The sequence below is a fragment of the Staphylococcus pseudoxylosus genome (genome assembly GCF_003697915.1).
Lineage (GTDB): Bacteria > Bacillota > Bacilli > Staphylococcales > Staphylococcaceae > Staphylococcus > Staphylococcus pseudoxylosus.
In genome coordinates, this window is record NZ_RCVN01000014.1 from 1 (window position 1) to 57671 (window position 57671).

At 32.4% G+C, this 57671-nt stretch carries 56 protein-coding genes (1 of these 56 running past the window's edge); 13 read left to right on the forward strand and 43 right to left on the reverse strand.

Features of this window, described 5'->3' with window-relative positions; genetic code table 11:
* Positions 1–796 precede the first annotated feature (796 nt).
* The 3 genes from perR to bcp form a co-directional block, all read right to left on the reverse strand.
* Positions 797–1249 carry a peroxide-responsive transcriptional repressor PerR gene (gene perR, locus D9V42_RS12005; RefSeq protein WP_017722825.1) on the reverse strand — a complete coding sequence of 151 codons (453 nt, stop codon included), beginning with the start codon at positions 1247–1249 and terminating at the stop codon, positions 797–799.
* Between the two features lie 94 nt (positions 1250–1343).
* Positions 1344–2294 carry a phosphoglycerate dehydrogenase gene (locus tag D9V42_RS12010; protein ID WP_122065130.1) on the reverse strand — a complete coding sequence of 317 codons (951 nt, stop codon included), beginning with the start codon at positions 2292–2294 and terminating at the stop codon, positions 1344–1346.
* Between the two features lie 6 nt (positions 2295–2300).
* On the reverse strand, positions 2301–2756 hold the full coding sequence (gene bcp / locus D9V42_RS12015; protein WP_122065132.1) for a thioredoxin-dependent thiol peroxidase: 456 nt from the start codon (positions 2754–2756) through the stop codon (positions 2301–2303).
* A gap of 82 nt (positions 2757–2838) precedes the next feature.
* Here bcp and D9V42_RS12020 point away from each other — a divergent pair, with 82 nt between their 5' ends.
* A complete protein-coding gene (locus tag D9V42_RS12020; RefSeq protein WP_122065134.1) occupies positions 2839–4128 on the forward strand; it encodes a glutamate-1-semialdehyde 2,1-aminomutase in 1290 nt (429 codons plus the stop codon).
* 64 nt (positions 4129–4192) lie between these two features.
* Positions 4193–5287, forward strand: a complete 1095-nt coding sequence (locus D9V42_RS12025) for an FUSC family protein (RefSeq protein WP_107530796.1) — start codon at positions 4193–4195, stop codon at positions 5285–5287.
* A 78-nt stretch (positions 5288–5365) separates the two neighbouring features.
* Here D9V42_RS12025 and D9V42_RS12030 read toward each other — a convergent pair whose 3' ends face one another.
* The 3 genes from D9V42_RS12030 to mutY form a co-directional block, all read right to left on the reverse strand.
* Entirely contained in the window at positions 5366–7102 is a 1737-nt protein-coding gene (locus D9V42_RS12030; RefSeq protein ID WP_122065136.1) for an ABC transporter ATP-binding protein, read from the reverse strand.
* A gap of 207 nt (positions 7103–7309) precedes the next feature.
* Complete coding sequence (gene ntdP, locus D9V42_RS12035; RefSeq protein WP_017722819.1) at positions 7310–7852, reverse strand: nucleoside tri-diphosphate phosphatase; 543 nt, start codon at positions 7850–7852, stop codon at positions 7310–7312.
* A 67-nt stretch (positions 7853–7919) separates the two neighbouring features.
* Positions 7920–8966 carry an A/G-specific adenine glycosylase gene (mutY, locus tag D9V42_RS12040; RefSeq protein ID WP_122065139.1) on the reverse strand — a complete coding sequence of 349 codons (1047 nt, stop codon included), beginning with the start codon at positions 8964–8966 and terminating at the stop codon, positions 7920–7922.
* A gap of 122 nt (positions 8967–9088) precedes the next feature.
* On the opposite strand from mutY, the gene D9V42_RS12045 reads away from it, so the two are divergent.
* On the forward strand, positions 9089–10066 hold the full coding sequence (locus D9V42_RS12045; RefSeq protein ID WP_107555519.1) for a metal-dependent hydrolase: 978 nt from the start codon (positions 9089–9091) through the stop codon (positions 10064–10066).
* Between the two features lie 164 nt (positions 10067–10230).
* Here the strand turns inward: D9V42_RS12045 and D9V42_RS12050 are convergent, their stop codons facing one another.
* From D9V42_RS12050 to D9V42_RS12080, 7 genes are all read right to left on the reverse strand, one after another.
* Positions 10231–11058, reverse strand: a complete 828-nt coding sequence (locus D9V42_RS12050) for a sugar ABC transporter permease (protein WP_244204785.1) — start codon at positions 11056–11058, stop codon at positions 10231–10233.
* A gap of 21 nt (positions 11059–11079) precedes the next feature.
* A complete protein-coding gene (locus D9V42_RS12055) occupies positions 11080–12612 on the reverse strand; it encodes an ATP-binding cassette domain-containing protein (RefSeq protein WP_122065143.1) in 1533 nt (510 codons plus the stop codon).
* 15 nt (positions 12613–12627) lie between these two features.
* Positions 12628–12942: a YfhH family protein gene (locus tag D9V42_RS12060; protein WP_107530790.1), complete on the reverse strand. Its 315-nt coding sequence runs from the start codon at positions 12940–12942 to the stop codon at positions 12628–12630.
* Positions 12920–13738, reverse strand: coding sequence for a recombination regulator RecX (gene recX / locus D9V42_RS12065; RefSeq protein WP_122065145.1), 819 nt, complete (start codon positions 13736–13738; stop codon positions 12920–12922). Before recX ends, D9V42_RS12060 begins: the two co-directional genes overlap by 23 nt.
* A gap of 246 nt (positions 13739–13984) precedes the next feature.
* Complete coding sequence (gene sgtB / locus D9V42_RS12070; protein ID WP_107555515.1) at positions 13985–14794, reverse strand: monofunctional peptidoglycan glycosyltransferase SgtB; 810 nt, start codon at positions 14792–14794, stop codon at positions 13985–13987.
* Positions 14795–15094: 300 nt separating this feature from the next.
* Positions 15095–15613 carry a type 1 glutamine amidotransferase domain-containing protein gene (locus D9V42_RS12075; RefSeq protein ID WP_122065147.1) on the reverse strand — a complete coding sequence of 173 codons (519 nt, stop codon included), beginning with the start codon at positions 15611–15613 and terminating at the stop codon, positions 15095–15097.
* A gap of 86 nt (positions 15614–15699) precedes the next feature.
* Positions 15700–15882: an SE1561 family protein gene (locus D9V42_RS12080; protein WP_107555513.1), complete on the reverse strand. Its 183-nt coding sequence runs from the start codon at positions 15880–15882 to the stop codon at positions 15700–15702.
* Between the two features lie 272 nt (positions 15883–16154).
* Between D9V42_RS12080 and yfkAB the strand changes: the two genes are divergently transcribed.
* Positions 16155–17294 carry a radical SAM/CxCxxxxC motif protein YfkAB gene (yfkAB, locus tag D9V42_RS12085; RefSeq protein WP_167456108.1) on the forward strand — a complete coding sequence of 380 codons (1140 nt, stop codon included), beginning with the start codon at positions 16155–16157 and terminating at the stop codon, positions 17292–17294.
* Between the two features lie 148 nt (positions 17295–17442).
* Here the strand turns inward: yfkAB and D9V42_RS12090 are convergent, their stop codons facing one another.
* The 3 genes from D9V42_RS12090 to D9V42_RS12100 form a co-directional block, all read right to left on the reverse strand.
* Complete coding sequence (locus tag D9V42_RS12090; protein WP_107557956.1) at positions 17443–17964, reverse strand: acyl-CoA thioesterase; 522 nt, start codon at positions 17962–17964, stop codon at positions 17443–17445.
* 88 nt (positions 17965–18052) lie between these two features.
* The gene (locus tag D9V42_RS12095; RefSeq protein ID WP_107555510.1) at positions 18053–19291 is read right to left on the reverse strand and encodes an aminopeptidase; all 1239 of its coding nucleotides are present in this window, start codon (positions 19289–19291) and stop codon (positions 18053–18055) included.
* Between the two features lie 17 nt (positions 19292–19308).
* A complete protein-coding gene (locus D9V42_RS12100; protein ID WP_017723498.1) occupies positions 19309–19512 on the reverse strand; it encodes a DUF1128 family protein in 204 nt (67 codons plus the stop codon).
* 134 nt (positions 19513–19646) lie between these two features.
* On the opposite strand from D9V42_RS12100, the gene D9V42_RS12105 reads away from it, so the two are divergent.
* The 3 genes from D9V42_RS12105 (at position 19647) to D9V42_RS12115 (ending at position 21904) form a co-directional block, all read left to right on the forward strand.
* Positions 19647–20111 (forward strand): low molecular weight protein-tyrosine-phosphatase, encoded by a 465-nt coding sequence (locus tag D9V42_RS12105; RefSeq protein WP_107555509.1) that lies wholly within the window; start codon positions 19647–19649, stop codon positions 20109–20111.
* Between the two features lie 6 nt (positions 20112–20117).
* Positions 20118–20402, forward strand: coding sequence for a hypothetical protein (locus D9V42_RS12110; RefSeq protein ID WP_107555508.1), 285 nt, complete (start codon positions 20118–20120; stop codon positions 20400–20402).
* 356 nt (positions 20403–20758) lie between these two features.
* Positions 20759–21904 (forward strand): YihY/virulence factor BrkB family protein, encoded by a 1146-nt coding sequence (locus D9V42_RS12115; protein ID WP_122065152.1) that lies wholly within the window; start codon positions 20759–20761, stop codon positions 21902–21904.
* Between the two features lie 179 nt (positions 21905–22083).
* Here the strand turns inward: D9V42_RS12115 and vraR are convergent, their stop codons facing one another.
* From vraR to map, 5 genes are all read right to left on the reverse strand, one after another.
* Complete coding sequence (gene vraR / locus D9V42_RS12120; RefSeq protein ID WP_017723494.1) at positions 22084–22713, reverse strand: response regulator transcription factor VraR; 630 nt, start codon at positions 22711–22713, stop codon at positions 22084–22086.
* Positions 22703–23746 carry a sensor histidine kinase VraS gene (gene vraS, locus D9V42_RS12125; RefSeq protein WP_107530778.1) on the reverse strand — a complete coding sequence of 348 codons (1044 nt, stop codon included), beginning with the start codon at positions 23744–23746 and terminating at the stop codon, positions 22703–22705. Before vraS ends, vraR begins: the two co-directional genes overlap by 11 nt.
* Positions 23743–24444: a cell wall-active antibiotics response protein VraT gene (vraT, locus tag D9V42_RS12130; protein WP_107555506.1), complete on the reverse strand. Its 702-nt coding sequence runs from the start codon at positions 24442–24444 to the stop codon at positions 23743–23745. Before vraT ends, vraS begins: the two co-directional genes overlap by 4 nt.
* Before the next feature lie 16 nt (positions 24445–24460).
* The gene (locus D9V42_RS12135; protein WP_107530776.1) at positions 24461–24847 is read right to left on the reverse strand and encodes a hypothetical protein; all 387 of its coding nucleotides are present in this window, start codon (positions 24845–24847) and stop codon (positions 24461–24463) included.
* A 104-nt stretch (positions 24848–24951) separates the two neighbouring features.
* Entirely contained in the window at positions 24952–25704 is a 753-nt protein-coding gene (gene map, locus D9V42_RS12140) for a type I methionyl aminopeptidase (protein ID WP_039069016.1), read from the reverse strand.
* A gap of 176 nt (positions 25705–25880) precedes the next feature.
* Here map and D9V42_RS12145 point away from each other — a divergent pair, with 176 nt between their 5' ends.
* On the forward strand, positions 25881–26867 hold the full coding sequence (locus tag D9V42_RS12145) for an FUSC family protein (RefSeq protein ID WP_107555505.1): 987 nt from the start codon (positions 25881–25883) through the stop codon (positions 26865–26867).
* A gap of 202 nt (positions 26868–27069) precedes the next feature.
* Here D9V42_RS12145 and gatD read toward each other — a convergent pair whose 3' ends face one another.
* Positions 27070–27792, reverse strand: coding sequence for a lipid II isoglutaminyl synthase subunit GatD (gene gatD, locus D9V42_RS12150; protein WP_122065154.1), 723 nt, complete (start codon positions 27790–27792; stop codon positions 27070–27072).
* Positions 27789–29108, reverse strand: a complete 1320-nt coding sequence (gene murT, locus D9V42_RS12155; protein WP_122065155.1) for a lipid II isoglutaminyl synthase subunit MurT — start codon at positions 29106–29108, stop codon at positions 27789–27791. Before murT ends, gatD begins: the two co-directional genes overlap by 4 nt.
* A 169-nt stretch (positions 29109–29277) precedes the next feature.
* On the opposite strand from murT, the gene ftnA reads away from it, so the two are divergent.
* Entirely contained in the window at positions 29278–29781 is a 504-nt protein-coding gene (ftnA, locus tag D9V42_RS12160) for an H-type ferritin FtnA (protein WP_107555502.1), read from the forward strand.
* A gap of 298 nt (positions 29782–30079) precedes the next feature.
* On the forward strand, positions 30080–30634 hold the full coding sequence (locus tag D9V42_RS12165; protein ID WP_107555501.1) for a 3'-5' exonuclease: 555 nt from the start codon (positions 30080–30082) through the stop codon (positions 30632–30634).
* Positions 30635–30682: 48 nt separating this feature from the next.
* Here D9V42_RS12165 and dinB read toward each other — a convergent pair whose 3' ends face one another.
* The 7 genes from dinB to gatC all read right to left on the reverse strand — a co-directional run bounded on the left by dinB (position 30683) and on the right by gatC (position 38718).
* On the reverse strand, positions 30683–31753 hold the full coding sequence (gene dinB / locus D9V42_RS12170; RefSeq protein ID WP_107555500.1) for a DNA polymerase IV: 1071 nt from the start codon (positions 31751–31753) through the stop codon (positions 30683–30685).
* A 202-nt stretch (positions 31754–31955) separates the two neighbouring features.
* A complete protein-coding gene (locus D9V42_RS12175; RefSeq protein WP_122065157.1) occupies positions 31956–32507 on the reverse strand; it encodes a DUF3267 domain-containing protein in 552 nt (183 codons plus the stop codon).
* 212 nt (positions 32508–32719) lie between these two features.
* The gene (gene rlmD, locus D9V42_RS12180) at positions 32720–34081 is read right to left on the reverse strand and encodes a 23S rRNA (uracil(1939)-C(5))-methyltransferase RlmD (RefSeq protein WP_122065159.1); all 1362 of its coding nucleotides are present in this window, start codon (positions 34079–34081) and stop codon (positions 32720–32722) included.
* Between the two features lie 72 nt (positions 34082–34153).
* A complete protein-coding gene (locus D9V42_RS12185) occupies positions 34154–35071 on the reverse strand; it encodes a diacylglycerol kinase (RefSeq protein WP_017723481.1) in 918 nt (305 codons plus the stop codon).
* Between the two features lie 445 nt (positions 35072–35516).
* The gene (gene gatB, locus D9V42_RS12190) at positions 35517–36944 is read right to left on the reverse strand and encodes an Asp-tRNA(Asn)/Glu-tRNA(Gln) amidotransferase subunit GatB (RefSeq protein ID WP_122065162.1); all 1428 of its coding nucleotides are present in this window, start codon (positions 36942–36944) and stop codon (positions 35517–35519) included.
* A gap of 12 nt (positions 36945–36956) precedes the next feature.
* The gene (gene gatA / locus D9V42_RS12195; protein WP_122065164.1) at positions 36957–38414 is read right to left on the reverse strand and encodes an Asp-tRNA(Asn)/Glu-tRNA(Gln) amidotransferase subunit GatA; all 1458 of its coding nucleotides are present in this window, start codon (positions 38412–38414) and stop codon (positions 36957–36959) included.
* Position 38415: 1 nt separating this feature from the next.
* Positions 38416–38718, reverse strand: coding sequence for an Asp-tRNA(Asn)/Glu-tRNA(Gln) amidotransferase subunit GatC (gatC, locus tag D9V42_RS12200; protein ID WP_029378965.1), 303 nt, complete (start codon positions 38716–38718; stop codon positions 38416–38418).
* A 370-nt stretch (positions 38719–39088) separates the two neighbouring features.
* Here gatC and putP point away from each other — a divergent pair, with 370 nt between their 5' ends.
* Positions 39089–40624, forward strand: a complete 1536-nt coding sequence (gene putP, locus D9V42_RS12205) for a sodium/proline symporter PutP (protein WP_122065166.1) — start codon at positions 39089–39091, stop codon at positions 40622–40624.
* 94 nt (positions 40625–40718) lie between these two features.
* On the opposite strand, the gene D9V42_RS12210 is transcribed toward putP, so the two are convergent.
* The 11 genes from D9V42_RS12210 to D9V42_RS12260 form a co-directional block, all read right to left on the reverse strand.
* Positions 40719–41927: a CamS family sex pheromone protein gene (locus tag D9V42_RS12210; RefSeq protein WP_122065168.1), complete on the reverse strand. Its 1209-nt coding sequence runs from the start codon at positions 41925–41927 to the stop codon at positions 40719–40721.
* Between the two features lie 12 nt (positions 41928–41939).
* Positions 41940–43943: an NAD-dependent DNA ligase LigA gene (gene ligA, locus D9V42_RS12215; protein ID WP_107555395.1), complete on the reverse strand. Its 2004-nt coding sequence runs from the start codon at positions 43941–43943 to the stop codon at positions 41940–41942.
* A gap of 3 nt (positions 43944–43946) precedes the next feature.
* Positions 43947–46157, reverse strand: a complete 2211-nt coding sequence (gene pcrA / locus D9V42_RS12220; protein WP_122065170.1) for a DNA helicase PcrA — start codon at positions 46155–46157, stop codon at positions 43947–43949.
* Positions 46154–46846: a heptaprenylglyceryl phosphate synthase gene (gene pcrB, locus D9V42_RS12225; protein ID WP_107555397.1), complete on the reverse strand. Its 693-nt coding sequence runs from the start codon at positions 46844–46846 to the stop codon at positions 46154–46156. Before pcrB ends, pcrA begins: the two co-directional genes overlap by 4 nt.
* A 115-nt stretch (positions 46847–46961) precedes the next feature.
* A complete protein-coding gene (locus tag D9V42_RS12230) occupies positions 46962–47639 on the reverse strand; it encodes a M15 family metallopeptidase (protein WP_122065172.1) in 678 nt (225 codons plus the stop codon).
* 260 nt (positions 47640–47899) lie between these two features.
* Positions 47900–48202: a YerC/YecD family TrpR-related protein gene (locus D9V42_RS12235; protein ID WP_017723471.1), complete on the reverse strand. Its 303-nt coding sequence runs from the start codon at positions 48200–48202 to the stop codon at positions 47900–47902.
* A gap of 86 nt (positions 48203–48288) precedes the next feature.
* Positions 48289–49584, reverse strand: coding sequence for an adenylosuccinate lyase (purB, locus tag D9V42_RS12240; RefSeq protein WP_107555399.1), 1296 nt, complete (start codon positions 49582–49584; stop codon positions 48289–48291).
* Between the two features lie 222 nt (positions 49585–49806).
* A complete protein-coding gene (locus D9V42_RS12245; protein ID WP_122065174.1) occupies positions 49807–49992 on the reverse strand; it encodes an NETI motif-containing protein in 186 nt (61 codons plus the stop codon).
* The gene (locus D9V42_RS12250) at positions 49989–50567 is read right to left on the reverse strand and encodes a DUF2179 domain-containing protein (RefSeq protein WP_017723468.1); all 579 of its coding nucleotides are present in this window, start codon (positions 50565–50567) and stop codon (positions 49989–49991) included. The genes D9V42_RS12245 and D9V42_RS12250 overlap by 4 nt, the downstream gene beginning before the upstream one ends.
* Before the next feature lie 82 nt (positions 50568–50649).
* The gene (gene nadE, locus D9V42_RS12255; protein WP_122065176.1) at positions 50650–51471 is read right to left on the reverse strand and encodes an ammonia-dependent NAD(+) synthetase; all 822 of its coding nucleotides are present in this window, start codon (positions 51469–51471) and stop codon (positions 50650–50652) included.
* Positions 51464–52933, reverse strand: coding sequence for a nicotinate phosphoribosyltransferase (locus D9V42_RS12260; protein WP_107555401.1), 1470 nt, complete (start codon positions 52931–52933; stop codon positions 51464–51466). The genes nadE and D9V42_RS12260 overlap by 8 nt, the downstream gene beginning before the upstream one ends.
* 241 nt (positions 52934–53174) lie before the next feature.
* On the opposite strand from D9V42_RS12260, the gene D9V42_RS12265 reads away from it, so the two are divergent.
* Positions 53175–54239, forward strand: coding sequence for a nitric oxide synthase oxygenase (locus D9V42_RS12265; RefSeq protein ID WP_122065178.1), 1065 nt, complete (start codon positions 53175–53177; stop codon positions 54237–54239).
* A 39-nt stretch (positions 54240–54278) separates the two neighbouring features.
* Complete coding sequence (locus tag D9V42_RS12270; RefSeq protein WP_107555403.1) at positions 54279–55082, forward strand: prephenate dehydratase; 804 nt, start codon at positions 54279–54281, stop codon at positions 55080–55082.
* Positions 55083–55392: 310 nt separating this feature from the next.
* Here the strand turns inward: D9V42_RS12270 and D9V42_RS12275 are convergent, their stop codons facing one another.
* Complete coding sequence (locus D9V42_RS12275; protein ID WP_122065180.1) at positions 55393–56952, reverse strand: SLC13 family permease; 1560 nt, start codon at positions 56950–56952, stop codon at positions 55393–55395.
* A 136-nt stretch (positions 56953–57088) separates the two neighbouring features.
* A protein-coding gene (locus tag D9V42_RS12280; protein ID WP_122065182.1) for a glycosyl hydrolase family 28-related protein crosses the window boundary here: on the reverse strand, positions 57089–57671 show its 3' portion. The gene runs 506 nt beyond the window's last position; only the last 583 of its 1089 coding nucleotides appear in the window; its start codon lies off the right edge, out of view; its stop codon occupies positions 57089–57091.

Genomic DNA, 57671 nt, shown 5'->3' on the forward strand with positions numbered 1-57671 from the left:
TGTTGTGTTCGGAATTAACGTTGACATATTGCAATTCAGTTTTCAATGTTCATTAGTGTGTTACAAGAAATTATTTTATCATTAAGTTTTTGTTAAGTCAATGATAAATTTTTAATTTTTTTATTAAGTTTGTTTCGTTTTTCTCAACTCAACATTTACTATTATATAACTTACAAATGATATTCACAAGCGTTAATTTTACACTTTTTAAAATTCATTTTGTTTCAATCGATGTTGCAGTGCGTCTTGTTTTGACGACTTTTATATAGTATCAAGATTATTCCATATCGTCAATAATTATTACGAATCTTTTTAGTTGAATTTTACCTTTATATTCACTATTTAGTAAATAGATGTACAGATTTTTGAAATGGTGTAATAACATCGTATAACTATTTACTCGTTTTGATGTAATTTCTCATTTTAGCTAGTGAGGAAATGTATTTTTATATACAATCTCCCCCCTATATTTTAAATGATCATATTTTTTCAATAATACTTGTTTCTACTATAGAAAGAATTGAAATTAAAAAAAGAAACCAAGATATCAGATATCTCGGTTTCCACCTTTGTGCAAGACAATAACTAATTAGTACAAGTCGAACTTATTAAACAGTTTTTTAATTGATAATCAATTATATACCCATCTTAGTCTTAAAGATGCTAAATACTCATTTCAATCATAATTAGTTTTGTCAGTGCATAAAAGGAAATTAATTTCATAATATATTTGCTTATTTTTAATTTAGTTCCTTCATAACTATTAAATTAATCATTACTTCAACTATGGTTACGATTATTCTTTTTTATCTTGGCAATCTTTGCATAAACCATAAATTTCCATACGATGATGCGTTACATTAAAGTCTGTTACGTGTTGGGCTAATTGTTCTACCTCATCTAGTTGTGGATAATGAAAGTCTACGATTTTACCACAATCTTCACAAATAACATGGTAGTGATTGTGTGTACTGAAATCAAAACGACTTGATGAATCGCCATACGGTAATTCTTTAACTATCCCTATTTCTTTGAAGACACGTAAATTATTATATATAGTAGCAACACTTATATTTGGAAAATCAGGTGAAAGTGCTTGATAAATTTCATCGGCTGTAGGATGTGACTCTGAAGCAATTAAGAATTTAAGAATCGCTTGTCTTTGTGGAGTTATTCTCACGCCATTATTTCTTAAAGATGCAATTGAATCTTCTAGTTGATGTTCAACTGTTTCCATCTCTGCACTCATTTCCCTCACCATCTTTCTATTTAAGAATTATTATTACTTAATATTAATATAACTGTTAAATTAGGGAAATGTCAATATTCTTAGTCTAAACTCATTAATATCCGCTCTTTGGATCAACCAAATTCTCAATTAGTTTGTTATTATTGAGAATAGATGTTAGGTTTTCAATAAAAATCTCTGTTACTTCTGCTTTGTTTTCTGAGCCATTACCAGTAATATGAGCTGTTATCGTAACGTTCTCTAATTCATATAGTGGATTTTCTGAAGTTAATGGTTCATTTTCAAATACATCTAAATATGCATGTCTAATCAGTTTTTCATTTAATACTTCAACTAAAACTTCTTCTTTCACAATAGTTCCTCTACCTACATTAATAAATAATGCTTCGTTTTTCATCAATTCAAAATGACTTTTTGTAAGTAGATGTATTGTTTCGTTTGTTTCGGGAAGTGTGTTAACAATAATATCCGCTTCAGATATAACTTCCTTTAAATCTTTAATAGCGTATGTTTTACTAAAGCCTTCAACACTATGCGCATTTGTATTTATTCCAAGTACTTCCATATTCATAGTATTAGCTATTTTAGCGGTATTTTGTGCAATACTGCCTGTACCTAGAAACAATAAACGTTGACCACTTAATCTTTTACCGCTCATATTTGAATCATAATGCTTTTTAATTTGGTTTAAATAGGAAGTTCTCATTTTTTTATAATCATCTAAGATATATGCAAAGATAAACTCTGACATCTGTTTTGCATGTACACCTTTACCATTTGTAAGTTTTATATTATTTTCGTCAATAAATTTTAACGGAAGATTATTGACTCCTGTAGAGTACCAGGCTATCCATTTTAAATTTGGACAATCGCTTAAAAATGCAGCATCTAAATCACTATCGTAACCAAACAATATATCTAAAGTTTGTTTATCTTCATTATTGATACTAGAAACACCCGTTGTAAATACAAAGTCGACATTAGGAAAGCGTTCAATTAAATCAGTTTCTAGATCATCCATCCTCATTAAACTTACAGCTTTCATTTTAAATCACCCCAATATATCTTTTAGTTCTTCTATTTGAGTTTTCACTTTAACTTTATTAATTACATCTATAACAATTCCATTTTCATCTAAAACAAAAGTAGTTCTTACAATACCCATAGACTCTTTACCAAAAGATTTCTTTAATTGGTATACGCCAACTTCTTCAGAAAGTTTATAATCTTCGTCTACTAATAAATCAAAATTCAACTCTAACTTATTGCTAAAATTTTGGTGTTTCTTTTTACTATCTCCACTAATTCCATAAACATTTACATTTAATTCATTGAACATTTCAAGGTTATCTCTAAAATCACAAGCTTCCGTTGTACATGTCGGTGTATTATCTCTCGGGTAAAAATAAAGCACAGCCTTTTTACCTTTAATACTTTCATTTGATATTAACTCACCATTCTGATTTTCTAATTCAAATTTTGGAAACTGACTCCCTTTTTTTAACATTTCATTCACCCTATTTCTTTTTATTCTTTATTTTATGATACGATAATAGTCGTAAATATTAAATAAAAAGAGGTTGATAACTATGAAATTTACTGAAAGTGAAAATCTTCAGAAATTATCCGATGAATATATTTTAGGTGGTGTTAATTCACCTTCACGTTCATATAAAGCAGTTGGTGGTGGCGCACCAGTAATGATGCGTTCTGGACAAGGCGCATATCTTTACGATGTAGATGGAAACAAATATATTGATTACTTACAAGCATATGGTCCGATTATCACTGGACATGCACACCCACATATTACTAAAGCAATTCAAGAACAAGCTGCATTAGGTGTGTTATATGGCACACCTACTGAATTAGAAATTGAATTTGCCAAGAAATTACGTGGAGCAATCCCTTCATTAGAGAAAATTAGGTTTGTTAACTCTGGTACCGAAGCTGTAATGACCACTATACGTGTCGCACGTGCTTATACGAATCGAACTAAAATTATCAAGTTTGCCGGACAATATCACGGACATTCAGATTTAGTATTAGTGGCTGCTGGTAGCGGTCCATCACAATTAGGCTCACCTGATTCTGCCGGTGTACCTTTAAGTGTCGCTCAAGAAGTCATTACTGTGCCTTACAACGATATTGACGCTTACAAGGAAGCTATAGATTATTGGGGAGACGAAATTGCTGCAGTTCTAGTTGAACCGATTGTCGGAAATTTTGGTATGGTGAAACCACAACCTAACTTCTTAGAACAAGTTAATGAAATATCACATAACAATGGTAGTTTAGTAATATATGACGAAGTAATAACTGCATTTAGATTCCATTTTGGTGGAGCTCAAGACTTGTATAATGTTTATCCAGATTTAACTGCGTTTGGCAAAATTGTCGGAGGCGGCCTACCAATTGGTGGATACGGTGGTAGACAAGACATTATGGAACAAGTTGCCCCATTAGGGCCTGCATATCAAGCTGGCACAATGGCTGGAAATCCTTTATCTATGAAAGCTGGTATTGCGTTATTAGAAGTACTAGAACAAGAAGGTGTTTATGAAAAATTAGATAGCTTAGGTAAACGTTTAGAAGACGGACTGCTTTCATTAATAGAAAAACATCAAATCACAGCGACAGTTAATAGAGTATATGGTGCACTAACACTCTATTTTACAGAAGAAACTGTAACCCACTATGATCAGGCCGAAAATTCAGACGGAGAGGCTTTCGCTAAATTCTTTAAATTGATGCTAAACCAAGGTATAAACCTAGCACCTTCTAAATTCGAAGCTTGGTTCTTAACAACAGAACATACTGAAGAAGAAATAGATGCAACATTAAATGCAGCCGATTACGCCTTTAGTCAAATGAAATAAACTTGAATTTTAGCTCCAATCATTGTATAACAAGTATAAATACATTTATTAAGGAGCGGTACATTTGAAATTAGGAGCCCGTATTCTCAAGACAGGTATAGCCATTATACTTGCTTTGTTTATCGCTTCTCTATTACCTGATGAAGCTGGTTTAAAAGCAATCGCTGGGGTCAGTGCAGTCGTTGCTATGCAACCAAGCGTTTTTCGATCTATAAAAACTGTTTCTGACCAAGCGCTTGGTAATGTCGTTGGTGCATTACTTGCTGTAGCAATGGTTACGGTATTTGGAGATAACGTCATAATTATGGGTGTTACTGTCATACTTTTAATTGCTATACTTTTCCGTTTCAATTTAGCACATGTTGCTACATTAGCGAGTGTTACAGCGTTAATTATTATGGGACAGCACTCAGGAGATTTTTATGTTTCTGCATTTTATAGATTTGTACTAGTTATGATTGGTGTAATTAGTTCTTCAACAGTTAATCTATTATTCTTACCACCAAAATTTGAATCGAAAATTTATTACAACTCATTGAATATATGTTCTGATATTTTTGTATGGTTTAAACTCGTATTGAATGACACATCAGAATATCACCATATCAAAGAAGATAGAGGTGTAATAAGCGATCGCATTAAGAGACTTGAACAGACATTTAGTTATTATGAAGAAGAACGACCATTTACTAAAAAACAAGTATATGCGCAAAATCGTAAAAAGATACTTTTTAAAGAAGTCGTTCGCAGTACTCGTCATGCATATGAAGTACTAAAAAAAATGAATCGCTATCAAAACGATTTACACAATTTAAATCATGAATTATTACTACAAATTAAATTAGAACTCGATACACTAATTGCATATCATGAACAAATATTTATAAGTCTATCTAAAAAAGCTAAATATGATGTCAGTCAATTTGATAGTCAAATAGAAAATCCACAGAAAAAAGAACTTATGGATGCTTTTCAAAAAGAAATAATTAAAAATCCATATCAAACGGTATATTCCTATGCCAATATTATGCAAATTATATCTGCTATAGAAGAATATCGCTATACACTAGAACACTTAGACAGACTACGCATCAGTTTCTTCTCTTATCATAATAACGATAATGAAATTGATATTTTAGATGAAGATTTCGACTTATAAGAAAAGCCCGAGGTTGTGTCATTACAACAGCCTCGGGCTTTTTATATCATTTGTTTAAATCAGCAGAAACGTACGATTCTACAAATTTTGTATACTATAAAGATGTTCATAGGCACCTTTTTTAGCTAATAACGCTTCATGTGTACCTGTTTCAACAATCTCTCCATTTTCAACTACCACAATTTTATCAGCATGCGTAATAGTTGAAAGTCTATGTGCGACTATCAATGTCGTACGATTTTCACTTAAAATATTTAATGCATCCTGAATAATAGATTCACTCTCTAAATCTAACGCACTTGTAGCTTCATCTAAAATAATAATTGGTGGGTTGTTTAAGAAAATACGAGCGATAGATACACGTTGTTTCTGTCCACCGGAAAGTTTTACGCCTCTTTCCCCAACTTCTGTATCATAGCCTTCAGATAATTCCATGATGAAGTCATGGGCATTAGCCATTTTTGCAGCTTTTATTACTTCTTCATCTGTGGCATCAGGACGACCTAATAAGATATTCTCTTTTATTGTATCTGAAAATAAGATGTTATCTTGTTGGACTAAGCCTATTTGATTTCTCAAACTTCCAGTTAAATATGATTTGATGTTGGTACCATCAATTTTTATTTCACCATCTGTTACATCATAAAATCTTGGAATCAGATTGATTAAAGTAGATTTTCCTCCACCACTCATACCAACAAATGCCACAGTTTCACCTTGATTAATTTCTAAATTTATATTATTTAAAATTGTTGACTCTTCTGAGTTATATTTAAAACTTACATCATTTAACTCTATATGACCTTTATTAATTTCAATTGATAATGCACCTTTTTTATTTTTAATGTCATAACCTTCATCCATCAATTGGAAAACACGGTCCATTGAAGCAAAACTTTGTGTCAATGTTGTAAATGAAGATACAAGTCTACGTAACGGACCAAATAATTGCTCCAAATAGCCGACAAATGCAGCCAATGTCCCAACAGTTATTGAGCCATTGATAGCTAAAAATGCACCTGAGCCAATAACAATTAACGGCCCTATATCAGTTACTGTATTAATTGCTGAGAAGGAATAAGCATTCCAACGTGTATGATTAAATGCTCTTTGCAAGAAATTACGGTTATGTTTATCAAAATTTTGCGCTTCATTATCTTCAATGGCAAAACTTTTAATAACAGACATACCTTGTACACGTTCATGTAAAAAACCTTGAACTTCCGCTAATGCTTGTGATCTCTTTCTAGTTAAACTTCTTAAACGACCGAAGAAAAAGTAAACAGTTAGTATATACACTGGGAAAATCACAAGTGCTGCTAGTGTTAATTTTACATCTAAGAAAAACATAATGGAAAGTGCAATCACAATAGTGATACAGTCCAACCAAATATTCATCAATCCTGTTAAAATAAAATCTTTTGTTTGCTCGACATCATTGATTACTCTAGATATAACCTGTCCTGCTTGGTTATTTGCATAAAATCTAGCACTTAATGCTTGTAAATGGTTATAAAGTCTTCTGCGTATATCATATAAAATCTTATTGCTTGTCCACTGTGCTAAATATTGTCTTAAAAATTCAATTGGCGGTCGTACAATTACAAAAATAAATACTGCAATGCCCAAAGCAATAGCTAATCTTGTAAATTTCTCTTCTACCGAAATTGAATTATTATTAATAATATCGTCAATAACGTATTTTATTAATAATGGAATCAACATCGGAATCCCAAATTTTAAAATACCAACAAGTATCGTAGCAATGATTCGCCATTTATATGGTTTTACAAATTGTAAATATCTACGAATCATATATTTCATTCCTCCCCCAAACTTGATAGCAAATGAAACAGCCTACGTTGAGCTATCAACGAGGCTGTAGTAAACGCGTTATCTTAGTTTGTTTATCATTTCATTCGCGCGCATACGATTATTTATATCAAACATGTTTTGCCATGCCTAAATAGCTCATACGCATATCACTATAAATGATAATGTAATTAAAAACATTAAATGTGCTTAATAATTTCTAATTTTTTTATATCGTTCACGCCAAACTTTTATAAAATCGGGAGCAAACGGACCTTTCTTCTGTTCAATCCATTGTTGTAATATATCAACGTTACGTCTTAAAATCACGTCGATATCTGAAGAATAATTCATTTGTCTCATATGCTGTTCATACTCATCTTCATCTAATAAATGATACTTACCGTTTGGATAAACTTTAATATCCAAATCATAGTCAATGTATTTTAACGCCTCTTCATCACAAACAAACGGTGATGACAAGTTACAATAATAATACACACCATCTTCTCTAAACATACAAATAACATTAAACCAATATTCAGAATGGAAATAAACAATTGCTGGCTCTCTAGTTATCCATGTGCGACTATCACTTTCAGTAACAAGCGTATGATCATTTCCACCTATTACAACATGTTCCGTACCTTTTAATATAGTAGTTTCAGACCAAACACGATGTATATTACCATCATGTTTATAACTTTGAATCTTAATTGTCTGACCTTCTTTAGGTATGGATTCTTTTACCATGCTCCACACCACCTTTTCTTAATTTCACAATATAAATTATAACATAATTATGGATTCAACAACGAGTCTAACCATGTGTCGAAATGAATTTAAATATTTTCGACATACTCACAGGAAAATTAAACATTTCTTTCTCATTAACGTGCATCCATGTCATATTTTCAGGTAAATCAACATCCATTTTATTAATTACTTTATCCGCTAAGTATACTTCAATATCCCATGTAATATGAGTAAACTGATGCTTCAATTTATAAATAGGGACTTCTGAAAATTGGAGATTTGTATTAAGTTTTGTATTAATATTTTCTGCTTCGTCCGCTTCATACATTGGAAATTCCCACATATGATTTAACAATTTCTGCATTCTTTTTTCTATTAATAATTGATTATCTTCATTTCTAACAATATATACATGTTGCTTTACATGTTTCTTTTTAATTTTCGTTGTTTTTACAGGTAAGTTCTCGACAGTCCCTTTTTCAAATGCTTCACAATTCTCTTGTACAGGACAAAATAAACACAGTGGATTTTTAGGTGTACAAACTAAAGCTCCTAATTCCATCATAGCTTGATTAAATGTACCTGAATCTTGTTCAACATATGGTTGCAATTCTTTTTCATATGTTTTCCTTGTTGATTGCAATTTAATATCTTTAGTATCATTATTTAATCTTGACCATACTCTAAAGACATTTCCATCAACAGTTGCTAAAGGTAAATTAAATGCGATGCTCATCACTGCGGCTTGTGTATATGGTCCTACACCTTTCAGCTCACCAAATACTTGTGGTGAAGTGGGCACTTGTCCACGATGGTTTGCATGGACATCTTTAATTGCAGTATGAAAATTTCTCGCTCTACTATAATAACCTAAGCCTTCCCAATACTTTAGCACTTCCTCTTCGTCTGCGTTACTTAAATCTTCAATTGTAGGAAAACGATTAATAAATCTATGATAATAATCTATAACAGTTTTTACTTGTGTTTGTTGCAACATGACTTCACTTAACCAGATATAATAAGGATTTGAAGTTTCTCTCCATGGCATTTCGCGTTGATTGGTGTCAAACCATGTTACAAGATTGTTTTTAAATTTCTGTTCATTAAACATTTTCCACATCTCTTTCTTTAGTTTAGTAAAAGTTTTTTATGATTAACATAGTATGTTATTTTTAAAATTATGCATATTCGATTATAATGAATATAATATTGACATGAAATGAGTGAATACTTATGGATACAGGAACACATATAGTCATGGGTATCGGACTCACTGCATTAGCTACCCAAGACCCAGCTATGGCAGGTTCTTTTGCAGCAACAGCTACAACGTTAGTAGTTGGTTCATTAATACCTGATGGTGACACGGTTTTTAAATTAAAAGATAATGCTACTTATATATCCAATCATAGAGGGATAACACATTCAATACCTTTTACAATTCTATGGCCTTTATTAATTACACTTTTCATTTTCACATTTTTTAAAAATGTAGATACCACACATGTTTGGTTATGGGCTCAACTTGCTGTATTTCTTCATGTATTTGTAGATATCTTCAATTCTTATGGTACACAAGCGCTTAGACCGGTTACTAATAAATGGATTCAGTTAAGCGTAATCAATACGTTTGATCCTATTATTTTTATATTATGGTGCATAGGCATACTATTTTGGTTAATTGGTATTCATCCATATGTCGCTTTCTTCCCTATCATCGCTATTCTTGTAGTATATTATATGATACGTTTTAGAATGCAAGCGATAATTAAACAACAAGCATTGAAGCAAATTAAGCAAGAACATAATCCTGTAAAAGTTTTTGTAGCACCCACTATTCGTTTTATGCAATGGCGCGTTGCTATTCAAACTGAAGAACACGATTATGTAGGAAGAAGTTACGGGCGTAATATAGTATTCAGTGATAAAGGTAAACGACAATCATTTCCTAATGATGATTTAATGCAATATGTAAAGAATGATAAAAACATCAGAACTTTCCTTAATTTTTCTTCTATTTATCGCTGGCAAGCCAAAAAATTAGAAGATGGTACTACTGAAATAAGGCTAGTTGATTTACGCTATTTAAAAAATGGTCACTATTCTTTTGTTGCTATTGCTCACTTAGATAAAAGTATGCAGATAGACCATTCATACATTGGTTGGGTATTTAGCGAAGATAAATTACAACGTAAATTATTTGCAAAGTAAAAATCAATATTTCATTAATAAAACTGGAGGCACACGTTATTTTTTAACGGTTGCCTCCAGTTTTCTGTTTCATATTCAAATATTAGCTTTAAAACAAAGCAAATAATACTTTAATTTAAAAGTCATCTATAATTTGAATTTTTCATACTATTAAGGTTATACACTTAATATTCTGTTGTATGTTGTGTTTCATCATTTTGTTGATTTTCTTGTGTAGTCTCTTCCTTACTTGAAAGTGATTGCGCATAGACATATTTTTTGTGCGCTATTATTCTATACAATGCATAGATAAACACACAGATCATTGCTAAAAACAAAACAAAATATAAATGATATGGAATATTATTTAAACTCAATGCACCTAACACTACAGATTGTGAAATACCTTCAACCAGATAAAACAAAGGGTTCAGCATTAAAATATGCAACCATATGGAGGTATCACTATTAGGAATAAAAATAATTGGCACAGTAAAGAACATTATAAATGTAACAACATAGAATATAATATCAACTTTACTTTGTATAATTGAAATTAAGCCTAAAAGTGTAGATATCACTACTATAAACAGCATAGTCATAACAACATAAAATAATGCAGAGTATATAGAACTTTCAATATTAACTGGCGTTGCTAAGATAATAATTATGAGTGTAATCAACATAGTTACACTTGTAACAATCGCAATAAGAATATTTTGGTAAATAGGGTTTAAATTAAATAATTTCACTATAAAATAATCGGTTTTAAATGTGTTGTAACTTTGGTATATCGCAACCCAAATAAACGCAAAACAGACTAATGAAGATAATCTAAAATAACCACGTGCTTGCTTAATTTCTTCAGTACCACTTAAATGAAATATCAACATCATTATAAGTAACATAGCAATGCTTACCACGAACGGTATTGCTAACCACATCCACTTTGATTTCAAACGATGATATGCATGTTTCATTAAATATGGCGTATTTTTTAAATAGCTAATCATACTATCAATCATCTTTTACACCTACAATTCAATATAAATCCATTTATTATGCTTTAAATCTGCCATGAAATAACCATCGCCTGACTTAGTAATCCAGAAGTTATTTTCAATATCAAATTTGTCTTTCAATTCTTTTTTATCTTTAATAGGGAAAGTGAAACCAGTTAATTTATTTTGATCGTCAAAAATCATAGAAATTGGTTGTTGCACAATTGGTACATTAAAACGATTATCTTTCCCATTTTCAGGTACAAGCGAGTCAGTTACTTTATTATGCTTTTTATGCAAATGACTGTTAAAAAACTCATTGTAATTACTATAATTCGTATGCATATACGGTGCTAATGATTTCAAGCTATGTTCTTCAAATAATCCCGCTGGATCAAAATAGCGTAATTTATTTTTGGCAATTTTATAATTGGTATTATCTACAACAATACGATAATTTTTAGAATTTTCACCAGTGATCGTTACAAATGAATATTGATCTGCATTTATTTTCTTACCATTGTTCATGTTTTCTAAATTAACGGCATCATTTAATACAATACCATACGCCAATTTCTCTTCATATGGGTTTTTCTGTTGATTTTGAATAGAAGCTTGGTCTTGATTTTCACCAATTTCAAGTTTACCTAAATCATTAAACATCAATAATGCCATAAATAACAGGCCCATAAAGAAAACCGTAAATAAAGTCCAAAAGCGAACCAATGCAACAGGCGGCTTTGCGTGTTTATAACGTTCAATTCTCCTAAAATTATAAGTCAATTCTGGAATTCTTGTTCTACTTTTTTTCCAGTCCACATCAAAATTATCTTTCTCTTGTTCATTCTTTAATGATTGTCTATCCTTTTCATGTTCTTTAAACACAGGCAATACTTGTTTGATTGAACCTTCCATTCTTAATTGTCCGTGAGAAATCCAAGCTAAATAATTACTAGCTCTTGAAATGCGATTTACATCATCATCTATCATAACTATTGTTAAGTTATGATTTATGTATTCATCTGTTAATTCAATTGCTTTTTCAAAATAACTTTCATCCAAATTATGTAAGATTTGATTCATGATAATAATGCTAGCTTTAGACGTCCTAGCCAACGTAAATTGTAATTGAGCATACTGTTGATCGGTTAAAGAATTAATTGGTGCATTTGTTGCGTCATGTAGATGTGAAAACTTTATTATTTGTTCTACTTTATGTTCAGAAGTGTTGTATTGGAATAATGTAATTGCATTTTTTACATAATCACTTACAGATAAAGATAGCAACGATTTATCTTCAATATCCGCGAAAAACATGTCTGTCTTTCTCACAACTTTACCCTTATCTGGTTTGATTTCACCGCTCAACAAACGACCTATCAATGATTTAGAGGAATCGATTTCACCAATTATACCTAAGGCTTCACCTTGATAGATATGTAGGTTAATATTATTCAATTCTATATCTTCTGCATCATAACCAAAGGGTTGATACCATTTTTTGGATTTTCTATTTCTATAATAATGCGTTACATTCAGTAACTTTAATATAATTGAACTACCCATCCTATCTTCATCCTTCTATAATTTTAATAATGCAATAGGTAAACCTTCTTCAGGTTCTGCACTTTTAATTCTAAAGCCCCATGCAAACACACCTTTTAATCTTTCAACTTTAAAATAGCTTCCTGTGCCATCATTTAATTTATATATTTTTCCTAGTTCAATTTTTGTTCTATCAACTAAGTAGCTTTCTGCAATTATAACTTTACTTTGATAGACATCGTATTCATTTAAAATACCATTCATTTCTGCTTTTCTCATTTTTTCTTTATAACTTTGAATTTCGTGACGTAATTCTATTTCACTCATTTCACTCAATTTCTTCTGTTCCATCGACTATACCACTCTCTTCTAATTTACCTTTAATTTTATCATATTTATAGCCTTTTCTCATGAGGCCTTCAATGGTTTTATTAATCAATTTTCTGCCCGAATATTTTCTAGACTGTTTGTTATATACTTTCTCTAATTCTTGTTGTAATAAACCATCTAATTCTTCTTCTGGTTGAGAAAAATCCATTTCATCCATAACTTCTTTAATCTTTTCAAATGAGTATCCTTTTTGCATTAATGACTGAGTTAATTTTTCTTTTCTCTTTACTACTGGTCCCTTTTTTTGCTTTAAAATCTTATTTGCTACTTTAACAACCGCTTCTAATGGTTGTTCTGCTTCATATTTATCTACATAATCATCTATAATCATTTGTTCGACGCCAGCTTCACGTAATTTTTCTTTGAAAATACCTGGACCTTTGTCAGTAGTTAAAATCATAGTGTTTTTTAAGCTATTTGCATAATCATTATGGTGAATCAAACGTTGATCATGACAGTATTCTATTACCTTTGCTATTACAGATTCTGAAACTTCTTTTTTTTGTAAATGTTGTATAACTTCATGATCTGTTCTTTTCCGATAAGATATATATTGAATCGCTGTATTTACAGCTTGTCTATATTGATCATAGTTTTGAATTTTTTCCATATCTTGCGCTTCGACCACTTGGTCTTTTTTTAAATTGAAATGAATATACGTATCCATATCGATACCCATTTCAAATTCACCATCTAAATATAAATTAAAGCGCTCTTTATTCTTTTTCTGTACTTCTATTTTAGTAATTTTAGGCATAATCCTCACTCCACTTATTAGGATAACTTATATTGTTTATGAATGGAATTATAGTGTCTAGTATATTTAAAATTAATTTTAATTCATAATATGTATTACTAAATTATAGCATTAATAGCCTAAAAATTTTATCCATATTAGGATGAACAACATATATCAGTTTGTAGATGCTTAATCCAAAATATAGAAAAAGCAGCAATATGCTATCCATCTTAGTACTAGATTTCATATTGCTACTTTATTTAGTTAAACACCTAATTCTTGTATAGCATTTTCATATTGTTCATTTGTTATATAATCTTGTTGTTTCATTTTTTCCAAATCTGTTTTAACTCGATTAATAAAATTCCCTGACATATCGTTTATGTCATACACACTTGGCGCATTAATTTTACTTGCTAAGATTGCGCTTTGTAAAACTGATATTTGTGGTAAATTAGGGTTGTTCTTATCTGTTGTCACCCCAAAATAATGATTCGCTGCAGATTCTACAGTATACTGATCGCTACCAAAATATATATTGTTCACATAAAAACTTAACACTTCATTTTTATCATAATTTTTTTCTACTCTATGCGCGACAAATAATTCTTTGACTTTCCTAGTAAATGACTGTTCATTATCGTAGTAATAATTTTTCACCACTTGTTGTGTGATGGTACTTCCACCTTGAACACTTTTATCACTTAGTGTTGAAAAAAGTGCTCTTGAAGTTCCTTTGAAATCAAATCCGTGATGTTTATAAAATCGTTCATCTTCCATAGCAATAAATGCGCCTTTTGTATAATCAGGCATATTTGAAGCAGAAACAAAGCTTTCTTTGTCTTCAATTGTTTTTAATTCATCAACATCTGCTCTTAAAGACAGAGCATACATTGCACCAATAAAAACGCCTATTATCAGAATGATTGGCATTAATAGTTTAAATAACAACCCGATGCCTTTTTTCTTTTTCTTTGGCTTACTAACAGGTTGTGAGTAAGTATTGTGGTGCGGTATATTCGAACCTTTTGCTTTATAGTGTTTACTTTCTTTATATCGATCGCTTCTTTTCATGCGGTAGCTCCTTTATGTTGCTCTCATATCATTATAAGTGAGTTTATCAATAGTTTAAACGTTTATCTAGAGCTAATTGTAAAAATCAGTCCAAGGGTGTATGCCATCCTCAACATGAAGTTTTACATTATAATCAAACCACATAAAATAACTTACATTTCCATAAAAAAACTGGAAAAACAGTGACACTTACATATTATTTCATGATAAATTTAAAAATATCACTTACCAATATGCGTTATCATATGTTTTTCCAGTTATGGAAAATTAAACCACTATTTTATTTAATTAACGTTACTTTTAGTCGTTAAGTTGATTTACAATCTCTCTATTAAAATCATCTAAATCATCTGGTGTACGACTCGTAACGATATTTTTATCTACCACTACAGATTCGTCGACAACTTGTGCTCCGGCATTAGCCAAATCCTTGCGGACGTTTAATACTGCAGTTAATGTACGACCATTTAAGTCATCAGTATCTATTAGAATTTGTGGTCCGTGGCAAATCGCAAAGGTTGGAACATCGTTTTTAGTAAAGTATTTTGCAAATGTGCCGTATCTACCTTCAGAATCTCCACGCAAGTGGTCAGGTGAAAATCCACCAGGAATCAATAATCCATCATAGTCTTCAGGTTTAGCATCTGCAATACTTAAATCTACTGTAACTTTTTCACCGTGTTTGCCGACTACTTCGCTATTTGCTTCATCGCCAATTACAACTGTTTCATGTCCTGCTTCTTCAATTGCTTCTTTAGGACTTGTTAATTCGCTATCTTCAAATTCATTCGTTACTATGATTGCTACTTTTTTCGCCATGTATAATCACCTTTCTCTATTTAAGTTCTACATATAATATAGACTAAATAACTAGGATTTAAACATAGTTTCTTATTTTCATTTACTTATGCGTTATTTGAGTCAGAAGAGCTTGAAACAGTTTTAACTTTTTCTTCTAGTTGATCGAGCAAGCCAATCCACTCATCAATATCTTCTACTTTAACTTCATCTGGATTAACATGGTCAATGTCATCGATAAATTTTTCTAATCTAGCCTTTATTTGATCAATTGTTTGATTTTCATCCATTTTTAAAAATGACTCCTTTTTTTATGATAGTTATATCCTAACATGGATTTGACAAATTTTGGTATAGTCTTAATAATATTAAATTGAATGTCTGGTTTGTTTAATGTTTTCATTCCTCCAAAATCATACATACATCATTTTATAAATCACATCACTACTTATAAATTAAATTATTTATTATGCTATGATGCAATTACTAAAATATATTTATTTTCAATTATCCTAAGTACAAAGTTAATAAAAAGGAAGTTTAATTTATGCTAAATCTACACATGACTAATTCAAAGAAACCAATTTCAATAAACAATGACCCTTGGGAAGCTTACAATGACATGCAAGAACACAATCGTTTAACGTTAAGTAATATAGAGTTTACTACGACTAATTTATGTAATATGCGTTGTAGTCACTGTGCGGTTGGTTATACATTGCAAACAGCCGACCCTGACCCACTGCCTATGGACTTAATTTATCGTCGCCTTGATGAGATACCAGATCTTAAAACAATGTCGATTACTGGTGGAGAACCTATGTTTTCGAAGAAATCTATTAAAAATGTCGTTAAACCATTATTAAAATATGCTTACGACCGTGGTATCTATACGCAAATGAATTCGAATCTTACATTACCACTAGATCGCTATTTAGATATCGCTGAATATATAGACGTTATGCACATTTCCCACAATTGGGGTACCATCGATGAATTTACAGACGTTGGTTTTGGAGCCATGGATAAACAACCTCCTTTAAAAGCCAAACTTAAATTATATGATCAGATGCTTACAAATTCTAGCACTCTCTCTGATCAAGGTATGTTTGTCTCAGCTGAAACAATGTTAAATCAAAGTACTGTACCACATCTTGAAAAGATTCATAAAGAAATCGTTAATGATATGAAATGTCAGCGACATGAAATTCACCCGATGTATCCTGCAGATTTTGCAAGTCAATTAGACGTATTATCACTTAAAGACATGAAAGCAGCGATACACCAACTTTTAGATTTACGTGATCCAGACTTATGGATGCTATTTGGTACGCTACCCATTTATCCATGTATTAATGACGAAAATGACCAAGCGTTGCTTCAACGTTTGCGTGATACGCCAAATGTCACAATGCGCAATGACCCAGATGGTAGAAACAGATTAAATATTAATGTGTTTACAGGTAATGTGATTGTCACAGATTTCGGAGACGAAAACGGCACTATTTCAAATATTAAAAATGATAAATTACCCGATGTATTTAACCATTGGTTAAATTCCTCACTCGCACAATCACTGAATTGTCATTGTTCATCATTTAGTTGTCTTGGCCCTAATGTTCTTGTAAAAAACATGTATTATCCAAAAACTGATTTTAAAGAAAAAGAAAAAGATATGCACTCATTACATACGATGCTTTAAATACTAATCAAATGTATCGTATAGTTTAAATTCAATTATAAAAATAAAATGGGCTCGAGCTATACTAATATGATAAAAAAACGGCTAAGATCATTAATGGTCCTAGCCGCTTTTTTTATCATTATATTAGATTTCGTCGTTCCAATCTCTATTTCATATTTTGAGCATTTGCTAAGAATGCTATGGTTTCTTTACTTTCATTTCTACGTTCTTTTCTACGTTTCACTCGTGCAAGCGCCGTGTCATGAAACCACATTTCAGTTTGTGTCTCTGGATAAACTTGAGGTACCTCTTGTGGTTTACCATCCTCATCTAGTGCAACAAAAGTTAAAAAGCTTAACGCTGCTAAATGTCGCTCATTTCGTATAATATCTTCTATAATGATTTGTACACAAACCTCCATTGATGATTGTCCTGCATATGACACCATAGCTTCATATGACACAATATCACCAGTTTTAATCGGTTTTAAAAAATCTACAGAATCTGTTGAAGCTGTTACTACTTGAGAATTACTATGTTTCGTTGCAGTTATTGCAGAAATTTCGTCCACATTTGCCATCAACATACCACCAAACATTGTATGTAAATGGTTTGTATCTTGCGGAAATACTTGTCGTTCCTTAACACTTCTTGATTCAGACATTGACTTACGCTTTACATTTCCCATAATATAATCCATTCCTTTGCTTTTAACTAATAAAAATCAGCGTTCTGAAATCACATCAAAACACTGTAAATTTATAAACCGTTATATCTTACTTTGCCCAATTTCCCTGTTCAAATACTAGTTCTTTTTCATCATTTTGTGTAATGCCATAAATAGTTAAATCGCGGCTACCAATCATAAAATCGACATGAACCAACGAATCATTAAGTCCGTGTTCTATTTTTTCATCCGTTGTCATTTCTGTGCCGCCTTCAATATTGAAAGCATATGCCGCACCTAAAGCAATGTGGCATGAAGCATTTTCATCAAATAATGTATTATAATAAATCGTATTTCTGTTTGATATTGGTGAATCATCAGGTACAAGTGCTACTTCTCCTAAACGTTTTGCACCTTCATCAGTATTTAACAAGTCGCGTAATACTGACTCTCCTTTTTCAGCTTTAAAGTCAACTACAGCGCCATCTTTAAATGTTAACGTAAAATTATCAATAATGTTGCCATTATGGCTTAAAGGCAATTTATTCGTAACATAACCATTAACTTTCAATCGATGTGGTGCAGTGAAAACTTCTTCTGTAGGTATGTTAGCTACAAAAGCTTGACCTTCACTTGTATAACTCGTAGCATCTTCCCAAATATGCCCTTCAGGTAAACCAATCTCTAAATCTGTACCTTCTGACACATAATGAAAAGCTTTATAGTTTTTAAGTTGCAACCTTTTAGCATGTTGACTTAAATTGTCCACGTGTTTTTGCCAATTCGTAACTGGATCGTTACCATCTACACGCACAATATCTAGTACTTCATCAATAAATTTATAGTATGCGTCTGTTTCTGATAGTTCTGGATAGACACGTTTTGCCCATGCTTTAGATGGAAATGCTGCTACACACCAAGGAAATTGATTTTTTTGACTCGCTTCCATATACCCTTTATATGCCATTGAATACTCTCGTTGAAAAGCGGATAATTTATCTCCATCTATACCACTTAATAAATCAGGGTCTTTAGTAATTAACGCAAGATTTGCTGCACCTCTTTTAACATAATCCATGCGTTTTTCAACTTCATATGATTTAACTTCATTTTGCTCAAAATGTTCTACTGTTTCATTTTCAAATTTCAAACGTGATAACCTATCATCACTATATTCGACTTTAACGTCAGAAGCACCACGTTGATAAGCAGCTTCTACTATGTAATGTGTTAACTCAAGCGCATCAACGCTCGAACGAATAAATACTGGTTGATCTTTTTGAACATTCATACCTACACCTACTAAAAGTTCGGCATATTGTTTGAGTTTATCTTGTAATTGAGTCATATATACTCACTCCATTCCTATTGACGAATCTGACCAAGTGCCTCTGCAATAGCTGATGCTTCACTTGGCGTAAATGACGCCTTTGATGTTACATAATCATAAATTTCACGAATCTCTTGTTCATTCGCTGTTTTAAACTTCTCCGGATCAATCACGCTTTGATTCACAAGATTTAAGCGCCCTCTTATTTCGTCTATCATTTGCTCATTATTATTTGCCAAATTATTCACCTCTTTTTTTCTCATTTTATCAAATTTAACTACCTTGTAAAACTTTTATCATAATTCCCCCTTTAGAAATGATTGAAAAAGCTTTAAAATGGGAATGAGGATTATATAAATTTGGAGGTACTCATATGACAACTGTAGCATTCGTGTGTCTAGGTAACATATGTCGCTCACCTATGGCAGAAGCCATTATGCGACAAAAATTACTAGATAGAAACATTCAAGATATCAATGTATCCTCTAAAGGTACAGGGAAATGGAATTTAGGAGAACCTCCTCATGAAGGGACTCAAGCCATTCTAAACGCGCATAACATACCATTCGATGGTATGATTAGCGAATTGTTTCAACCTAATGATGACTTTGACTATATCATTGCAATGGATCAAAGTAACGTAGAGAACATTAAACAAATCAATCCTAACATTAAAGGTCAATTATACAAATTGTTAGACTTTAGTGATATGGACGAGACTGATGTGCCGGACCCTTATTATACAAATAATTTCGAAGGTGTTTATAAAATGGTACAATCATCTTGTGATAATTTAATTAATTTTATAATTAAAGATGCAAACTTAAGAGAGGGGTAAAATATAATGCAAAACAAATTAATTCCAGGAATATTAATAGGTGCCATCATCGGAGGTGCAGCAACATTAGCAGACAAATCAACAAGACAGTCTTTAAAACAATCTATCAAAGATAGAAAAGAAGGCAACCGTCCTCAAAAACCATCTGCAATTAATAATATAAAAGATGAAGTATTTTACTGGAAAGATGTTGTTGAAGAAATCAGACGCAATAATCCCGAATTGGAACGTTCAATAAAAGAAGCTAAAAACACATTTGTCGAACGTAAAAACAATCGTTTAAACAGCTAATGAAGTCTCTGAAATAAACATGAGGTATTACATTGTATGCTGATGGGTTATTATTAACAAACTGAAATTCTATGTTTGTAACTTTATAGCAATTCAATACACAGTAATAATTGATATTTAAATACTAAGTATTAGTCATTTTAATTTTTTAGATATCAATCACTCTCACTCGGAGCGAAACATGAAATCAAATTAAAATTTTGATTTCTGTCTCGCTCCTTTTTATATTATTTTATGATTCACAATATTATCTGTAATTATTCATTTCATGTTTATAGTAAGAATATTGCAACACATATTTACCTTATTATCATTTTAAAGTATATTAAAAATATAAATACATAAGGAGTTTTGATATGTCTAAAAAAGAAAAAACGAATTCTAACTTTTTAAATTCTGCTAAAGAGATGGAAAATAAGGACTCAAACGAAAATAGTAGTGAACAGATTAAACGTGATCGTACATATATTACACCTGACGAATTCAAATCAAAATCACCCAAAAAGGACAATCAAGCGTTCTTTGTATCACGTATTAACAAACCAGCAAAATATACCAAAGATTCTAATTTTTTCTCTTATTTGGTATATAGAATAGGAAAAGATGACGCATCTGGTTTATCAGCACAACTGTCTTATTATTTTATGTTATCCCTATTCCCAATGCTATTATTTTTATTATCAATAGTTCCTGTAGTCGGTGTAAAACAATCTACCATTAGAGACATGATTAAAGATCATGTGCCACCTGCTTATGCTTCACAGGTAGCTGATATCATTGGCGATATCATGAGTAATGCTAGCGGTAGTATTTTATCTGTAGGTTTAATCTTAGCATTATGGTCAGCATCAAATGGAATGACTGCATTGATGAATTCATTTAACGTTGCCTACGATGTTGAAGATAGTAGAAATTTTATTGTTTCAAAATTATTTAGTGTTTTATTTACATTAGCTATGATCATCGTTATGCCAGTAGCACTTGTATTACCGACATTTGGTCAACAAATTGGCGATTTATTATTTGGTCCACTTGGACTTGGAGAACAAGTGAAATGGGTATTTGATACAATTCGCTATGTACTTCCAGTAATTGTAGTCTTGATTGCATTCATGGTCTTATATACCTTAGCGCCAAATGTTAAAATTAAGTTAATGTCTGTCATACCTGGCGCTATCTTCGCAACTATCGTTTTCTTAGCTGGTTCATACTTATTTGGTATATATATATCTAATTTTTCCAATTATTCTAAAACGTACGGTAGTATCGCTGGTATTATTATATTAATGCTTTGGTTATATATCACTGGTTTTATTATCATTATAGGTGCCGAAATCAATGCAATTTTCCATCAAAGAAAAGTTGTTGTTGGTAAGACACCTGAAGAACAAACTTTTGCGGAAATCAAGCAAAATCATACGCCTTCTGAACAACAAGACTCTAATTCAGAAGATGTAAATTTAGCTACTGATTCAAACAATAGCAAAGATAATAACCAATAAAATTTAACAATACTACAATATCTCTAGTCATGAGAGTAGGATAAAAATCTAATTTATTTAAAAATTTTCGCCCTTCTTAGATGGCGAGATGACTAGCTTAATAAAAATAAAGGCTAAAACTCAACGTATTAAATGATTACGTTTCTGTTTTAGCCTTTATTTATTAAATACTTTGTAATTTATTGAATTAAGTTGTGTTGAAAAGCGTAAATAACAGCTTGTGTTCTATCTTGTACTTCTAATTTACTCAAAATATTACTTACATGTGTTTTAACGGTTTTAATTGTAATATGTGAGGCGCTTGCTATTTCTTGGTTTGAGTAGCCTTTTGCAATTAATAATAAGATTTCCATCTCACGCTCTGTTAACATTTCATATAATTCTGCACGTTGTTTCATCCTATTTCTCATCTTAACTAAAACTTCTGCTTCAAAAACCGATTCATTGTTATAAGTTTTTCTTATTGCCTCTGCAATATCACTAGCGCTCGTTGTTTTTAAAATGTAGCTATCCACACCTGAATCAAGCGCACGGTATACTTCGTTATCTTCTATATAACTCGTAAGCATGACTACCTTCATATGAGGTAAATCTTTTTTCACTTGTTCAGTTGCTTCAACACCATCCATATCATCCATTAGCAAATCCATTAATATTAAATCTGGATTCAATTGATGCGCCTTTTCAATTGCTTCCTTTCCGGATTTCCCTTCTCCTACAACATCAATGTCTGGTTGTGTTGATAAATAGCTAGATATTCCAATTCGGACCATTTCATGGTCATCCACAAATAAAACTTTAATCGGCATATGAATCCTCCTTATTTAATGGGGCTTTAACTTCAATTCTCGTACCTGCATCAGGTAGTGACACAATATGAAACGTTGCACCAATCTCTAGTGCACGTTCACGCATATTTTTCAAACCATAACTTTGTTCTACCTTATCATCTACATTAAAGCCTTTACCATTATCTTGTATTCTCAATAATAAATAATCATCTCTATTGAATAACTCTATGGTCACTTTAGTTCCTTTTGAATGCCTTAATGTATTCGATATAGCTTCTTGTGTGATTCTAAATAAATGATCTTCTATACCTTTAGGTACTTTAAATTCTTCTATATCATGTATAACTTTCATCGGTACTTTTTTCTGTAAATCTACAACTAAATCTTTAATACCTTCACCAAGCGATTTATCTTTTAAGCCTATAGGTCTTAAATGTAATAATAAAGCTCTCATTTCTAGCTGAGAATCTTGTATCATTTTCTCTAGTACTGGAATTTGTTGATCTAAAGGGGCTTCTAATTTTGTTTCTTTTATTGCTGATAACATCATGCTAGCTGCGAACAACTGCTGACTCACCGAATCATGTAGTTCGCGCGCTAACCTTTGTCGTTCATCTTCAATAATTTTTTTCACTTTTACATCATTAATATTATATGATTCATTTGTTAAATTTTGCGTTTTCATCCTTAATTTATGTACTTCTTGATTTAAAGGGACTAACGTTTGATATAACTCAATGGTTTCGTTATACAATTCTATATTTTGATCATTTATCCCTACAGTTTGCCCTTCTATCGACCTTTCTATTTGGTCTTTTAACCAATGGTTTTGTTGATTTATTTTATATGCTAATACAGAACCTACAATAATACAGAGCAAAATAACCATTAGATTTAAAAATAATAAGACGGGTATACCAAATATTTGCGTATAAAACATACCTTGAAAATACATAATATTAACAAATACTTTATCAATAAAAAATATAGCAAAAAATGTACTATAAACTAATATCAACATTGAACCTATTGCTCTAATATAGTGATTCATTTATAAATCACCTCAACATCACCTAAGAAGGACGAAACATAAATGTTTACAGCATAATTATCCTCTTTAGTTTCCTCGATAATTTTGATATTATTGTTCTCGACTTTATAGGACGTCTCATTTACATAAGCATTGCCATATAACGTCGTGAAATGCAATATTATATTGTAGTTCAATGGGACAATAATTTGTACTTTCCCAATAATATGACGGATAACTAGCGTATTATTCTCTTTAATATTTGCCGCTTTCGACATATCGATATGGATATCTCCAATACCATGTTGTACCTGTATGTCTTCCCATTTATATACATATACAGGTGTACGTTGTTCACCAAACCATTTTTGCTTTATAAAATCTGGCGTATCTACTTCTTCTTCTGCAGCAGTTATTTTTAAAGGTCTAAATCTATAAATAATGTATCTCACAATAAGTACTATTAAAAATACAAACAAGATTATAATCGTGTATTTATTAGAAAGCAACGTAAATGCAATTAACAAGACCCCTATCCAAAACGAGAGTAGTCCACGTACTTTATGAAAATAAATATAACCTACATAAACTAAAATACAACCAAGTAATAAAACAAGTAAAAAGCCAATTTTTTCAAAGAAAATATAGTAAAAATTGGCAATAATCATCAATGCTGTAAAAACAATAAGCATCTCTGTCGATATATATTTATGAGTCATGTTTCGCCACCTTTCTTCAAGCGACTAAACTTATGCGTTCGATTAAATCACACTCAGTTTCGATATTTGCTCTTTCAACTGCTTGTTGTGATAGATCGGATTCGATTCGAGCGTAGTCTGCTTCCATTTCATTTAAATCATTTTTTATTCTATCTATTTCGATATCCTCAATCTCTTGAGCACAATAAATGTAATCTTCATCTATCATATCAATATACTTATTTTCTAATGATAAGGTTAAATTATCAATTAATTTTGCTACATAAACTTTTCTTTCGAGTAAGTAATTTATGTACATTTCAATACTTCTTAATTTTTTATCTAAATACTGTCTATATTCTACTAAACTAGTATAGAAAGTGTTTTTTGTCATTTTTTCTAAGTAAGTCTTAATATAATTCATAGAATCACCTCATGATTGATTAGCTTCTATTATAAAAAATATCCGGAACCTTTAATATAGGCTCCGGAACCATCTTATATTAGGACTTTAGACCGAAACACTATCTAATCTATTTTAGTAGTTAATACTGGTCCATCTTTTGTCACAATGACAGTATGTTCAATTTGAGCCACAAAACTTTTATCTTTTGTTTCAAATGCCCATTCATTCTTTCCTTCAGTAACGTATGTTGCTTTTGTAGAAATAAATGGTTCTACTGCTATGACTGTACCTTCTTTTAGTAACGTTTTATCTTTTGGTTCGTAATAGTTCATCACGTGGTTTGGTGCTTCATGTAATGATTGGCCAACACCATGCCCAGTTAAGTTTTTAATTACAGTAAGGTTGTTTTTACGTGCAGTTGCATGCACTGCTTTACCAATTTGGCTTAGTTTCGCACCTGGTTTAATTCTAGTCATCGCTGCTTCAAAGGCCTCTAGTGCTACGTCACATACTTTTTGTTTCAAAGGATTGTCGGCTTCACCAACTACAAATGAAATGCCTGTATCTGCATAATAACCATTTTTTAAGGCTGATACATCAATGTTTACCAAATCACCCTCATTTATTTTACGCTTACCAGGAATACCGTGAGCAACTTCTTCGTTCACACTGATACACGTTTGACCTGGGAAGTTCTCATCGTGAATTGGTGCTGAGATTGCACCATGTTCTTCAAATAATACTTTTGCTATATCATCTAACTCTTTAGTAGTTACACCTGGTTTAGTGGCAGCTTGCATTTTATCTCTTATTAAAGCACATATGTAACCAATATCTTTTAAAGCTGTTAATTCTTCTTCTGTTTTTACGATCATATTATCCCGTTCCTTTATATATATTATATTCTCCCTTATTATAGCAGAATTTTTTTGATATAATAAATTAGAAAATTTTAACATGTATAGTTTAACATTTTATGGAACGAATGACATGACTACTTTTAATATTTCATATTGGTTTGACGACTATACATACCATTAGGAGTTTTTCTATGAATGACATTTGGTATAAAAAGATTATTGGCGCACGCACAATCAAAACAGGGTTAGCTACATTTTTAACAGCATTTTTCTGTTTAGCCTTAGACTTAAACCCTATTTTTGCAATTTTAACAGCAATTGTTACGATTGAACCGACTGCTAAAGCTTCTCTGAAAAAAGGCTATCGAAGACTGCCAGCAACAATTATTGGCGCTTTATTTGCCGTAGTATTTACATTTATCTTCGGTGATCAATCACCTTTTGCCTATGCTTTTAGTGCAACATTTACAATCATTTTGTGTACAAAATTAAATTTACACGTAGGTACAACTGTTGCAACACTCACAGCAATGGCCATGATTCCAGGTATTCACGATGCTTATTTCTTTAACTTCTTTTCCAGACTTTTAACAGCTATTATCGGCCTTGTAACTGCAGGCCTTGTAAACTTTATCATTTTACCTCCAAAGTATTATGAGCAATTAGAATCTTCAATTAATACTTCAGAACGTAAAATGTACGCTCTTTTTAATTTAAGAATGCGTCAACTCCTACTTGGTAAATTTACCAAAAGTGCACCTTATCGCCAGTTAAATACTTTAATTGACATTAATCAGAAAGTGGAGATGTTGCTAGCTTATCAAAAAGACGAACTTAGTTACCATAAACATAATGACTCCGATTGGTTACGGTTAAAGTCATTAACTACTCGATCACACACGAATAGATTATTTATAACTCATTTATCAAACTTAGTCTACTTACCGAAAGATACTAATGTCACATTTAGCCATGAAGAAAAATTGGCGATCCTTTATATCGCACAGAGTATAAATAACATCTATGCTACTGGACATTTTGAGCGCCAGCCACGTCACGCTTCATTGCTCAAGACATCAGTCAAAGGTTTAGATGAATTTGACGAAAACCAAATCAAGAGTCACATCATTTATGAAATACTATTAATTTATCGTATATTAGATCATCGTTTCGCTTAATAACATTATAATTAGTCAATTGATATATAATTACATTTACCAACTAATGATTCATAATAAAAAAGAGTGGTACAGAAATTATTTTTAACTAAAATAATTTCTGTACCACTCTTTTGCATCAGCTTTAAATCATGCTATCGTATTAACATAAACGCTTAATACACTTTATTCAGAACATTTATCGTAAATTCTTTAATTTTAATTAATTATTTTTCTGTACACGCTCAACAATTACTCTTTTAGCAGCTTCTTCTTCTGTATTATCCACTTGTTTAGGCTCAAATTCTATACCTTTACGTTCACAAGCTTTCTCTAATAAGTAATCTGTAATTTCATGGTTTTTTGGTAAAATTGGACCATGTAAATACGTGCCTAATAGATTTTTATAATGAATACCTTCTGCCGCTTCATCATCGTTATTGCCATAACCATGTGTTACTTTGCCTAACGTACCATATGGATGATATGTGCGACCGCCGTGATTTTCAAAGCCAACAATTGTACCAAAAGTTTCGCTTTGTATGACGATATCACCAGTAAGACGATCTTTTTGTGATTCTGTATAAAAATCCAATATATCTAAGCCCGCAAGTTCTATACCTTCAGGAGTAATATATTTACTACCCAAAAATTGGTATCCTCCACAAATTGTTAGACCTGGCATCCCATCTTCAATTGCTTCTTTTAAAGTATCTTTAATTTTACTTAACTCTTTTGTTGCAAGGGCTTGTTCTCTATCACTTCCACCACCAATAAAGAATATATCACACCCATCTAATGTAACACCTTCTGTTTCGTTAACATCTACAACATTCAATTTAATATTTCTTAATTTAGCACGTTGCTTTAATGCAATAATGTTACCTATGTCACTATATAAATTTAATTTGTCTGGCATAAAATGATAAATCGTTAATTCATTCATTTCACTTTGACCTCCTCAAATGAGTGGTTTAATTGTTCTAGCATTGGTGCAAGTGAAGTATAATTTGGAATTGCCACGGTGAGGCTTTCTTTATAATCCATTGTTTTAGCCGTTGCTTTGTATATATCCTTTTCCAAAATAATCGGTACGTTAACACCAGCAAGTTTTAATCGTAATTGCAATTCCTCAGCACGTGTACCTGTAACAATAATGGCTTCAATTTGCTGTCTCGTTAACTTTTCAAAATCTGCATCATATATCCATGATGTATCCCTACCATCTGCTGCATTATCGTTTAAACTCAACACATAAACTTTACTACCAGTTAAATGTTCTCCCACAGATAAACTTGCATTCATTCCAGCAGGGTTTTTCGCAAGATTAATCATTGCCTCTTTACTATCTTTTTTAAAATATTGCATACGCCCATTGTCCGAAGTATAAGTTTCGAAACCTTGTCGTATCCCTTCATCATCTAAACCTAATTCTTTTAAAACTGTGTATGCTGCTATCGCATTATACGCGTTAAAATCACCGGCTATTTTCATATTAAATGTAGTTGTTCCTACACCTAAATTAATAAATGGTGTAAGTGTAAATTGAGATACTTCGTATTTTGCATCTTCACGTTTAAATCCACATTCGCAATGGTAGTGTCCGATTTGGTTATATTGTACATAATCATAATGTAATAATCGACCACAGTTTGGACAATAACGACTTTCATTCATTGTACTTTGCTCAAATTCATAAGCGTGTGCTTTCATCCCATAATAAACAACTGTATCACTAGCTATTTTTAATCTACTAACAAATGGATCATCTGCATTCAATAGCAACTTAATTCCCTTATTATTGATTGCATTTGCTATGTTATTGACCATAATATCGATTTCGCCAAAACGGTCCATTTGGTCTCGGAAGAAATTCGTAACAACCATCATTGTCGGCGTTACTTCATTAAGCACTCTTGGAATTGACCCTTCATCTATCTCAATAACTGCAATTTTTGTATCTTTATTATTTTGCAAAATAAAAGCTGATGTTATACCTGCAGCCATATTTGCGCCTTCATTATTATGTATGATTTCTATATCATTAGCTCTTAATGTATGACCGATTAAATTCGAAGTTGTCGTCTTCCCATTTGTACCACTAATGAAGACAATTTCGTCAACTTGAGAAGCTAATTTTCGTAATATATTTTTATCTATTCTTCTAGCAACTTGACCTGGCAAATCTGTACCTTTTTTACCGGCAGCTCTACTCGCTTGCCTAGCCATTTTTGCTAATCGGGTTGCAGTCCAATGTCTCATATACTTCCTCCTTCTACTCTTCACTAGAATATTATAACATGATTATGTTGTATTCCAAACAATTCTAAATCTAAATTACCGTTGCATTTTTACTATCGTTATTGTGTATAATTTACTACGATGAATAGTTTTGATATACTTAAAAAAAAGCATTGGAGGCTTATTAATTATGTTAAATGAAGACTTATTGAATGCGTTAAATGAACAAATGAATCATGAATTTTATGCAGCTCATGCATATATGGCTATGGCTGCTTTTTGTGATGATAATTCTTACGAAGGGTTTGCTAACTTCTATATCCAACAAGCTAAAGAAGAACGTTTCCATGGTAAAAAAATATACGACTACATTAATGACCGTGGTGGCCATGCACTATTTAGTTCTATCTCTGCACCAAAAACAGAATTCTCAAGTATTTTAGAAACATTTAAAGATGGTTTAGCGCAAGAACAAGATGTTACACGTAGATTCTATAACCTATCTGATTTAGCCAATAAAGATAAAGATTACGCGACAATTTCATTTTTAAATTGGTTCTTAGATGAACAAGTTGAAGAAGAAGCTATGTTTGAAACACACATCGATTATTTAAATCGTATTGGTGATGATAGTAATACACTCTATCTTTATGAAAAAGAACTAGCTGCACGTTCTTTCGACGAGGAAGCCTAAGTCTCATCTTACATTTAAACCATTTATAAGATATTTATGCTGTTAAAATAACATTGCATAAATATCTTATTTTTTTATACTCCATGCCCAACTTGAGTAAACCATAAAGAGAGCAGATTAGAAACCAATTTTTGTTAAAATGATTCATATGCCACTCCCTCTTTTTTATATTCTTCCACAATATCATTTATTTTAAACTAGTTATAAAAGCCACTTTGAATCGTTTTGTTAACTTGACTAGTTTGCCATATTTATATAAAGTCATTACATATTAGTATTAAGAAAGGAACCATATAACATGAATTCAGACGCCTTTATTGCACTAGATTTTGAAACTGCAAATGGAAAACGTACAAGTATTTGTTCTATTGGGATGGTTAAAGTTGTTAATCATCAAATAACAGAAACATTTTACACGCTCATTAATCCTAATGATTTCTTTTCACAACAAAATATTGCAGTTCATGGCATTCATCCCGAAGAAGTTGCAGACGCACCTACTTTTAAAACTGTGTACCCATACATGTTAAAGTTTATAGGTGATTTACCTGTAGTAGCTCATAATGCAGCTTTTGATATGACTGTATTACATGAAAGTGTTAAATCATTAGGAGTTGAAACACCGTGCATGACTTATTTTTGTTCACTTCAATTATCACGAAGAACAATTCATCATCACCGTTACGGCTTAAACTATATGATGCAATATTACAATTTAGATTTTCATGGCCATCACGATGCCCTAAACGATGCTAAAGCTTGTGCTATGATTACATTTAGACTTTTAAAACATTATGACAATTTACCAAGTATGCTTAAGGTATATGGTAAAGACCTAAGAGATAAAGACTAAACATGGTTAAGATATTTAAATTGTTAAAGTTATATAAATTAAACCAATTTAAATGTAGTCATAAATTGTCATATTTTCGAATGTCGCCTTTTCTAGGTTCCCTACGGTTACACCTATAAGTCGAATAGGTGTATCGGAATCTTTTAACTCAGTATATAAACTATATGCAACATTATAGATATCAGTTTCGTTCCGTACGGGATCACGTAAGCTACGTTGCTTTGATAATGTTTCAAATTTAAATGTCTTTATTTTAACGGTAACTGTTTTACCTGATTTATGCAATTTAGCTAACCGTTCTGCTGTTTTATTACTTAATTCCCAAACTTTTTGTAATATTTCATCATCATCATTCATATCTGTAGCAAATGTTCGCTCTGTGCCGACAGATTTTCTAACCCTCGTTGATTTAACCGGATTATGGTCTATCCCTCTTGCCTTGTTATATAAACCGTGACCTCTTTTACCAAACAGCCTAATAAGCTCTCGCTCGCTTTGATCATATAAATCTTGCCCCGTATATATATGATGCTCATGCATTTTTTCTTTCGAAGCTTTACCTACCCCCGGAAAATCACCAATATCTAACGTCATCAATATATTGTGTACGTTATGGTAATCAATTACAGTTAAACCGTTGGGTTTGTTCATCCCACTAGCTAACTTTGCTAGAAACTTATTATAAGAGACACCTGCAGATGAAGTGAGTTTTGTCGCTTCAAAAATGTCTCTTCGTATATATTGTGCAATATGAGAAGCGGGTAAATCCGGTCTGACAAGATGTGTAATATCTAGATAGGCCTCATCCAATGAAAGTGGCTCAACTATATCCGTATAACTTTTAAATATATTCATGATCTGTTCAGACGCTTCCCTATAAGCTTCAAACCGAGGTGTTACATAATAACCGTTTGGACAAAGTTTATGGGCCTGAGCGGTGGGCATTGCAGAATGGACACCATATTTTCTCGCTTCATAAGACGCTGTAGAAACAACACCTCTACCACTTGCTTTACCACCTACAATAACTGGTTTCCCCTTTAATTTAGGGTTATCTCTCATTTCAACTTGCGCAAAAAAATAATCCATATCAATATGAATGATTCTTCTCTCTGACAATGACCTCACCTCCTCTTTTGACTATTTTTCAAATTTCACATTACTTATATCTTACAATTTACTATATTTTAATTCTTCAAATTTGCTCATTAAAAAAGAGTTAGTTCTAGCTATTAAAATACACACTGAACGTATCGTCAATATGTATTTTAATAGTAGAATCCTAACTCTCTCATTAAAAACAATTTATATTAAATATATGCTATTTTGCTTCTGTTTGTAAGTCTTGGAGTGAAGCTTTAGTGTAAAATGTAATACCATCTTCTGTGTCTTCAATCAATTGCACATTTTTATTAAAAGCACCTGATAGAAAGTACAAATCCAACACACAGTATCCTATGTGGAAACATGCTATGAATATCAGCGATGAATATGCAAAGAAAGAAAATAATACGAATAGCGCACTTGTAATGATGACTAATGGAGCTAACATGATGCTGATGTACTGCCATTTTTTAAAATAAACATTGGGCATATGTGTTGTCATTAAACCTAATCGAATACGATATGTAGGTTTATTACCTTTTGCAAACATTCGAAACATAATGTTGTGAATAAATTCATGTAAAAAGTATACAACTGCAAAACCTATTATGCCAAGCAACAAATTTAAAACAATATTCTGTTCAATAATATGTGTCATAGAATAAGCTAATTTATAAGATACTAAAATGCTAATCATCACAATCGTAAATTGAAATAATATAAAGCCTTCAAGCGCCTTTTTGCTTGAAAATAAATCAATTTTGAACATCAGTCAACCCTCCATGTCATTCGTTATTACCTAGAGTATACAACGATTATCTCCACTAATAAAGGGCTTTTCAAGAAAGTTAGTTGCTTGTAATTAAATTTTAACAAACTTACTCGATTTGCAATAATCTGCAATACTCAGTAAACAACTTATTAATTAATTTCACAATTACTATATATAATAAAACATCCAATTAACTTAATGATTTAAATCTAAAGTCTCTCAAATTGCGCAACTGTTTCAACATGTGTTGTATGTGGGAACATATCTACAGGTGTTATTTGCGTTAATTTATAATGACGTGCTAGTAATTGAGCATCACGTTGCTGTGTTGATGGATTGCAGGAAATGTAGACGATCTTTTTGGGTTTTAATTCCAATAATGTTTCCAAAAATGTTTCGTCACACCCTTTTCGTGGTGGATCAACCATTACTACATTTGGTTTAATTCCTTCTGATTCCCATTTTAAGATAACATCTTCGGCCTTGCCACAGACAAAAGTAGTATTTTCAAATTGGTTTATAGTCGCATTTAACTGTGCATCCTTAATTGCCTCAGGAACAATTTCAACCCCATAGACATGTTTCGCTTTTGGAGCCATGTATAATCCGATAGTACCAATGCCACAATACGTATCAAGCACAACTTCTTCACCTTGTAATTCAGCATATTCTATAGCACGTTGATATAACTTTTCAGTTTGTATGGAGTTAATTTGATAAAATGATTGATCATTAATTTTGAATGTAACATCAGATAATGTATCTTCGATCTCATCTTTTCCATATAAAGTATATGAATTGTCTCCCATGATTACATTAGAATGTGTTGTATTTATATTTTGTTTAACACTGACAATTTCTGGAAAATCCGCTACTAATCTATCTGTTATGATGTCACTTTGTTTAAATTTTTTGCCATTTGTGACAAAAATAACCATTAATTCCCTTGAGTGGTGTCCCGTTCTAATAACGACATGACGCATTAATCCTTGCTTCTGATGTTCATTATAAACACTCACATTAAGTTCGTTAAACCATACTTTAACCTTGTTTATTACGTCTTGATGTAAACGATCTTGTATTAAACATTCATCCATATCGATTATGTCATGACTGCGCTGACGATAAAACCCAGTTATTATTTCATGTTCATTATTTTTACCTACTGGAATTTGTGATTTATTCCTATAATACCAAGGATTATCCATTCCAATCGCATCGTGTATAACCACATCTTTAAATCCTGCTTTTCGTTGAAATAAATTTATCACTTGTTCTTTTTTCATATCTAATTGTGCTTGGTAAGTCATATGCTGTAACTGGCAACCACCACATTTATAATAATAGACACATGGTGGTTCTACACGCGACTCACTTTGTTCTTTAATAGTCATTAATTTACCTATTGCAAAATTCTTTTTCACTTTAATCACTTTAAATTCAATTATTTCATCAATTAATGCATTAGGAACAAAAACAGGATAGCGATCGAATTTAACAACACCATGCCCTTCGTGCGTTAAATCTACAACTTTACCCTCTACGACTTCATTTTTTTGAATTGCGTTCATTATTTCACCCCACACTAAAAGAGGTTAGGGAATATTTATAGACTGACCTAACCTCGTAGTTTATTCTGTATTTTATTGTTCAACTATTTCTTCATTTTGTATATCGCTTGGTGTAAAAACTTCAATATGCTGTTTCAAGTTCAAGAAATTACCTGGTAGTTTACCACCATATTCGCCATCTACATTAAGTTGCATATCGGTAAACGAGGAAATACTTATAGATTTCGCTTTTTTATAATGTACCTTTGGATGTTTCGTATGCTCACCTCTTGATGCTAAAGTCATTATATGACCTAGTTCTGCAAGATTCGCCTTTTCAACGATAATCAAAGTAAAATAACCATCATCTAATTTGGCGTCAGGTACTAATTTCTCAAAACCTGCCATTGAATTTGTCAAACCAAGTAAAAACAACAGGGCTTCGCCTTGAAATAATTCGTCATCATATTCAATGCGGATATCTACTGCTTTCATTTGTGGTAACATTTCAAACCCTTTTATATAATATGCAAACGGTCCAACAATGGATTTTAATTTACTCGGTGTTTCATACGATACTTGAGTTAATTGTCCTCCTGCGGCTAAATTAATAAAATAGCGGCTATTCATTTTCCCTATATCTACACGCGTAATGTGACCTTCAATGATAACATCAATCGCACTCATTATATCAGTAGGTAAATGTAACGCACGACCAAAATCATTAACAGTGCCCATTGGAATGATACCTAAACTCGGTCTATTGGCTTTTTCTGCTATACCATTGATAACTTCGTTTAAAGTGCCATCACCACCAGCGGCTATGAGTACATCGTAATTTTGTTCTAAACAACGTGTTGCTTCTGTTGTGGCATCTCCGACTTTTTCAGTTGCATAAGCACTTGTTTCAAAACCTGCTTTTTCTAATTTAATTAAAACATCCGGTAACGTACGTTTAAAAAGTTCTTTGCCAGATGTTGGGTTATAAATGATTCTAGCTCGTTTTCTCATAATTTATCCCTCAACTTCGTATACTCATTACCTATATTAAATGATTTACATAGATGATAAAAGCATTTTAGGTTAAATTTTAAAAGAAAATACATAACCGTGTGTATAAGAACAAGAGAGGCAAAGAAATTTGATTTCTTTAAAACTATTTCTTCCTCCCCTTGACGATGACTTGTATTAGTTGGACTATAAGGTTTAGCTGAACTCGCTCATGCATAAGTCCCACTAACTTATTTCATAAGAAGTGGGGTTTAATGATTACTTGAGCTTGCGCTCATGCATAAGTCCCACTAACTTATTTCATAAGAAGTGGGACTTTAGCTGTTGTAATATAATGTTTAAGGCTGGGACAATTATATTGTCCCAGCCTACTAGTATGAGTATATAGAAAATCTAGTACACATGATTACAATTTTGCAATTAATAAATATCTATGTGTGAACTATTATCTTTTATCTAATTCTTGTTTCAATAATTGATTGACTAGTTGTGGATTTGCTTGACCTTTCGAAGCTTTCATAATTTGACCAACTAAGAAGCCCATCGCTTTACCTTTACCATTTTTATAGTCTTCAATTGATTGTTCATTATTATCTAATGCTTCATTTACAAATTTGAGAAGCGTTGCCTCATCCGAGATTTGAACTAAGCCTTTATCTTCCATAATTTGCTTCGCATCCCCACCATTTTCAGCAAGTTCTGGGAATACTTTTTTAGCGATTTTACTACTCATTGTGCCGTCTTCGATTAATTTAATCATTCCAGCTAAGTTTTCAGGTGTAAGTTTAGTATCTAATAATTCAATTTGGTTTTTATTTAAGTACTCGTTCACTCCGCCCATTAACCAGTTAGATGTTAATTTGACATCAGCACCTTGTGCTACAGCACCTTCGAAGAAATCTGACATTTCTTTAGTGAGTGTAAGTACATGTGCATCATAAGCTGGTAAACCAAATTTATTAACATATTTCTCTTTTCTTTCATCAGGTAATTCTGGAATTGTTTCACGAACACGCGCTTTCCATTCATCGTCAACGTATAAAGGAACAATATCTGGTTCCGGGAAATAACGATAGTCATCAGAACCTTCTTTAACACGCATTAATAATGTTTTACCATTAGATTCATCAAATCTACGTGTTTCTTGAAGAATTTCCCCACCGTTTAACAATTCTTCTTCTTGGCGTTTTTCTTCATATTCTAGACCTTTACGAACATACGTAAATGAATTTAGGTTTTTAAGTTCTGCTTTTGTACCAAACTCTTCTTGACCATATGGGCGTAAAGAAATATTAGCATCACAACGTAGTGAACCTTCTTCCATTTTACAATCAGAAACGCCTGCGTATTGAATAATAGAACGTAATTTTTCTAAGTAAGCATACGCTTCTTGTGGAGAACGAATGTCTGGTTCAGATACGATTTCAATTAATGGCGTACCTTGTCTATTTAAATCAACTAAAGAATAGCCATCTTTATGAGTTGATTTACCAGCATCTTCTTCCATGTGTAAACGTGTGATACCAATACGTTTCGTCTCTCCATCAACCTCGATATCAATATAACCATTTTCACCAATTGGTTGGTCAAACTGTGATATTTGATATGCTTTTGGATTATCTGGATAGAAATAGTTTTTACGGTCAAATTTTGATTCCGTAGCAATTTCCATATTTAATGCCATTGATGCTCTCATAGCCCAATCAACTGCACGTTTATTTACTACTGGCAAGACACCAGGATATGCAAGGTCAATTACATTTGTATTTGAGTTTGGTTTCGCTCCAAAATGCGCTGGTGATGATGAGAACATTTTAGAATCTGTTTTCAACTCAACATGGACTTCTAGCCCAATAACTGTTTCAAAATGCATGATTTCCACTCCTTATAATTTTTCGTATTCATTATGAAAATTGAATTGTGTTTCGTATTGGTAAGCGACACGGTACAATGTTTTTTCATCAAAAGGTTTACCAATAAATTGTAAGCCAATTGGTCGACCATTTGATTGTCCACACGGTACAGAGATACCTGGTAACCCTGCTAAGTTTACAGGCGTTGTTAGTAAATCGTTCGCATACATTGTAAGTGGATCATCAATCTCTTCACCTAAATTAAATGCAGTAGTTGGTGTAGTAGGTCCTACTACAACATCATAATTTTCAAAAATACGATCAAAGTCATTTTTAATTAAAGTTCTAACTTTTTGTGATTTTTTGTAGAAAGCATCATAATAGCCTGAGCTTAATGCAAATGTACCTAAGAAGATACGACGTTTAACTTCTTCACCAAAACCTTCACTTCTAGACATTTTATATAATTCCTCTAATGAATTAGCTTCAGGTGAATGATAGCCATATCTTATACCGTCGAAACGAGATAAGTTAGATGATGCTTCTGAAGATGCAATAACATAATAAGATGGAATACCATACTTCGTATTAGGTAATGAAACTTCTTCAACTGTTGCACCTAATGATTTCAGTGTTTCAACTGCTTCTTTAACTGAATCTTTAACCTCATCAGAAATACCTTCACCTAAATATTCACTTGGTAAAGCTACTTTAAGACCTTTGATGTCTTTTCCTATGTCAGCTGTATAATCAGCTGCTTCAACAGGCGCACTTGTTGAATCATTTTCGTCAACACCTGTAATTGCCTCTAATACTAGAGCATTATCTTTAACCGTACGTGTCAATGGCCCAATTTGATCTAATGATGATGCAAATGCAACAAGACCAAAACGAGATACACGTCCATATGTTGGTTTTAGACCTACGATACCACAGTATGCAGCTGGTTGACGGATTGAACCACCAGTATCTGAGCCTAAACTAAACGGTACTAAGCCTGCTGCTACAGCTGCTGCTGAACCACCAGATGAGCCACCTGGAACGGCGGTATGATCGAATGGATTCACTGTTTTTTTGTAATAAGATGTTTCTGTTGAACCACCCATTGCAAATTCATCCATATTCAATTTACCGATAAGTACCGCATTTTCATTATGTAACTTGTTCATTACAGTTGATTCATAAATCGGTACAAATCCTTCTAGCATTTTACTAGCACAAGTTGTTTCCACACCTTCGGTAATGATGTTATCTTTAATTCCCATTGGGATACCAAATAACTTACCTTCCATTTGGTCCTTAGCTTGTAACTCATCAAGCTCTTGTGCTTTCTTAATTGCATTTTCTTTATCTAACGCAAGAAATGATTTAATAGTTGGATCCGTTTCTTCAATTGCATCGTAAATGTCATTAACAATTTGTGATGGTTTTATTTCTTTGTTTTTGATTAAGCTGATTAAATTCTCCACAGATTCATAACGGATCGTCATCTTAAGCGTCCTCCTCATTCATGATAGATGGTACTTTAAATTGTCCATCTTCCGTCTCTTTAGCATTTTTTAATGCAAGCTCTTGGGGAATGCCCTCGACTGCTTTATCTTCACGTAATACATTTTGTAAATCTAATACATGATATGTTGGTTCAATGTTACTTGTATCCGCTGTATCTATTTGGTTAGCAAAGTTTAAAATACTTTCTAAAGTGTTTTGCATTTCTGCAGTTTCATCTTCAGTAATTTGAAGTCTTGCTAAATTAGCGATGTGTTCAACTTCTTCTCGTGTAACTTTAGCCATTAAATAAAAGCCTCCTTTTTACTCATTCATTACAAAATTGTACCAAAATTCCGTCCAAAAATCTAAGTTTTTCAATAATATACACAAATTAAAACGATTTAATTTAGTAAGTTATACCAATTATTTTTTTAAATTGTAATGGGTTCATTAGCTTTATCTATAGATTCGTTGCTTTTATTTGCATATTAAATCACAAAAATTTATAACGAGTGTATCATTACAATATAAATATGTAAGCGCTTAACGATATGTTGTGAAAAGTAATATGTCGTTAAAAAATAAAAATAGTACTACTTTATTTATAAATTTCATTGTATAATCATTCATGTACAACAATTTAATAGATAAAGACAAAGGGAGATGATGAACCATGCTGATTTTGGGCACTTCATTAGCTAATCAAGTTCATGCGAGTTGGCAAACTTATATTATGATCGTAATATATTTCATTATACTACTCGTTATTGGTTATTATGGGTATAAACAGTCTACAAGTAATTTAAGTGAATTTATGCTTGGAGGCAGAAGTATTGGTCCTTATGTCACCGCTCTTTCAGCTGGTGCATCGGATATGAGTGGTTGGATGATTATGGGATTACCTGGTTCTGTATATAGCACAGGGCTTTCAGCAATGTGGATAACAATCGGTCTCTCATTAGGCGCATATGTGAACTACTTTATCGTAGCGCCTAGGTTGAGAGTTTATACTGAACTCGCAGGCGATGCGATTACATTACCAGATTTTTTCAAAAATAGACTGAATGATCAAAATAATTATATAAAAATTATTTCTGGTTTAATTATCGTAGTTTTCTTCACGCTGTATACACACTCTGGTTTTGTTTCAGGGGGCAAATTATTCGAAAGTGCTTTTGGTATGAACTATCACTGGGGGCTTATTATAGTAGCTGCGATTGTCATATTTTATACTTTTTTTGGAGGTTACTTAGCAGTTTCGATTACAGACTTCTTCCAAGGCGTTATCATGTTAATTGCCATGGTCATGGTACCCATTGTTGCTCTCATAGAGCTCAGTGGTTTAGATACGTTTAGACAGGTAGCTGAAATGAAACCAACAAATATGAACTTATTTAAAGGTACCACAGTATTAGGGATTATCTCATTATTTGCTTGGGGTTTAGGCTATTTCGGACAACCACATATCATCGTTAGATTTATGTCTATTAAAACACATAAACTGTTACCTAAAGCAAGACGACTTGGCATAAGTTGGATGGTTATAGGTTTGTTAGGCGCTGTAGCAGTTGGTCTCACTGGTATTGCATTTATTTCTGAACGCAATATTCAATTAGAAGATTCTGAAACACTATTTATTGTCATGAGTCAGATTTTATTCCATCCTCTTGTAGGTGGTTTCTTATTAGCAGCGATATTGGCAGCCATTATGAGTACAATATCATCTCAGTTACTTGTAACTTCTAGTTCATTAACTGAAGACTTTTATAAATTAATTCGTGGAGAAGATAAAGCCCGCGAACACGAAAAAGAATTCGTCTTGGTTGGTAGGTTATCTGTATTGTTAGTAGCCATCGTTGCTATTTGGATTGCTTGGTCACCAAATGATACTATTTTAAATTTAGTCGGAAATGCCTGGGCAGGATTTGGCGCTGCTTTCAGTCCTTTAGTCATCTTCTCACTATACTGGAAAGGTTTATCACATGCAGGGGCTTTATCTGGAATGATTACAGGTGCAGTAGTTGTTATTATCTGGATTGCTTGGATAAAACCTTTAGCTAATATCAATGAAATATTTGGTATGTATGAAATCATACCGGGTTTCTTGGCAAGTGTGATTGTAACTTACCTTGTTAGTAAATATACTAAAAAACCTGGAGATTTTGTCGAAAAAGATCTTAATAAGGTCAAACAAATGATTAAAGAATAAACACTTTCTAATTATTTATATAATATAAAGACGCCCTACAAGATTGACATAAATTGACAATCTTATAGGGCGTTAATTTAATATATCCTATTTACTAATTATTATTTTTATAAATATGAACTTGCGGTTCTTTATCATCTTTTGATTTACTAATTAAGGCTTTTGGATTATTACCATCCTTAATATGAATTTCATATTCATCTATACCGTCAAAATATTTTTCTGCTTGTTCTGTCACATACTGGGTGATACCAATTGTTTCTGCTTTACCATAGTAATCAATTGGTACATCGACAGATAATTGTTTTGCTTCTTTTTTATCAAATTTAACCGTTCCGACTGCTTGAGTAAAGTTATTAAAATAAGTTTGTAAGTCATCATTAAACTGTTTAAAATCATTATTTAAGTTTTCGTCTAAATCAGCCGCTTCTTGTGAAGGTAATAAGACTGTCTTTTGATTAATATCTTTCCAGTCATTGATGCGAGTTTTACCTTCTTCGACAGTTGTACCTGCAATAAACTCTCCAGGTACAATGGAATTTTCACCAGTTTGTTTGTAGATTGCAAAATGTATTGGTATTTCTTTTAATTCTTTATGCTCACGAATTCTAGATAGAATTTCCCCTGCCATTTGCTTACCTTGCTTTTTAATTTCTTTATAATCTAAATCTTCACTATAAGTTTCGCCATCTTTTTCTTTTTGATAATAGTATGTACTATTCATTGCTAAACCTATAGTCATGCCTTTGATTTTTTTACCTTTAGTATCACCGCTACCATAAAAATCCTGTTCTAAAATGTTAGATAAATAGGCTGGTGAATTTTTAGCGATTTTTTCAGGATCTGTTTCACCATTATGAGAAGGATTAAGTCCTAAATTCTCATTTGCTTTTTTCTCTTTACGTTCATCTTCATCCATCTTATCTACTTCAGATTTCGTATACTTTGGACTTAAAAATGCATTAATTGTGGACTTATCTAAGTATTGTCCATCTTGATATAAATATTCGTCAGTTGGAAATACACTTTTACTTAAATCTAAAAGCCCATTTTCAAAGTCTTCTCCATTATAACTATTAGCCATATTATCTTGTAATAATCCTCGAGCCTGACTTTCTTTAAAAGGCAAAATTGTTCTGTAGTTATCACCTTGTACATTTTTATCAGTTGCGATTTCTTTTACAGAACCTGATTCTTGTTGCTGTTCATTATCCTTTGATTTTTCTTTTGGTTTCTCTTCGTTTTGACCACATGCTGATAATACAAAAATTGCTGAAATGATTAATATTATCGTTCTTTTCATGCATTATCTCCTCTATCCCTCAATTTCTTTTTGTTTCTGAACAAAATCTTCTTCAGACCAAATGTCGGTACCGAATTTTTCTGCTTTAGTTAGCTTAGATCCAGCGTCCTCGCCTGCAATGACCAAATCTGTACTTTTAGTAACACTGTTTGTTACTTTTGCACCTTGTAATGCTAACCATTTTGATGCTTCATTTCGTGTCATTTGATACAGCTTACCAGTAAGGACAATTGTTTTATCTTTAAATTCAGGATGTCCTTCAAGTTCACTTGTCTTAACACCTTTATAAGTCATATTAACATTTTTAGCTTTTAATTTTTCAATAAGTGCACGAATATCTTCATTTTCTAAATAAGTCACTACTGATTGCGCTAATTTATGTCCAATATCGTGGATTGCTATCAAATCTTCTTCTGTGACATCAAACAACTTATCCATGGTACTATATTTTTCTGCAATGACTTGGCTTGCTTTCACACCTAGATGTCTTATACCTAATCCAAACAATAATTGTTCAAGAGAATTAGATTTTGCTAACTCGATAGCTTTAAGCAGGTTATCGATTTTTTTCTCACCCATGCGATCAAGTGGTTCTAGGTCCGCTTTCGTAAGATAGAAAATATCAGCTACATCTTTTATCAGTTCATTTTCGTATAATTGTTGAATCATTTTTGTGCCTAGACCGTCAATGTTCATAGCTTGTCTAGAGACAAAATGTATTAAACCTTCTACTAATTGCGCTTGGCATTTCGGATTGATACAGCGTAATGCAACCTCGCCTTCAATCCTTACTAACTCATGATCACAACTAGGACAATGTGTAGGCATATGATATTGTTCTGCATTTTCAGGACGTCTATCTAACACACTCTTGATAACTTCAGGGATAATATCTCCAGCTTTTTTAATGACAACACTGTCGCCAATTCTAATATCTTTATCATGTATCAAATCTTCATTATGTAACGAAGCGCGAGAAACAGTTGTTCCTGCAACTTTTACCGGTTCAAGTATTGCAGTTGGTGTCACGACACCCGTTCTACCAATACTTAACTCAATATCTAACAACTCTGTTATTACTTCTTCTGCAGGGAATTTATATGCAATAGCCCAACGCGGTGATTTTTGGGTGAATCCAAGTTCTTCTTGTTGTTCTAAAGCGTTCACTTTAATGACAATACCATCAATATCATATGGCAATTCTTCTCGTTGATCTGTCCACTTTTCGATATATGCCAACACTTCGTCTATCGTTTGAACACGTTGACGTGCCTGATTTGTTTTAAATCCTAATTGGTCTAACTCATCTAACGCTTCGCTTTGAGTATCTGCGTTAAATTGCGTAAAATCATTCACACTATATAGAAAGACACTTAATTTACGTTTAGCTGCAAGTTTAGAATCTAATTGTCTTAGTGAACCTGCAGCTGCGTTTCTTGGGTTTGCAAAAGGCTGTTCATCATTTTCTGCCTTAGCTTCATTCAAATTAAAAAATGATTTTCTAGGCATATACGCCTCACCTCGAACTTCAAATGTTCTAGGTTCATTAATTTTTAAAGGAATAGCGTGAATGGTTTTTAAGTTTTCTGTTATATCTTCACCTGTTGTACCATCACCACGCGTTAATCCTTGAACAAATCTTCCGTTTTCATATTTTAATGACACAGCTAAACCATCTATCTTTAATTCACACATATACGCCACATCACCAATGTTGTCACGTATACGTTGATCAAACTTCCTCAAATCTTCCTCGTTAAATGCATTGCCTAAACTAAGCATAGGGGTATCGTGTTGCACTTTCTCAAATGTCGATTGCGCACTACCGCCTACTCTCACTGTAGGTGAATCGTCTGTTCGATATTCAGGATGAGTTGTTTCAATATCTATTAATTCATGTAACAACTTATCATACTCGCTATCAGGCACGGATGGATTATCTTGAACATAATATTCATAGCTATATTGATTTAATAATTCATGTAATTCATTTACACGTGATTGCAAATCAGCCACTTGTTACTCCCCCTTCTTCTCAATTGGTGCGAATTGTGCTAGTAAGCGTTTCGGCCCTTCTGATTTAAAGATAATATCTAATTCTACTGAACCATTTTTTTCTTTCACATTACTAACCATACCCTCACCCCAAGATTTATGCATCACTTTATCACCAACATTCCAATTAGTTGTTGCTTGAGCTTTCCTTGAAGCAGTAGTCTTTTGGCTATGTGCTCTTTTACCAGGTTGTTTCGTAGCTGATTGGAAACGATTTCCTTGGCTTTGAGAAGTAGACTTACGCTTAGATTCATTTTCTAATAAATCTTCAGGGATTTCTCTTAAGAATCTAGATGCCATATTAGACTGTGGTCTACCAAATAACATTCTAGATGTAGCATGTGTTAAGTATAATGTTTCTTCTGCACGTGTAATAGCCACATAGCAAATACGTCTTTCTTCTTGCATTTCATGTTCATCATCACTTTTAATCGCTCTAATATGTGGGAATAGCGATTCTTCCATTCCCATTATAAAAACAATCGGAAATTCTAAGCCTTTAGCCGAATGCATTGTCATCAACGTTATACCATTTTCAATTTGTGCTTCATCTATATCAGCAACTAATGATAAGTCAGTAAGGAAATTTATCAAAGATTGTTCTTCTAACGGCGTATTTTCTTCATAATCTTTTGGTACAGACATGAACTCATCAATATTTTCTAATCTACTTCTAGATTCTAACGTTTGCTCACGTTCTAACATTTCACGATAACCTGATTTTTCTAATACTTCATTTACAATCTCTGTAATTTCTAAAAACTCTTGCTGTTTGATGATGTTTTGCATCGTATCATAAAAAGTGATACATTCTTGCGTTACTTTTTTAGATAAACCAATAAAATCAACTTCTGCTAATGCATCAAACATACTCAAATCATTTTGCACGGCATATGCTTGAATTTTATCTACTGAAGATGGACCAATACCACGTTTTGGTATATTAATAACACGACGTAAGCTAATATCGTCATTACTGTTTGCAATTATTCTTAAGTAACTTAATAAATCTTTAATTTCTTTTCTATCGTAGAACTTTTGGCCCCCGACCATTGTATAAGGGATATTCGATTTCATAAAGGTTTCTTCCAGAACACGTGATTGTGCATTGGTACGATATAGAATTGCCATATCTTGATATTTCTTACCATTTCGTTGATGTTTCATAATTTCACGCACAACATATTCTGCTTCATCGCGTTCAGTTGTCGCTTCATAGTAATGAATTTTATCTCCATCTGTGTTCCCTGTCCATAATCCCTTAGGCTTACGCTCTGAATTATTTTTAATAACTTCATTCGCTGCATTTAATATATTTTTAGTAGAACGATAATTTTGTTCTAAGAAAATTGTTTTTGCCTCAGGATAATCTTCTTCAAATGACAAGATGTTTTGGATATCTGCACCACGCCAACCGTAAATTGATTGATCGGAATCTCCTACTACACATAAATTTTTGAATTTTGATGCTAATAATTTCACTAATGTGTATTGTGCTTTATTCGTATCTTGATACTCATCTACATGGATGTATTGGAATTTGTTTTGATAATAATCTAATACTTCTGGAACACGTTCAAATAATCGGATTGTCACCATAATTAAATCATCAAAGTCTAGCGCTTCATTTCTTGAAAGTTGGCGTTGGTAACCTTTATATACAGTCGCAACCATTTGCGTATGATAGTCATTTGCTTCTTTTTGCGCATCCTCAGGTGTCTTTAATTCATTTTTCAAATTACTAATTGCGCCTATAAACATTCTAGGTTCAAATTTCTTACTATCTATATTTTCATTTTTTAAAACATCTTTAATAACTGATTTTTGGTCAGTTGGATCAATAATCGTAAAGTTTCTTTCAATACCAATACGATCCGCATCTCTTCTAAGAATTCTCACGCACATTGAGTGGAACGTTGACATCCAAATCACTTCAGCTTGTTCCCCAACTAAAGTTTGGACACGCGCTTTCATTTCCTTAGCTGCTTTATTTGTAAAAGTAATCGCTAAAACATTATACGGAGACACTCCTTTTTCATCTAACAAGTAAGCAATACGATGTGTTAAGACACGTGTTTTACCTGAACCTGCGCCTGCCATTATAAGTAATGGACCCTCTGTTGTACGTACTGCCTGGCTTTGTTCGTCATTCATTTTATTAACTAATGCATTCATTTATGTGTCTCCTTTATCTTAACTGTTTTTAGTGCTTTGTTTATATCTTCATAAATTATGTTGCCAACGATGATTGTATCAGCTACGGAAGCCATTGCCTCTGCTTCTTTATACTCGCTAATACCACCACCATAAAATAATTGTGTAGTCGATAATGAATCAGCTGCTGCTTTTACCATATCAATGTCTCCATAACATCCACTATATTCGATATACATGACCGGTAATTTATAAATATCATTAATCATTTGTGCATAAGCTTCAATATCTTCTGTTGTCATTTGTGTGTTAGCTTGTGTTAATTTTGCTACTTTACAATCTGGATTTAAGACAACATAACCTTCGAACACTATTTCTTCAAAATCGATTAAATACCCATAATTTTTCAGTGCTTCTAAGAGCATACCATTATGAAACTTTACATCCATGCTATTTAACACTGTAGGTATAAAATATAAATCAAACCCTGGTACAATACTATCTACATTTGAAAATTCAAATACTAGCGGTACGGAATGAGTATTAACTTTTTTCATTAAGTGTGAAACGTTATCTTCGGTAACATTATCTGTACCACCTATCATAATAGCATCGGTCCCAGATCTACAAATTAGCTCTAAATCCTCGTCACTAATTGACTTTGCAGGATCTAATTTAAAAATATGTTTCCACTTTTTAATCTCATCCATAACATGTTACTCCTTCTTTTAGCATACATTTGATTATATCATTTTTATGCTATGAGTTCTAAAATGATGTAGAAAAATCACCCCGAATTTTCGAAGTGATTTGTTTGTTTTAATTTCATTTTTCATTTAAACGATAGTAACTTTCTAAATTAGTATCTTGTTCATCAATCATTTTGGCAAGCGGTTTACCAACATAACGAAGATGCCACGCTTCATATGCATAGCCCGTTTCATGTGATTGACCTTTTGGATATCTAATAATAAAGCCATAGTCCGATGCATTTTGCGCTAACCAACGACCTTCTTTGGTTTTCTCAAAATCTTTATGAAAGTCATCTAACGGTTTATTGGTACCAACGTCAAATGCAAGACCTGTTTGGTGTTCTGATTGCCCAGGTTTTGCAGTATATTGATGTGCAACTTTTTTACCATCTTTGTCTTCATAATCTTTCACTACTTTTTGTTGTTCTCGATAACTTCGATAACCGCTAGAAAACTTTAAATCTAATTGTGCTGCTTCGCCTTTAGCTAATAATTTATTAAAATTTTGTTTCGCTATTTTATCTTCACCTGGTTGGTATTGTGGCGGGAGTTTATATTTTTTATTTACAATTACATGGCCATTTACATGTGTAACGCCTTGTGTTTTATTAATGATTGGCAAGGCATTGGTAGGTTTCACAATACTCGATTTAGTTGGTGTGTATGAATTCGAAAATACTGCCAAAACAATTCCAAATATAAGGCCTAATAATAATAACATTAACAAGCCAAATAATAATTTTTTGAACATAACGTTACTTCCTTTCACTCAATTACACAAGTCAATTCATTGACTATTATATTTATTTGTTGTTACCTATCAATTACCTCGCTTTATTTTTATAAACATTTAAATTAACTTTCCTAATATGCATAAACTTGAAAAAGGCTTCTTAATAGTTCCAGCCATATTGCTTATTAAAACAAACAAATAAGCTAGCGATAAGATGTTTAATATCTTATCACTAGCTCTATTAAGCCTAATCTTTTATTTTCTAATTTGTGAAATCGTTAATCGGCCGTTTCTATGTTCATGCGCTCTAGAATCATCGTATAAGCATCATTACCCCATTGCAATGACCTTTTCACACGTGAAATAGTTGCAGTTGATGCACCAGACTCTTGTTCAATGGTTGCATACGTATAGCCTTGTTTAATCATTTTCGCTACTTGTAACCGCTGTGATAATGACTGAATTTCATTAACAGTACATAAATCATCAAAGAACTGATAACATTCTTCTCTATTTTCTAGTGTTAAAATAGCATCAAACAATTCATCTAATGCTTTCCCTTTTAGTTTTTCTATTTGCATTTAAAACAACCCCTGTATTTTTCAATTTAATCTCAGTTTAACGTACTAATACATTAAAGTGTAACGATTTCACTTGAAAAATTCAATTATTCTAAACCGGCTCTTTGGAAAATCGTATCTACTTGGTTTAAATGGTGTTTCGGATTGAAGCATTCATCTAAATCTTCTTTAGTCAATAATTCTGTAATTGACTCATCTTGTTCAATTAAAGTTCTAAACGGTGTCTTTGTTTCCCAAGATTCCATTGCCTTTGGTTGTACTTTATCATATGCAGCTTCACGAGCCAAACCTTTATTTATTAAAGCAAGTAATACGCGTTGTGAATAAATTAAACCAAATGTTTTATCGATATTATCAAGCATATTATCTTCAAATACTGTTAATCTTTCTACAATATTAGTGAAACGATTCAATCCATAATCTAATGCAATTGTAACATCTGGCAACATGATGCGTTCAGCAGATGAATGTGAGATATCACGTTCATGCCATAATGGTACGTTCTCATATGCAGTTGTTACGTAACCTCTAATTACACGTGCGATACCAGTAATGTTTTCTGAGCCAATTGGATTACGTTTATGTGGCATTGCAGAAGATCCTTTTTGACCTTTCGCGAATGCTTCTTCAACTTCACGAGTTTCAGTTTTTTGTAAGTTACGTATTTCTACAGCGAATTTTTCCATTGATGAACCAATTAAAGCAAGTGTCGCAATATAATAAGCATGGCGATCACGTTGCAATGTTTGTGTTGAAACTGGGGCTGCGTCTAGACCTAAATGTTCACAAACATATGCTTCAATTTCAGGTGGAATATTTGCAAAAGTGCCTACTGCACCACTCATTTTACCAACTTCTATTTCTTCTCTTACACGTTTAAAACGTTCTAAATTACGTTTCATTTCTGTGTACCACAATGCCATCTTAACACCAAATGTTGTTGGTTCAGCATGTACACCATGTGTACGTCCCATCATTAATGTATATTTATAGTCTTTCGCTTTTTGCGCCAATACTTCAATAAAACGTTCTAAATCTTTTTCAATAATATCATTTGCTTGTTTAATAACATAGCTTAACGCAGTGTCTACAACATCTGTTGATGTCAAACCGTAGTGGACCCATTTACGTTCCTCACCAAGTGTTTCTGATACTTGTCTTGTAAACGCAACAACATCATGACGTGTTTCTTGCTCAATTTCTTGAGCACGTGCCACATCAACCTTGGCATTTTGTCGTATTTTTTTAACATCTTCTGCAGGTATATCTCCTAATTTGCTCCATGCTTCACACGCAAGGATTTCTACCTCTAACCACGCCTCATAGCGGTTTTGATCAGTCCAAATATTAGACATTTCTTCTCTAGAATAACGTTCAATCATTGAAATAAGCTCCTATCATACATAATTTTTGTTAATATTACGCCTTAAAACATGTACATTAAAACATAATTTTGAATAAAAGTTCGTGTTTATCCTTTTCATTATTAGTTTAACAGAATTCTTATGAAAAGTATAAACCTTTTCAACTATCTGCATAAAAAAATTAAGTGCTGATAAAAACAACCGTTATGGACATGTGATTCCATAACGGTTTACCAATCATTATTGTAAAATTTTACCAACAAATTCTATTTCTTGTTTATACACTTCGAAAGTTCCATCTTCATTCTCTTTATAAAGTGGTTTTTCAAAGCGCTTCACAGGTGTGTAACCTGCGTCACGCATGCGTTGCAAACAATCTTGAATTGTTTCACTTTCTTCGACTTTAAATTTTTGCTGTTTTTTCATATACTTTCAACTTCATCCGTATCATATTGTTTAAGTTTTTTACTTCTAACACCTTTCGCCCAGAAACCACCGTGAATCGTACGAGGTTCATACGCCACAATAAATGCTTTTTCATCTATTTGTTTAATGGTCTCTATTAACTTAAATTCAAAACGTCGTGGCGTTAAAATTTGTAAGATTAATCGATTTCCGTCACGACCATAAGCTGTATAGTGCGTTACACCGTAACCTAAATCTCTTAATTGTCGTGGTAAATCTAACTCATATTCAGATGAGGTAACGTTAACGACAGTATAACCTAGCGCTAATTTCTCTTCTATTTTCATACCTACAATAATCCCAATTGAAAATCCAAATGCATATGCAAACACATTTTGAATTTGATCTAAACTAGACATTACCATGCCTAATCCAACGACGTATACAAGCACTTCTAAAAAGCTGACAATTGCAGCTACATAGCGATAACCTTTAAGTGTTAATATTGTTCTCATTGTAAGACACGTTACATAGGCAACGTTTATAATAAAAATCGCTAAAACCATTAACCATGGATTAGATGTTATCACTGACATGACCATTTTCCTTTCTGATATCAAATTCAAGTTATTTTACCAACATCTTTTTATTTTGTCACTAAAAATATTTGGAACTTATTTAATTTTTTGGCCAAGTATATCTTGTATATGCTAGCTCTCTTTTATGTGCAGTTTTAATATAATGATTTTCTATTGTAGTCTTTGCATCACTAGGTACTGATTTACCTTCTAAATAATCATCGATATCATTATAGCTTACACCTAGTGCTTCTTCATCAGGTAACTGAGGTTTATCTTCTTCTAAATCGGCAGTAGGTACTTTTTCATAAAGATGTTTGGGTGCACCTAAATATTTTAATAATTGTTTACCTTGCCTTTTATTCAAACCAAATAAAGGCGCAATATCTGCAGCACCATCTCCATATTTAGTGTAAAAACCTGTAATATTCTCAGCAGAATGATCCGTACCTACAACGATGCCTTTTTTGTTAGATGCGATTGAAAATTGAACTTTCATACGCTCTCTAGCTTTCTCATTTCCTTTTTGAAAATCTGTCAAAGTAATTCCAGCATCTTTAAGTGATTGTACACTTTGGTCTACTGCAGGTTTAATATTTATAGTTTTGATTTCATCTGGCTGAATATAGGTTAATGCGTCTTCAACCTCTGAAGCATCTTTTTGCTCACCATAAGGTAACTTAACCGCTATAAGTTCACACGAATTACCTTCTTCTCTTAATGCTTCAACTGCCATTTGGCATAGTTTTCCAGCTAATGTAGAATCTTGACCACCTGAAATCCCTAATACTAATGCTTGTACAAATGAGTGGGATTGTACATAACTTTTTATAAAGTGAATAATCTGCTTTGTTTCAACTTTACTTTCTATCTCAGGTTTCACTTTCATTTCTCTAACAACAATATCTTGTAGGTTACTCATTTTCTTCCTCCATCTCTTTAACATGTTCAGCAACTTCAAAAATACGTTTGTGTTTATTTTCCCAACATGCTGTACTTAAATCTACTGGATACTCTTGAGGATTTAAATGACGTTTATTTTCATCCCATAAGTAATCAAGACTATTTCTTAGATACGTTTGTGCCTCACTTTCACTTGGCATTTCGTAAACGAGTTGACCATTTTTAAAAATATCATGATGTAAATCTTTGGCTATAAACGATTTTATAAATTTCATTTTATAGGTATGAACTGGATGGAATAGTTTTAAAGGTGATTCTTCATATGGATCCTCATGATCGAGTGTAATGTAGTCACCTTCAGCTTTATTTGTTTTTTTATTGATAATGCGGTAAACATTTTTCTTACCTGGTGTTGTAACTTTTTCAGCATTATTAGAAAGTTTAATACGATCCACGTACTCTCCATTATTATCTTCGACTGCAACCAATTTATAAACTGCGCCTAATGCAGGTTGATCAAAACCAGTGATGAGTTTTGTTCCGACACCCCAGGAATCAACTTTTGCACCTTGTGATTTCAAACTCGTAATTGTCTGCTCATCTAAATCATTCGAAGCGATAATTTTAGCATTAGGGAAACCAGCTTCGTCTAGCATACGACGTGCTTCTTTCGATAAATATGCTATGTCTCCGGAGTCTAAACGAATACCTACGAAATTAATTTTATCACCTAATTCTTTGGCAACTTTAATTGCTGTCGGTACACCAGATTTTAATGTGTGGAACGTATCAACTAAGAACACACAATCTTTATGACGCTCAGCATATTTTTTAAACGCGATGTATTCATCACCATATGTTTGTACCATGGCATGTGCATGTGTTCCTGAAACAGGAATGCCAAATAGTTTTCCTGCTCGTACATTACTTGTAGAGTTAAATCCACCAATATAGGCAGCTCGAGCTCCCCATAGTGCTGCATCCGCTTCTTGCGCTCGACGCGTACCAAATTCCATTAACATATCTTCATGTGCTACTTGTCTAATTCTACTCGCCTTTGTTGTTATCAACGTGTGGAAATTAACAATATTTAATAGCATCGTTTCTATTAATTGTGCTTGTATTAATGGCGCCTCGACTCTAAGTAACGGTTCGTTACCAAAGCAAAGTTCCCCTTCTTGCATTGAACGAATGTTGCCAGTAAATTTTAAATTTTTTAAATAACTTAGAAAATCTTGTTGGTAACCAATAGATTTTAAATAATCGATATCTGATTCTGAGAAGTGAAAACTATTAATGTAATCAATGACACGTTTCAATCCATTAAAAACAGCATACCCACTATCAAATGGCATATTTCTAAAATACAGATCAAATACTGCCATACGTTCATGAATCCCATCATTCCAATAACTTTCTGCCATATTTATTTGATATAAATCATTATGCAATACTAACGTATCGTCTTCAAATTGGTACACAACCATCTCTCCAATCGGCTTTTCCATTAGTTTAGCATAAATGAAAGCTTGATAGCACATGAAAGAGGACTTAAATATACTGGAAAATTCAACATAAGATTATATCTTTTTCATATACAATTTAATCTATGATTTAAATTTGTTAAAAATGTGACATGACTAACGACAAAGTCGTGACATTTATATGATATAAGATTATAAAAATTCAAAAATGATTTATAATCTTTATTGAGGTGTTTATATGTTAAAAGAAGCAAAATCCTTCATCAACACAATGTATAAAGAATTAAATTATGATAACCAAAGTATTTCAAAAAGAATTAAAGAAATTGAATATGCCATCGAAACAACTGGGACTTATGAACATACCGCAGAAGAATTAACGTATGGAACTAAAATGGCCTGGCGTAATTCCAATCGTTGTATTGGTCGATTTTTTTGGGATTCATTAACCGTTGTTGATGCTAGACACATACAATCTGAAAATGAATTTATTAATGCAATCGAAAACCACATTGCAACAGCGACAAATAACGGGAAAATAAAACCTTATATTACAATATTCTCGAAGGATAACCCTCCACAAATATTTAATAATCAATTAATCAGATATGCAGGTTATGAAGATATAGGTGATCCCGCAGAAAAAAGTATTACGCAACTTGCTGAACATCTTGGCTGGCATGGTGACCATACTGATTTCGATATTTTACCTTTAATTTATAAAATGCCTAATGGTGCAATGAAATATCATGAATATCAACCACACTTAATCAAAGAAGTTGCAATTGAACATGACCATTTTCCAAAATTACAGCAACTTGGATTGAAATGGTACGCGCTGCCAATCATATCAAGCATGGATTTAAAGATTGGAGGTATGACATATCCAACCGCACCATTTAATGGTTGGTATATGGTAAATGAAATAGCTGTACGTAATTTCACAGATGCTTATCGTTATAATTTATTGGAAAGTGTTGCAGAAGCATTTGAATTTGATACACTAAAGAATAATTCTTTCAATAAAGATCGCACACTTGTCGAATTGAATTATGCAGTTTATCACTCATTCAAAAAAGCAGGGGTATCTATTGTTGATCATCTCACTGCATCGAAACAATTTGAAAGATTTGAATTAAATGAAACAAGCAATGGTAGAGAAGTTACTGGTAAATGGTCATGGCTAGCTCCTTCCCTGTCACCCACATTAGTATCCAATTATCATCACGGATATAAAAATGTTATGAAAGAGCCTAATTTCTTTTATAAAAAAACAGAAGCTACTGGTTGTCCATTTCATTAACGACCCTACCACACACATATAAACAAGGGGTAACGTCAAATGAAACTTTATTATTTAGGTCCAAAAGGAACTTTTTCGTACTTAGCTGCAACACAATATCAATCAGAAACAGACATAGATTATGTATCAAAGTCTAATTTATATGAGGTAGTCGCGGCTGTATCTGAAGACGACGATAGTATAGCTGTTGTGCCAATTGAAAATTCAATAGAAGGCACGATTAATATCGTTGCAGATGCATTAACACAACAAAATATTTATGCACAAGGCGAACTACATTTAGATATTCAATTTGCACTATATGGTGTTGATGGCGCTGCTGTGAACGATATTTCAAAAGTTTATTCTATTGGACCTGCCATTAGTCAAACTAGTAAATATATCCAATCATATGGCTTCGAGATTGATTACGTGGATAGCACAATTAAAAGCTTAGATATGATTAAGCATGGCGTCGGTGCTATTGCACCACTTGGCAGTGGAGAAACATATGGTTACACACCTATAGAGCAAAATATAGAAGATTATCCACATAACGTTACTCGTTTTTTAGTCGTTAGTAACCAACCACGTCATATAGAAAATGCTAGCGATACTATGTTACTTATAACCCCACAGTTCGACAAACCAGGGTTATTAGCTAGTATATTAAACACATTTGTATTGTTTAATATTAACTTATCTTGGATTGAGTCTAGACCTTTAAAAACTCAACTAGGTATGTATCACTTTTTTGTCCAAGCAGACACACCAATAACAGAAGATTTATCTAAAGTAATTAAAATTCTCAATACTTTAGACTTCCAAGTTACTATAATCGGTTCATTTAATAAATTGAATTAGCACAAGCTAATGCGCAACAAGCTACTTCATCATTCAATCGTTGATATAAATTTAAAAATGCTATTAAACTAGGTTATTTATCGTCAAAGAAAACTATTCAATGATAATTATCATAATGCCGACATCGTCTCCTCTGACTTTGTCGGCATTTTTTGTCTATTACATATCCACTATATTATGAATAGCTACTTATTTATAAACTAAATTAATTAACTTGATACATTATTAAAAAAGCACACCGTACCATAGCGTTACGTTGAGTAACTTTGATACGATATGCCTTCTAAATAATATAAGGTTTCTTATTTTATCATTTCAATGGTAATGGTTTTGTAACATCAATACCTAACACTGGTGGTACTAAGAAATACACAACTAAGACAATCACAACTATACTTAATAAATTGACCCAAAAACCTACAGAGGCCATCTTCTTGATACTTATTCTACCCGTACCAAATACAATAGCATTTGGTGGCGTTCCAACTGGTAACATATATGCACAATTGGCAGCCATAGCTGCTGGCACCATAAGTAATAGCGGATGCACATTTACTGCAACAGAAAGTGTTGCCAAAATAGGTAAAATCATTGTAGCTGTTGCTGTATTTGATGTAATTTCAGTTAAGAATAAAACAAATATTGTGATTACAAGAACAATAATCAATGGACTTACACCCTCGATTAATTTCAATTGTTCACCAAGCCAATTTGCCAATCCACTTTCTGAAATACCTTTTGCTAAAGCTAAACCACCACCAAACAGTATTAAAACACCCCAAGGCAATTCTTTAGCAACTTCCCAATCTATAATCCTCTTATGTTTTTCTTTGTTTTTAGCAGGAATAAGAAATAACAAAACAGATATAAACATTGCAATTGTGCCATCAGCAACTTCTGAAGTAACTGACCAATTTTTTAATAAAAATTCTCTGCTAATCCACAAGAAACTGGCAAGTAAGAATATAACTGAAACGATTTTTTCTTCATATTTCATTTTACCTAATTCATTTAATTTTTCTTTAATCAATTTTTGTCCGCCAGGTAATGCTTTCATATCATGCTTGAATGCAACATAACGAATATATATCCAAACTAAGAAGAGTAATACAATGACTGTGGGCACACCAATAATCATCCATTTAGCAAAACTAATTTCTTCCCCAAATGCTGATTGATATTGCCCTTTTAAAATTATCAAAGGGGGTGTCCCAATCAGTGTACCAAGTCCTCCAATTGTTCCTGCGTAACCAATCGCAAGCACAAGAGATTGTTCAAATTTAGATATACTTTCTGGTTTAGTATTTTGACTTTTTAATTCATTTGCTTCTTTTATAATCGCAAGACCAATAGGTATCATTATCATCACGGCTGCGGTATTAGAAACAAACATTGATAAAAATCCAGTAGCAATCATAAAGCCTAATAAAATCTTCCCAGTGCTTGTACCAAGTGTATTAATAATAGATAAAGCAACACGAGTATGTAAATTCCATCTTTCCATCGCTATAGCTAAAATAAAACCACCTAAGAATAAGAAAATAATATCATTACCATATTGAGCTGAAACTTCTTCTGGATTCAATACATGGCCTACTGGTAATAAAATCAACGGCAACAAGCTAGTCGCAGCAATAGGTATTGCTTCAGTAATCCACCAAGTCGCTATCCAAAGTGTGATTGCTAAAACATAAATACCCTTACCCGATAAATCATCCGGATGAAATAATAATAACGTTAATGCAAATAATAACGGTCCCAATATTAAACCTGTTAATTGACCGGCATTATATGACTTCTTTTCCTTTTTATTTGAAAAAAATGTCAAATAATGTGATCGTCTCATATCCCCTTTATTTAAATCGTTCATAATGTCTTCCCCCTTTTAATTATTATCTGAATATTCATAATAATTTATTAGAGTATAACATAATATATTTTAAATAGGGTCAGTATTTTTAATCGCTTATATAAAGAATATTTATGATTTTATTTCAAAAATATAATCATTCTACACGAACTTTTTTTATTTTAATATCACTCTCTTTATTATTAAATAGTATTAATCTCTCTATATCTTGTAAATGCATATTTTGTGATGAATGATCAAAACTATTATCAGCTATAAGTACAGCTTGATGTTTAACTTCATTATAACTTTGAATGCGTATTGATTCGTTACTCATTTCACCAATAAAACTATTTTGATAAATATTTAAATTACTGCCAGCTTGTGTCCCACGCTCTTTACCTTTTAAGTCTTTCGCATTTTTACCGTCTTTAACTGCTAAAAACCTTATCCCACCAGCACAATTTTTAAATATATTATGATGAATATAAGTATTTTTTGATTTCAATGGGGTAAGTGCGTATTGATTCAATCCATCAAATATATTATAGCGGATATGAATATTTTGATAATACTGATCATAACGACTGGCATGTGAGCCTATTGCACGATTCCAACTCTGCATTGTGGGTGTATCTGAATTACCATAATAGCAATGCTCTATAATTACATTTTTAGTAATTGTTCCATCGGTAGCACCAAATTTAGGAAAAGCACCCGGAACCTGTATATCTATCTGA

Bases quoted from the DNA above. Each gene is read 5' to 3' on its own strand.
- perR (WP_017722825.1), bottom strand. From the start codon at position 1,249: ATGAGTGCAGAGATGGAAACAGTTGAACATCAACTAGAAGATTCAATT.
- D9V42_RS12010 (WP_122065130.1), bottom strand. From the start codon at position 2,294: ATGAAAGCTGTAAGTTTAATGAGGATGGATGATCTAGAAACTGATTTA.
- bcp (WP_122065132.1), bottom strand. From the start codon at position 2,756: ATGTTAAAAAAAGGGAGTCAGTTTCCAAAATTTGAATTAGAAAATCAG.
- D9V42_RS12020 (WP_122065134.1), top strand. From the start codon at position 2,839: ATGAAATTTACTGAAAGTGAAAATCTTCAGAAATTATCCGATGAATAT.
- D9V42_RS12030 (WP_122065136.1), bottom strand. From the start codon at position 7,102: ATGATTCGTAGATATTTACAATTTGTAAAACCATATAAATGGCGAATC.
- ntdP (WP_017722819.1), bottom strand. From the start codon at position 7,852: ATGGTAAAAGAATCCATACCTAAAGAAGGTCAGACAATTAAGATTCAA.
- mutY (WP_122065139.1), bottom strand. From the start codon at position 8,966: ATGTTTAATGAACAGAAATTTAAAAACAATCTTGTAACATGGTTTGAC.
- D9V42_RS12045 (WP_107555519.1), top strand. From the start codon at position 9,089: ATGGATACAGGAACACATATAGTCATGGGTATCGGACTCACTGCATTA.
- D9V42_RS12050 (WP_244204785.1), bottom strand. From the start codon at position 11,058: ATGATTAGCTATTTAAAAAATACGCCATATTTAATGAAACATGCATAT.
- D9V42_RS12055 (WP_122065143.1), bottom strand. From the start codon at position 12,612: ATGGGTAGTTCAATTATATTAAAGTTACTGAATGTAACGCATTATTAT.
- D9V42_RS12060 (WP_107530790.1), bottom strand. From the start codon at position 12,942: ATGGAACAGAAGAAATTGAGTGAAATGAGTGAAATAGAATTACGTCAC.
- recX (WP_122065145.1), bottom strand. From the start codon at position 13,738: ATGCCTAAAATTACTAAAATAGAAGTACAGAAAAAGAATAAAGAGCGC.
- sgtB (WP_107555515.1), bottom strand. From the start codon at position 14,794: ATGAAAAGAAGCGATCGATATAAAGAAAGTAAACACTATAAAGCAAAA.
- D9V42_RS12075 (WP_122065147.1), bottom strand. From the start codon at position 15,613: ATGGCGAAAAAAGTAGCAATCATAGTAACGAATGAATTTGAAGATAGC.
- D9V42_RS12080 (WP_107555513.1), bottom strand. From the start codon at position 15,882: ATGGATGAAAATCAAACAATTGATCAAATAAAGGCTAGATTAGAAAAA.
- yfkAB (WP_167456108.1), top strand. From the start codon at position 16,155: ATGACTAATTCAAAGAAACCAATTTCAATAAACAATGACCCTTGGGAA.
- D9V42_RS12090 (WP_107557956.1), bottom strand. From the start codon at position 17,964: ATGGGAAATGTAAAGCGTAAGTCAATGTCTGAATCAAGAAGTGTTAAG.
- D9V42_RS12095 (WP_107555510.1), bottom strand. From the start codon at position 19,291: ATGACTCAATTACAAGATAAACTCAAACAATATGCCGAACTTTTAGTA.
- D9V42_RS12105 (WP_107555509.1), top strand. From the start codon at position 19,647: ATGACAACTGTAGCATTCGTGTGTCTAGGTAACATATGTCGCTCACCT.
- D9V42_RS12110 (WP_107555508.1), top strand. From the start codon at position 20,118: ATGCAAAACAAATTAATTCCAGGAATATTAATAGGTGCCATCATCGGA.
- D9V42_RS12115 (WP_122065152.1), top strand. From the start codon at position 20,759: ATGTCTAAAAAAGAAAAAACGAATTCTAACTTTTTAAATTCTGCTAAA.
- vraR (WP_017723494.1), bottom strand. From the start codon at position 22,713: ATGCCGATTAAAGTTTTATTTGTGGATGACCATGAAATGGTCCGAATT.
- vraS (WP_107530778.1), bottom strand. From the start codon at position 23,746: ATGAATCACTATATTAGAGCAATAGGTTCAATGTTGATATTAGTTTAT.
- vraT (WP_107555506.1), bottom strand. From the start codon at position 24,444: ATGACTCATAAATATATATCGACAGAGATGCTTATTGTTTTTACAGCA.
- D9V42_RS12135 (WP_107530776.1), bottom strand. From the start codon at position 24,847: ATGAATTATATTAAGACTTACTTAGAAAAAATGACAAAAAACACTTTC.
- map (WP_039069016.1), bottom strand. From the start codon at position 25,704: ATGATCGTAAAAACAGAAGAAGAATTAACAGCTTTAAAAGATATTGGT.
- D9V42_RS12145 (WP_107555505.1), top strand. From the start codon at position 25,881: ATGAATGACATTTGGTATAAAAAGATTATTGGCGCACGCACAATCAAA.
- gatD (WP_122065154.1), bottom strand. From the start codon at position 27,792: ATGAATGAATTAACGATTTATCATTTTATGCCAGACAAATTAAATTTA.
- murT (WP_122065155.1), bottom strand. From the start codon at position 29,108: ATGAGACATTGGACTGCAACCCGATTAGCAAAAATGGCTAGGCAAGCG.
- ftnA (WP_107555502.1), top strand. From the start codon at position 29,278: ATGTTAAATGAAGACTTATTGAATGCGTTAAATGAACAAATGAATCAT.
- D9V42_RS12165 (WP_107555501.1), top strand. From the start codon at position 30,080: ATGAATTCAGACGCCTTTATTGCACTAGATTTTGAAACTGCAAATGGA.
- D9V42_RS12175 (WP_122065157.1), bottom strand. From the start codon at position 32,507: ATGTTCAAAATTGATTTATTTTCAAGCAAAAAGGCGCTTGAAGGCTTT.
- rlmD (WP_122065159.1), bottom strand. From the start codon at position 34,081: ATGAACGCAATTCAAAAAAATGAAGTCGTAGAGGGTAAAGTTGTAGAT.
- D9V42_RS12185 (WP_017723481.1), bottom strand. From the start codon at position 35,071: ATGAGAAAACGAGCTAGAATCATTTATAACCCAACATCTGGCAAAGAA.
- gatB (WP_122065162.1), bottom strand. From the start codon at position 36,944: ATGCATTTTGAAACAGTTATTGGGCTAGAAGTCCATGTTGAGTTGAAA.
- gatA (WP_122065164.1), bottom strand. From the start codon at position 38,414: ATGACGATCCGTTATGAATCTGTGGAGAATTTAATCAGCTTAATCAAA.
- gatC (WP_029378965.1), bottom strand. From the start codon at position 38,718: ATGGCTAAAGTTACACGAGAAGAAGTTGAACACATCGCTAATTTAGCA.
- putP (WP_122065166.1), top strand. From the start codon at position 39,089: ATGCTGATTTTGGGCACTTCATTAGCTAATCAAGTTCATGCGAGTTGG.
- D9V42_RS12210 (WP_122065168.1), bottom strand. From the start codon at position 41,927: ATGAAAAGAACGATAATATTAATCATTTCAGCAATTTTTGTATTATCA.
- pcrA (WP_122065170.1), bottom strand. From the start codon at position 46,157: ATGAATGCATTAGTTAATAAAATGAATGACGAACAAAGCCAGGCAGTA.
- pcrB (WP_107555397.1), bottom strand. From the start codon at position 46,846: ATGGATGAGATTAAAAAGTGGAAACATATTTTTAAATTAGATCCTGCA.
- D9V42_RS12230 (WP_122065172.1), bottom strand. From the start codon at position 47,639: ATGTTCAAAAAATTATTATTTGGCTTGTTAATGTTATTATTATTAGGC.
- D9V42_RS12235 (WP_017723471.1), bottom strand. From the start codon at position 48,202: ATGCAAATAGAAAAACTAAAAGGGAAAGCATTAGATGAATTGTTTGAT.
- purB (WP_107555399.1), bottom strand. From the start codon at position 49,584: ATGATTGAACGTTATTCTAGAGAAGAAATGTCTAATATTTGGACTGAT.
- D9V42_RS12245 (WP_122065174.1), bottom strand. From the start codon at position 49,992: ATGAAAAAACAGCAAAAATTTAAAGTCGAAGAAAGTGAAACAATTCAA.
- D9V42_RS12250 (WP_017723468.1), bottom strand. From the start codon at position 50,567: ATGTCAGTGATAACATCTAATCCATGGTTAATGGTTTTAGCGATTTTT.
- nadE (WP_122065176.1), bottom strand. From the start codon at position 51,471: ATGAGTAACCTACAAGATATTGTTGTTAGAGAAATGAAAGTGAAACCT.
- D9V42_RS12265 (WP_122065178.1), top strand. From the start codon at position 53,175: ATGTTAAAAGAAGCAAAATCCTTCATCAACACAATGTATAAAGAATTA.
- D9V42_RS12270 (WP_107555403.1), top strand. From the start codon at position 54,279: ATGAAACTTTATTATTTAGGTCCAAAAGGAACTTTTTCGTACTTAGCT.
- D9V42_RS12275 (WP_122065180.1), bottom strand. From the start codon at position 56,952: ATGAACGATTTAAATAAAGGGGATATGAGACGATCACATTATTTGACA.